This is a genomic window from Planctomycetaceae bacterium (assembly GCA_041398825.1).
GTDB lineage: Bacteria > Planctomycetota > Planctomycetia > Planctomycetales > Planctomycetaceae > F1-80-MAGs062.
The window spans coordinates 173015-230685 of the sequence record JAWKTX010000001.1 but is presented as its reverse complement, the minus strand read 5'-3'; the positions used below and the strand labels follow the sequence as shown (position 1 = coordinate 230685).

The 57671-nt window shown below is 53.8% G+C and carries 40 protein-coding genes (2 of these 40 running past the window's edge); 20 read left to right on the top strand and 20 right to left on the bottom strand.

Features of this window, described 5'->3' with window-relative positions:
• Nucleotides 1–1897, top strand: partial view of a DUF2079 domain-containing protein gene (locus R3C20_00810; protein ID MEZ6039013.1) — the 3' portion only. Its footprint begins 311 nt before the window's first position; only the last 1897 of its 2208 coding nucleotides appear in the window; its start codon lies off the left edge, out of view; its stop codon occupies nucleotides 1895–1897.
• 286 nt (nucleotides 1898–2183) lie between these two features.
• Here the strand turns inward: R3C20_00810 and R3C20_00805 are convergent, their stop codons facing one another.
• Entirely contained in the window at nucleotides 2184–8231 is a 6048-nt protein-coding gene (locus R3C20_00805) for a right-handed parallel beta-helix repeat-containing protein (protein ID MEZ6039012.1), read from the bottom strand.
• Nucleotides 8232–8584: 353 nt separating this feature from the next.
• On the bottom strand, nucleotides 8585–9985 hold the full coding sequence (locus tag R3C20_00800; protein MEZ6039011.1) for a Gfo/Idh/MocA family oxidoreductase: 1401 nt from the start codon (nucleotides 9983–9985) through the stop codon (nucleotides 8585–8587).
• 554 nt (nucleotides 9986–10539) lie between these two features.
• Between R3C20_00800 and R3C20_00795 the strand changes: the two genes are divergently transcribed.
• The 3 genes from R3C20_00795 (at nucleotide 10540) to R3C20_00785 (ending at nucleotide 14494) form a co-directional block, all read left to right on the top strand.
• Nucleotides 10540–11892 carry a hypothetical protein gene (locus tag R3C20_00795; protein ID MEZ6039010.1) on the top strand — a complete coding sequence of 451 codons (1353 nt, stop codon included), beginning with the start codon at nucleotides 10540–10542 and terminating at the stop codon, nucleotides 11890–11892.
• 192 nt (nucleotides 11893–12084) lie between these two features.
• Entirely contained in the window at nucleotides 12085–13383 is a 1299-nt protein-coding gene (gene hemL, locus R3C20_00790) for a glutamate-1-semialdehyde 2,1-aminomutase (GenBank protein ID MEZ6039009.1), read from the top strand.
• Between the two features lie 244 nt (nucleotides 13384–13627).
• Nucleotides 13628–14494 (top strand): sugar transferase, encoded by an 867-nt coding sequence (locus R3C20_00785; protein ID MEZ6039008.1) that lies wholly within the window; start codon nucleotides 13628–13630, stop codon nucleotides 14492–14494.
• 109 nt (nucleotides 14495–14603) lie between these two features.
• On the opposite strand, the gene R3C20_00780 is transcribed toward R3C20_00785, so the two are convergent.
• Nucleotides 14604–15194 (bottom strand): carboxypeptidase regulatory-like domain-containing protein, encoded by a 591-nt coding sequence (locus R3C20_00780; protein MEZ6039007.1) that lies wholly within the window; start codon nucleotides 15192–15194, stop codon nucleotides 14604–14606.
• A 474-nt stretch (nucleotides 15195–15668) separates the two neighbouring features.
• Between R3C20_00780 and R3C20_00775 the strand changes: the two genes are divergently transcribed.
• Genes R3C20_00775 through R3C20_00765 form a run of 3 tightly spaced genes read left to right on the top strand, consistent with a single transcriptional unit; the run spans nucleotide 15669 to nucleotide 20474 of the window.
• Nucleotides 15669–18095, top strand: a complete 2427-nt coding sequence (locus tag R3C20_00775) for a DUF1549 domain-containing protein (GenBank protein MEZ6039006.1) — start codon at nucleotides 15669–15671, stop codon at nucleotides 18093–18095.
• 46 nt (nucleotides 18096–18141) lie between these two features.
• Entirely contained in the window at nucleotides 18142–19446 is a 1305-nt protein-coding gene (locus R3C20_00770) for a DUF1501 domain-containing protein (protein ID MEZ6039005.1), read from the top strand.
• Nucleotides 19443–20474 carry a hypothetical protein gene (locus R3C20_00765; GenBank protein MEZ6039004.1) on the top strand — a complete coding sequence of 344 codons (1032 nt, stop codon included), beginning with the start codon at nucleotides 19443–19445 and terminating at the stop codon, nucleotides 20472–20474. The genes R3C20_00770 and R3C20_00765 overlap by 4 nt, the downstream gene beginning before the upstream one ends.
• Before the next feature lie 5 nt (nucleotides 20475–20479).
• Here the strand turns inward: R3C20_00765 and R3C20_00760 are convergent, their stop codons facing one another.
• The 4 genes from R3C20_00760 to trpC all read right to left on the bottom strand — a co-directional run bounded on the left by R3C20_00760 (nucleotide 20480) and on the right by trpC (nucleotide 23614).
• A complete protein-coding gene (locus R3C20_00760; GenBank protein MEZ6039003.1) occupies nucleotides 20480–21367 on the bottom strand; it encodes an NAD(P)H-hydrate dehydratase in 888 nt (295 codons plus the stop codon).
• Between the two features lie 131 nt (nucleotides 21368–21498).
• Nucleotides 21499–22167, bottom strand: coding sequence for a hypothetical protein (locus tag R3C20_00755; protein ID MEZ6039002.1), 669 nt, complete (start codon nucleotides 22165–22167; stop codon nucleotides 21499–21501).
• 37 nt (nucleotides 22168–22204) lie between these two features.
• Complete coding sequence (locus R3C20_00750; protein MEZ6039001.1) at nucleotides 22205–22801, bottom strand: phosphoesterase; 597 nt, start codon at nucleotides 22799–22801, stop codon at nucleotides 22205–22207.
• A gap of 33 nt (nucleotides 22802–22834) precedes the next feature.
• The gene (gene trpC / locus R3C20_00745) at nucleotides 22835–23614 is read right to left on the bottom strand and encodes an indole-3-glycerol phosphate synthase TrpC (protein MEZ6039000.1); all 780 of its coding nucleotides are present in this window, start codon (nucleotides 23612–23614) and stop codon (nucleotides 22835–22837) included.
• Between the two features lie 248 nt (nucleotides 23615–23862).
• Here trpC and R3C20_00740 point away from each other — a divergent pair, with 248 nt between their 5' ends.
• From R3C20_00740 to R3C20_00725, 4 genes are all read left to right on the top strand, one after another.
• Complete coding sequence (locus R3C20_00740; protein ID MEZ6038999.1) at nucleotides 23863–25167, top strand: CPBP family intramembrane glutamic endopeptidase; 1305 nt, start codon at nucleotides 23863–23865, stop codon at nucleotides 25165–25167.
• 66 nt (nucleotides 25168–25233) lie between these two features.
• Nucleotides 25234–26460, top strand: a complete 1227-nt coding sequence (gene tyrS, locus R3C20_00735) for a tyrosine--tRNA ligase (protein ID MEZ6038998.1) — start codon at nucleotides 25234–25236, stop codon at nucleotides 26458–26460.
• 82 nt (nucleotides 26461–26542) lie between these two features.
• A complete protein-coding gene (locus R3C20_00730) occupies nucleotides 26543–28768 on the top strand; it encodes a prolyl oligopeptidase family serine peptidase (protein ID MEZ6038997.1) in 2226 nt (741 codons plus the stop codon).
• Nucleotides 28769–28771: 3 nt separating this feature from the next.
• Entirely contained in the window at nucleotides 28772–29863 is a 1092-nt protein-coding gene (locus R3C20_00725) for a Gfo/Idh/MocA family oxidoreductase (protein ID MEZ6038996.1), read from the top strand.
• A 445-nt stretch (nucleotides 29864–30308) separates the two neighbouring features.
• On the opposite strand, the gene R3C20_00720 is transcribed toward R3C20_00725, so the two are convergent.
• A complete protein-coding gene (locus R3C20_00720) occupies nucleotides 30309–30896 on the bottom strand; it encodes a hypothetical protein (GenBank protein MEZ6038995.1) in 588 nt (195 codons plus the stop codon).
• Nucleotides 30897–31190: 294 nt separating this feature from the next.
• Nucleotides 31191–32552, bottom strand: a complete 1362-nt coding sequence (locus R3C20_00715) for an amidohydrolase family protein (GenBank protein MEZ6038994.1) — start codon at nucleotides 32550–32552, stop codon at nucleotides 31191–31193.
• A gap of 203 nt (nucleotides 32553–32755) precedes the next feature.
• Here R3C20_00715 and R3C20_00710 point away from each other — a divergent pair, with 203 nt between their 5' ends.
• The 7 genes from R3C20_00710 (at nucleotide 32756) to R3C20_00680 (ending at nucleotide 40308) form a co-directional block, all read left to right on the top strand.
• Nucleotides 32756–33064 (top strand): DUF971 domain-containing protein, encoded by a 309-nt coding sequence (locus R3C20_00710; GenBank protein MEZ6038993.1) that lies wholly within the window; start codon nucleotides 32756–32758, stop codon nucleotides 33062–33064.
• Between the two features lie 259 nt (nucleotides 33065–33323).
• Nucleotides 33324–34400, top strand: a complete 1077-nt coding sequence (gene recA, locus R3C20_00705) for a recombinase RecA (GenBank protein MEZ6038992.1) — start codon at nucleotides 33324–33326, stop codon at nucleotides 34398–34400.
• Between the two features lie 257 nt (nucleotides 34401–34657).
• Nucleotides 34658–35689, top strand: a complete 1032-nt coding sequence (gene fbaA, locus R3C20_00700; GenBank protein MEZ6038991.1) for a class II fructose-bisphosphate aldolase — start codon at nucleotides 34658–34660, stop codon at nucleotides 35687–35689.
• A gap of 249 nt (nucleotides 35690–35938) precedes the next feature.
• Nucleotides 35939–37210, top strand: coding sequence for a PQQ-binding-like beta-propeller repeat protein (locus tag R3C20_00695; protein ID MEZ6038990.1), 1272 nt, complete (start codon nucleotides 35939–35941; stop codon nucleotides 37208–37210).
• A gap of 5 nt (nucleotides 37211–37215) precedes the next feature.
• Nucleotides 37216–38334, top strand: coding sequence for a glycine oxidase ThiO (thiO, locus tag R3C20_00690; protein MEZ6038989.1), 1119 nt, complete (start codon nucleotides 37216–37218; stop codon nucleotides 38332–38334).
• Between the two features lie 112 nt (nucleotides 38335–38446).
• A complete protein-coding gene (gene dtd, locus R3C20_00685; GenBank protein MEZ6038988.1) occupies nucleotides 38447–38896 on the top strand; it encodes a D-aminoacyl-tRNA deacylase in 450 nt (149 codons plus the stop codon).
• Between the two features lie 194 nt (nucleotides 38897–39090).
• Nucleotides 39091–40308: a CvpA family protein gene (locus tag R3C20_00680; GenBank protein ID MEZ6038987.1), complete on the top strand. Its 1218-nt coding sequence runs from the start codon at nucleotides 39091–39093 to the stop codon at nucleotides 40306–40308.
• Nucleotides 40309–40705: 397 nt separating this feature from the next.
• On the opposite strand, the gene R3C20_00675 is transcribed toward R3C20_00680, so the two are convergent.
• On the bottom strand, nucleotides 40706–41680 hold the full coding sequence (locus R3C20_00675; protein MEZ6038986.1) for an acetyl-CoA carboxylase carboxyltransferase subunit alpha: 975 nt from the start codon (nucleotides 41678–41680) through the stop codon (nucleotides 40706–40708).
• Nucleotides 41681–41870: 190 nt separating this feature from the next.
• A complete protein-coding gene (locus R3C20_00670) occupies nucleotides 41871–43382 on the bottom strand; it encodes a serine/threonine-protein kinase (protein ID MEZ6038985.1) in 1512 nt (503 codons plus the stop codon).
• Between the two features lie 480 nt (nucleotides 43383–43862).
• Between R3C20_00670 and R3C20_00665 the strand changes: the two genes are divergently transcribed.
• On the top strand, nucleotides 43863–45296 hold the full coding sequence (locus tag R3C20_00665) for a redoxin domain-containing protein (GenBank protein ID MEZ6038984.1): 1434 nt from the start codon (nucleotides 43863–43865) through the stop codon (nucleotides 45294–45296).
• 18 nt (nucleotides 45297–45314) lie between these two features.
• Here R3C20_00665 and R3C20_00660 read toward each other — a convergent pair whose 3' ends face one another.
• From R3C20_00660 to R3C20_00650, 3 genes are all read right to left on the bottom strand, one after another.
• On the bottom strand, nucleotides 45315–46613 hold the full coding sequence (locus R3C20_00660) for a class I SAM-dependent rRNA methyltransferase (protein ID MEZ6038983.1): 1299 nt from the start codon (nucleotides 46611–46613) through the stop codon (nucleotides 45315–45317).
• Nucleotides 46614–46976: 363 nt separating this feature from the next.
• Entirely contained in the window at nucleotides 46977–47447 is a 471-nt protein-coding gene (locus R3C20_00655; GenBank protein ID MEZ6038982.1) for a response regulator, read from the bottom strand.
• A 221-nt stretch (nucleotides 47448–47668) separates the two neighbouring features.
• Nucleotides 47669–48220, bottom strand: a complete 552-nt coding sequence (locus R3C20_00650; protein ID MEZ6038981.1) for a glutaredoxin family protein — start codon at nucleotides 48218–48220, stop codon at nucleotides 47669–47671.
• Between the two features lie 321 nt (nucleotides 48221–48541).
• Here R3C20_00650 and R3C20_00645 point away from each other — a divergent pair, with 321 nt between their 5' ends.
• Nucleotides 48542–50275, top strand: a complete 1734-nt coding sequence (locus R3C20_00645) for a serine/threonine-protein kinase (protein MEZ6038980.1) — start codon at nucleotides 48542–48544, stop codon at nucleotides 50273–50275.
• A gap of 9 nt (nucleotides 50276–50284) precedes the next feature.
• Here R3C20_00645 and R3C20_00640 read toward each other — a convergent pair whose 3' ends face one another.
• From R3C20_00640 to R3C20_00615, 6 genes are all read right to left on the bottom strand, one after another.
• Complete coding sequence (locus R3C20_00640; GenBank protein MEZ6038979.1) at nucleotides 50285–52486, bottom strand: glycosyltransferase family 39 protein; 2202 nt, start codon at nucleotides 52484–52486, stop codon at nucleotides 50285–50287.
• 243 nt (nucleotides 52487–52729) lie between these two features.
• Complete coding sequence (locus R3C20_00635; GenBank protein MEZ6038978.1) at nucleotides 52730–53266, bottom strand: HEAT repeat domain-containing protein; 537 nt, start codon at nucleotides 53264–53266, stop codon at nucleotides 52730–52732.
• 11 nt (nucleotides 53267–53277) lie between these two features.
• On the bottom strand, nucleotides 53278–53841 hold the full coding sequence (locus R3C20_00630) for a hypothetical protein (protein MEZ6038977.1): 564 nt from the start codon (nucleotides 53839–53841) through the stop codon (nucleotides 53278–53280).
• Nucleotides 53842–54601: 760 nt separating this feature from the next.
• A complete protein-coding gene (locus R3C20_00625; GenBank protein ID MEZ6038976.1) occupies nucleotides 54602–54790 on the bottom strand; it encodes a hypothetical protein in 189 nt (62 codons plus the stop codon).
• Nucleotides 54791–54959: 169 nt separating this feature from the next.
• Nucleotides 54960–56540, bottom strand: coding sequence for a HAMP domain-containing sensor histidine kinase (locus tag R3C20_00620; GenBank protein ID MEZ6038975.1), 1581 nt, complete (start codon nucleotides 56538–56540; stop codon nucleotides 54960–54962).
• 212 nt (nucleotides 56541–56752) lie between these two features.
• On the bottom strand, nucleotides 56753–57671 hold the 3' portion of the coding sequence (locus tag R3C20_00615) for a protein phosphatase 2C domain-containing protein (GenBank protein MEZ6038974.1). It continues 431 nt past the right edge of the window; only the last 919 of its 1350 coding nucleotides appear in the window; the start codon falls outside the window, past its right edge; its stop codon occupies nucleotides 56753–56755.

Sequence of the window (57671 nt, the reverse complement as noted above, 5' to 3'; positions counted from 1 at the left end):
GACAGTTTCTCAACTGACGCGACAACTGGGACTGGTGTGGCTGGCAAGTCTGGTCTGGACAGGACTCTGGCTTCTGGCTGACCTTCAACCGGCGTCGATATTCAGCCAGCTCTATTACCTTGCCCCCGGACTCTGGCTGTCCCTTTTTCCGGCCGCCACTCTGACAGCAATACTTCCGGAAACACGCATGAGGGCGCCGTCAGCGGATCTTCCTCCTAAGCGGGTTGACTGGCAGTTGGTGGTGTTGCTTGTTGCAACGGGATGCTGGATCTGCGTTTCCTTCTGGATGAATGAACGACTGTACGCTGGACTTTGGATCCCACACGGTGATTCGGCGATGTACGAAGAGCATCTCTGGAATGTCTGGCATGGCAAGGGGTTTCGTAGTTACCTCGACCAGGGATTGTTTCTGGGAGAGCACATTCAGGTGATCCATCTGCTCCTGCTACCCATCCATATGATCTGGCCTTCGCACCTGATGCTGGAACTGGCCGAATCAATTGCTCTGGGAATCTGCGTAGTCCCTGTCTATTCCATCGCACTTCGTCATTCCGGAAGTCGAAGCGCGGCCATGTGGCTTGGGCTGGCATGGCTTCTGTTTTTTCCGATGCATTTTCTGGACATTGCCATCGACCTGAAGACTCTGAGGCCAGGAAGTTTCGGCCTGCCATTCCTGTTCTGGGGCATCGATCTGGCGGAACGGCGACAGCTGTGGAAGTCGTCTGCCTGCTTCCTGGTAGCTCTGTCTGCTCAGGAAGACTTCGCACTGATCACTGGTCCGATCGGACTGGTCTTATGGTTAACGTCCGGCAGGAAAGGCTGCTCGCCTGCTGAAGATTCATCCCCTGATGTTTCATCCGGAAGTCCCTCAGAACAGAAGACCGAAGGACGCACGTATCAGCTTTGGTCGATCGGCCTTTGCGCATTCAGCGCCCTGTACGTTTTGATGGCCGTCTGGGTCGTCATTCCCTGGTTTCGATCAGGTGTTCCAGTTCATTACAGCCGCTATTTCGGAGACCTTGGCAACAGCCCGGGCGACCTTGTGCGGACGACGCTGCAGGAACCACAAAGAGTGCTGGCTCAGTTCTTCTGTCTCCGGACATTCCTCTACCTGATGGTCTTCAGTGTGCCGATTGGATTTGTGCTTTGGCGAAGTCCATTGAGATTGCTGGCCGCATGCGTCACATTCGTCATGTTGAGCCTGATTCAACTGGGGAATGCGGATTCCGTGCCATCTGAATCAGGCGCCGCCGAAACAACTGCCGCAGCTCACATCGACCTCCCTCCGGTTCCCTATCACCACTTTCACGCGCCGATGTTGCCCGTTCTGTTTTGGGCCGCAGCCGCTGGTCTTCGCGGCGGCAGAATTCATCTGCTGTCCGGTGCGGTCAATCCCGGCAATATTGCCCGTTTTGCATTCTTCTGTGCCCTGTTTTCCGCAGTGACGAATTCAATGATGCCTGTCGGTCTCGGATTCTGGTCGACACAGTCACGCACTGGCTATGCACGTCTGTTCGTTCCCGGACCAAGGGCCGAACATTTCAACAAGCTGGCTCCTTTTCTTCCTGTCACATCGCGAATCGCATCTACTGATTATGTGCATACTCGTTTGACACATTGCGATCGTTCCTATGACTACAGCGGCTATCTTCGAGCGGTCAACAATTACCAGCCCGGAGTGCCTGCTGACACGGACATCATTGTCATTGACACTCAACATCCCTACAGCGTCATCAAGTCTCCGAGTCAGGTACGCGAACTGAACGAACAAGCCGACCAATGGCGTCTTCGAGAGGACTTGAGCGACGACTATTTCCTGGTGATCGAACGAATTCGCGATTCAGGCAGCAATAAAAAGACGAACGGGGAACAGGATTCGTCCGTTGCGAATGGTTAACTTAACGGCCTGTTGAAGAACGGGACTGGCGTGAGCAGGAGACCTGAAAACACGACTCTCGATAGCGGCCAGCGTGCCTGTCCTGGTTCTTCAACGGACAGTTAAGTTAACCGTCCGCCTGATACTACCAACTGGCGGATCTGCTGCTGTCGTTTGTCTGGCCGCAGGCATCGGGGATGGCAGAACGGCCCATATCTATTCTCGAATGGAAAAACCGCAGGCCGAATAATCGACCTGCGGTTCATTTGAAACAGTCTTTGACTGACGCCGTCAGCCGGTCAGACGACTATGGCAGCGGTGGTGCGAAGCCGATATTCGGGAACATCGGATCTGCCGCGTTTCGGATATTGTAGTTTGTGCCACCTCGGTCGAAGTCGTCCACGATATCCTGAGTGATTCCGAAGCTGATGAACGAGTTGTTTGGATTGTTCAGGTTCAGACCATTTTCCACCTGGAACAGGAAGGCGTTTCGATTCGTCAGGCCAAATCCCTGGAACTTAAGTGGATCGAACGTTGTGTAGGTTGCTCCTGAAGCATCTGCATCAATCTGATTACCAGTGTTGTTCTGGAATCGAAGATCGAACTGAGCCGTGTCGTCCAGATAGACATAGTCGAAGGTGAGGTCACCGTTCGTATCCACTGAGGTGAATGTTTCACCGGCAGACAGGAAGGAGGCCGTCCTGAAGTCTTCTTCCAGGTTACCACCAAACGTGTTGTTCTGGATATCAGCTGCGACATAAGCCCCGGTACCAACATTGATGAAGAGGCCTTCCCCGGTCACTGTGTTTGTACCATTGTTCTGAATGGTGTTGTTCGTCACAGTCAGGTAACTGTTCTGAACGGTCCGCAGGTTCAGGTAAGGGGCCAGGTAAGCGGTGTTGTTGTTGACACTGCCCAGGTTCAGGTTGGTGAATTCCGGACGGAATGGGTTGTAGTTCGTGTTCTGGTTACCCGTCACTGGTGGATCCGGGAAGTTCGCCAGGTAAACAAACCGGCTCTGATTCATATCTGCGTCTGCCCGATAGAAGATCCCTTCTTCTCCGTTGCTGATAATCGTGTTATCGTCCAGCGTAATCAGCACAGGGTCGAAGATGATATTTCCATTTTCGCGGTCACGAGTACCCGAAGCACCGGTGAGCAGCAGATTTGCACCTCGACGGTTATTCTCACTGATCACGTTACCTGACAATGTCACTTGTGGAACAGCACCGCTTTCTGTGACACCACCATTGAAGGTGATCAACGGCAGAGTGAAGTCAACATTGGCAGGTGCGACTCCGGTCGCTGTACCGCCGAAGACGTTCAGGCTAAAGCCATCTCCGCCATTTCCAGCCGCAACACCGCTGCTCTGTCCACCAATCAGGTTCTCTACAACCGAGATGATTGGACGTGGGTTACCCGAAGCATTTGATCCGGTTGCAGTGACAGCAATTCCGTCGTCGCCGTTGTTCTGGATGACGTTACCATCACCGATGCCGCCTACGACCAGAGTAGCCGTTGAGTTGTTACTGAAGTTGGCCTGAATACCGTCCCCGTCTGCAACATCAACATCGCCGTTGTTGTTCACATCCGTCGCTTCTGCAGCACCGGCAATATTATTTGTAATCAGAGTTCGCGTAACACGAACGCTGCCTTCAGAGTCACCGCTCGCATCCCATCGGATACCGTTACCACCAGATCCTGTCCCATTGCCGTTGATGACAGTGGTTGCAGTACCTGAGGTGATCAGCACGTCCGAACGGCCGCCGGTTGTTTCGATATGAATACCGTCACGGACGTTCTGCGATATGCTTGAGCTACCCGCAGAACTCAGTGCCGCATGAGCCCCGGAAATGACAGGAGCCGCGTTGCTGGTAATTTCCACCAGTGCACGAGAATCTTCGGTTGCCAGAATATTGATACCATCCTGACCATTCAGATTCGTCGTGTTACCGTCGAACTTAACGCGACGGCCAGGAGGCAACCCGTCCGTTGCGTCACCAAATGTCGATGTTTCTGATGTCTGCACCAGGATACCATTGACTCCGTTGTTGTTCAGCGTATTCAGTTCGCCATCAGCAATCAGCATGGATTCGCCACGTGTTCGGAAACGAGCACCGTTTTGTCCGTTGTTGCTGAGGTTGTTGCGATTCCAGTTCACTGTATTCACAGTGCCACTCATTGGCTGATTGGGATCGTTCTTATCATTGCCCTGAGTGTCGACGTCCAGGCCGTCACCTGCGTTGCCAGTTGCGACAACATCTTCAACTGTCACCTGAACCAGTGACGAATCCTCACGACGAATGTTAATACCGTCTCCGTTGAGGATCGGATCCGCTCCGTCGACAGTACCAGTGATTGTCAGGTTTCGCAGATCTGCAATCAACTTGGCATTGCCGGTTGCCTGAAGGGCGATACCAGCGTCGCTGTTACCTGTGATAGTATTGGCGTCAGCTGCTGCAGTACCACCAACATTCAGAGTCAACTGATTGTTGTTGACGACAGCCGGAAGAGCAGGAGGTGCGTTGTTCGGACCATTCTGATTCGAAACGATACCACCACCAGTGTTTCGCGAAATGTCGTTCCCGTAGACCGAGGCATTCATGACCGCAACGGAGTTCGCGGAGACGTTCGATGTCAGCAGTATGCCCGCGCCTCCGTTGCCGGTAATCGTGTTACCACGAATGACTCGGTTTGACGCCACCGTTCCAAAGTCAATCTCTCCACCATCATCAATCGTCAGTGAAGCACCGTTGCCACCATTATCGGTGATTGTGTTGAAGAGAAGGTTGCCATGGATTGTAGCGCCATCTGATGCCAGAGCGCGGAAACCATCACCACCGTTGTTCGAGAGAATGTTCCCCTGAAGATACGAGGTGCCACTGTAGACATTGAAACCGGCCCCGCCAATTGTGCTGTCGGCATCAATGAATGCTCCTGCACCGTTCGCTTCCAGACGGATACCATTGCCACCTCCGCTGGTGATCTGATTTCCCTGCATCGTGACACTCTCAGCGACGGCACTGTCATTCATCACAATGGCGATGCCATCGTTGAGTGCCCCGCTCACAGTGTTCTGATTAAAGGTTGAACCCAGAAGTCGGGCATTGTCCTTCGCGTTGACCTGAATCCCGACTCCGGTCGGAGATCCTGCAGTACGAAGTCCCACTGCTGAAGCAAGCTGAGCGACGCTGTTCTGCTGGAATGGTGCTTCGCCTGGAAGTTCACCCGGATTAGTTCCGTCCAAAGCAAACTCGGCAGGCTCAACAAGGACCTGAATCGGTGCATCCTGAGCGGGCGTTCCCATGATGGCATTGTCGCCATTCTGAGTTGTCGACCCGGCCAGCAGGATGTGTCGCAGTGACAGAGCATGTCCCAGCTCGTGTGCGGTTACCAGACCGATGGCTCGACGAGTAAACGTCAGGTTGCCGGATGTCAGAGCCGTGGCAGCATAGGCTGGCGTGTTGTCCGGTGACTCAACATAGATTCCATCCTGATCCTTTGGAATATTCAAAGCGTTTGGTGGAGTCAGCAACGAGGAGAACTGATTGATGCTGTTCGTGTAGACCCCGACAGCAGAGGCACCATTGGCTTGTGGAGTACCGCTCAGGCCCTGACCTGGACCAAGGCCAGCAGCATTTCGGATATTACCAATGTCACCTGCCTGACCAGCTAATCCGCCAAGGGCGACTGCACTGTCTCCGATCGTCAGTACGTAGTATTCCGTTGCACCGTTCGATGGTGCTGTCCCCGTATCACCGATCACGAAGTCAATATTAAGTTCCTGACCGGCTGGAATTGGACTGAGAGGATTGTCTGCAGCTGTGGGCAGATTTCGGTAGTAATCCCGAACAGTGGCCAGAATTGCATTAGTAACCTGATCGTACTGAGCAGCACTGAAACCGTAAGGTGCCACATCGAAGGTATCCACCTGGCGACCATTGATGTCGATCTCTGATGTCTGACCAGGATCAATAAAGTCCAGTACGATTGTCAGTGGTGCCGGACCGCCGGAAGTACCACCCTGAATGGTATTGAACAGAGCATCGATCTGAGCTGTCGCGGTATCCTGCAGGTCGACGAGGACGCCACCAGCAGTGTTCCCGTTGAAAGTGTTTCCGAGCGTTGGAGAAGGGCCACCGATGTCGAACGTACCGTGGCTGTCATCTTCACCGAAGATGCAAAGACCAGCAATCACATTGTTGTTCATTGTGTTTGAGACGATGCCCTGGTCGAGCAGGCCATTGCCATTCAAATCTTCACCTGCATCAAGAATACCATCGCCATCCAGGTCTTCTGAGACAGAGTTGAACACGCCTCCGTTCAGATAATGGATGAATCCACCATTCTGCAGGTTACCTTCGAAGATGTTGCCGCGAAGGCTTGCCAGATTGAAGGTTCCGGCATCGGACGTTGCAACAAATCCATCAAAGGTATTGGCGTTTGCAGTATTGCGTTCAACAACCGCATTGATCGTTGAACCTGCACGAGCTTCCATCACAATGCCTGTGCCATTGCCACTGGAGTTATTGTCCAGGATGCCCGTTGGCAGTGTCCCGTTCGGATTGTCGGCGTTAATCGTGCTTCCCGGCTGAGCAACGATGCTCAGGCCAGTGCCACTGTTGTCGTTTGAGATGTTCGAGCGAACCAGAAGGTCCATCGTCCCGCCAGCAGGTGCCGTCAGATTCAGACCATCTACGGATGCACCCAGAAGCCCGTCAAACGTATTCATGTCCACAACAACTCGTCCGCTGACATCCTGCAGATTGGCACCGGTCGAATAGTTGGTGAAGGTATTCATGACGAGTGAGACATCTGTGATTGGAAGGGCGTTGGAAACTCCGTTACCGAACACAGTGCCCGCAGCATTGGAACCGTCAATCCGCATGCCGATGATCTTGTTCTGGTTAGCCAGATGAACAACACTTCCACCGGCCAGCATTGTTGGATTCGAAATCAGCGGACCAAGGTTGGTCGCTGTTGCCTGGCCAGGAATCAGGAAGTCTGTGGTTCCTTCGGTGTAAAGGGTGTAGTCCTTTGTTGATGAGAGAAGAACCTGACAATCGAACAAGTGAAGACCCCCGTCAACTGTCAGATTTGTTCCACTGTCATCTGCATTCGGTGTGACCCGGATGATGTCTACCAGAGCATTGTTCGCGGCTTCGGCCTGCTCAAGGGTCTGGAATGGATTTTCATAGGTACCCAAACCGGCGGACGTTGAATTGGGATCAACAAACAACAGATTCCATACGCGTCCTGTCTTGGCATTCACAACAGCCTCAGGATTGACCGTGCGATCGATGTTCGTGTGGACACGATTTGATCGATACACAGGGTCCATCAGACGGTCCCGCACGTTGGCAGGCCGCATGAACTTCTTGCCCTTGTAATTCGGAATGCTGTAGGCGACGTTGACCCAGCTGTTCGTTCCGAACGTATCATCAGACGTCAGTCGGGTGTTAACAGTCAATGATTCTGTGATCAGCGCTTCCCAGCGAGCCTGGAAACCGACGGTGTCAAAACCATCCGCATTGGTCAGGTAATAACCGCCTGCGTACATGTTCAAACCGTAAGAGCCAAGGACCGGAAGTGGTCCACCGACTTCGGCATCGAAACCGGAGTAGGCGTTCTCCCGCGTCTGATTTCGCAGGCGATACACACTGTTGCCGCCAAGTGTCAGAGCACCGGTGAGGGTATCGGACATCAGGTAAGTATCTTCACCCAGCATCATGTAACCGTTGGCTCGGAAGTCGAGGTGTCGTCCCAGCGACTCAAAGCCTGCAGTCATTCGGTACCAGTCTCGGTTGCCATATCCCTGGTCGTAGTCGCCGAAGACGTTCCAGCCGAAAATCCGGTCGCGTGATGCGTCGTAGTTGCGGTAGATACCACCAAAGTTATAGATCGGATCCCCGCTGTTTGTGACGGCGGCTGCCAGATCAGCCATGAACACCGTTGTATTCGGCACGATGTGGTAGGGGAGCCGGGCATTCAGGCGGTGGAACCCGTCGTTGAATCCAAGTCCGTTCCCGAACGTGGAATCGAAAGAGACAATCGGGCCGAATGGCTGACGAGAGCGATACACCGGAGCCTGCACAGCCTCCGTGGCCCCAAGACTACGCTCGAAATAGGGAGCGTAGTTCCCTGGAACCGGATACGGGGTGTCAGTCAACGGCGATCCGTAGACGACAGCTGATCCCGCCTCATCCGGCACCGGAGCTTGTCCGCCAGAGTAGGGGCCTGCAGACGACAGACGCACAACGCCTGGCTCGTCACCCATTGAAATACTGGCTGCTGTGATTAAAGCGACGCTGCTCAGAAGCAGACAGGCCGAGGCTAAAACGCGTGTGGTTTTCATCGATTGTTCCGATCGATCCGTACTTACAATCTGTACCGGGCGTGCCGGGAATACCGGTTACTCTGTTCGATCGGAAAAACAGGGCGGTGAGGTTGAGTTAAAATGTGAGGGTTGTGACGAACTTTACGAACATGACGAAGCTGCGGATTTCGCCGCTCGAGTAGACTTTGCCTGCTTTCAGGCTCTTTGGAACGTCTTCAGCACCTCAAACTTCTCTCAGAACCGGTCTTCTTCACAGACAAATAAAAGAGCTGCCGAACGCGTGTTGCGTTCGGCAGCTCCTGCAGGTTTTTGAATTCCGCCGCTACATCGCAGATCGGAACTCGAGACGTCTCCGGTATTATCTCCGGATATTACAGAGCCCATCCTTCGCGATACTCGCGCTGGACGTACTGGTTCAATTCCGGCACGTTCGGGCTCACCATGTTCTTGGCATCCCATTCAATTCGCTGACCTTCCTGAGCACGAATGGCAAGATTGCCAACCAGAATCGTCTCAGTCAGTCGACCAGCATAGCCAAAGTTGGACATGGTCCCTGGCTCATATTCGCCCTTGCACGTGGCGACGAATTCCCATTTCTGTCGCTGATCCGTGCCGCCTTCAAACGGAATTCGTGGCAGGGTCTGCTCAGGCTTCTTGTAGTCGGCGAAGTCACCTTCAGGCAGTAGAAAATAGCGAGCGCCGTAATCGTCCGGAGAAAACAGCATCCCTTTCGAACCTACCAAAAGGGCACCGCTCGTCTTGTTGCCACCACCTCGCTGAGCAGCGAGCCGCTTCTGGAATGACTCGGGCAACCTGTTGGTCAATTCTTCTGACGGCAGGTTTCCTCCGTCGTACCAGAAGAATTTGCAGGGCTTCAGTCCATTGCGTTCCGGGAATTCGAACATCAGTGACGAGCTGCCGGGGAACGTCTCGCCTTCGAAGAGACCCGGATTCTTGACTGCAGTTACTGCAATCGGGTCCCACAACTCGAGTGCCATCACAGGCATATTTGATGTATGGCACGCCATATCTCCAAGTGCTCCGGTGCCGAAGTCGACCCAGCCGCGCCACTTGAAGGAGTGATAAATCCCTTCTTTGTACGGACGCATTTGAGCAGGGCCGATCCAGGCATCCCAGTTCAGTCCCTGAGGAATTGGATCTTCGCCGGCAGGGCGGCCAATGCCCTGTGGCCACACAGGACGGTTGGTCCACAGATGCACCTCGGTGACGTCACCGATCGCTCCGGAGCGAATGACTTCGACAGCTTCACGAAGCCCGTTTTCAGATGTACCCTGATTGCCCATCTGAGTGATGACGCCCATTTCTGCGGCCGTTTCCCGCATCAACCGAGCTTCCCGGATTGACCAGGTCAAAGGCTTCTGGCAGTAAACGTGTTTCTTCATTCGCATCGCACGCACAGCAGCGGCCGCATGCGTATGGTCAGGTGTGCTGACCGTCACAATGTCGATTTTGTCTCCGACTTTCTCCAGCATCTCACGGAAGTCAGTAAACTTCTCGGCGTCCGGGAATTCGCGGCCCTTCTTGTTCAGCGTCCCCTCGTCCACATCACACAGACCAACGATATTGACGCCATGTTCACCGATGTGGCTTGTATCGCTGCCACCTTTTCCACCCACGCCCACGCAGGCCGCGCTCAGGGATTGTAGTGGCGATGTGTTTGCCTTCGAAAACGGCTGACCACCCACCCAGAACGCAGTGCTCAGTGCTGCTGTCTGGCCAATGAATTCGCGACGATTCGTTTTGTTTGTCATACGTAGACCTCAAAATCAGGGGAGACGAAGGAAGGAGAGATGTGCAGCAATTGGCGAATTGAAACAATTGCGCCGCCGTAAACTGCGAAAAACAGGGGGACAGTCCCGAAACAATACTGCCATGGTAACGACGAGATCAGAAACAGCAACAAATCCGCTAAAATCCGACGTTTCGGACGCGTTGCAACAACACCGCTCCGGCAACTACTCTCGGCATCTCGCACCACACATCTGACCGTTTCCGCGCTATACAGAGCCCCGGTATCGCAAACCATTCTCAGTCATCGTCAGCAGTGGCCAATTCATCGGAATCATCATGCCCGCCACGCTCGGTCGTTGCGATCTACCTCCAGCGATCTTAGATTCTACGGTTCTCACATCCCTGTTTGGTTTGAGTGAGACAGGTCAGACCGTTGAAAAACGTCTGAACATTGCAGGTGGCAAAAGCGGAACGAATGTATCCCTGCGCCTTCTCGCCATGGCACCGTGCCGCACCAGCCGAAAGACACTGGAACAATTTCTCAGATTCACCTGCATCAGAAACCTCACCCCGAATGCAGCCTCATAAAATGATCTCTGTCACTCCAGGAGTTGTCCGCAATATGCCGTTCTTCAAATCAATTCCCCTTTCCGTTCCCCGCGTCATCTATTGCTTGATCCTGCTGTTCTCAGCCAATGGTTGCCAGCCAACCGCGGAGACCGGTTCTGACGCAACTCAGAAAATTGAGGTCAAGCCTGATGATCCGGCAGCAGTCAAAGCACTCGAAGAAGCCAGGTTCAACCTGAAGAAAGATGCCAACGGCATCGTACGCGAGATCTCCGGGGCAAGTGACTCTGATGTCTCTGAGGCAATCTCTCACCTCGCTGGTATCCCGAATGTGGAGAATGTGCTTTTCTCGGGCCCCGGTATCACTGACAAGGGCATGGATGTTCTGGCCACTCTGAAGAACGTAAAGCGACTCGACCTGACCGATTCTGCGATTGGTGATGAGACGCTGAAGGCCGTTGGAGCGATGGAAAATCTCCAGGCTCTTGCGCTTCGGCGAACCGGATTCACCAACGACGGACTTGCTCACCTGAAGTCACTCGGAAAACTGCGAGCGATTGATCTGCGTAATAGCAATGTTACGGACGAAGGAATCGATCATCTTGTGGGTTTGAAATCCCTGGTTGATGTCCAGCTGGAAAGAACGGTTGTCACTGACGAGGGAATCAGGAAGCTGTCGAGCCTTGCCCTGAAATCGTTGAATCTGAACACCACAGCGGCAACAGATGGCTGCATGGAAGCAATCGGCAGCATGACAACACTCGAATCGATTCAGCTTGACAGCTCGAAGATTTCCGATGCCGGAATGGTCCACGTTGCCAACCTGAAGAACCTGAAAAGGCTCAGAATCCGCGACACAGATGTCACTGGCGAAGGCTTTGCCCATGTGTCCGGCCTTACCAAACTGGAACGACTTGAACTTCGAGGAACATCACTCGATGACGACGGAATGAAAGTCATTACAGCACTACCCAATGTCAATTACCTCGATATCAGCGAATGTCGACTTGTCTCCGCGGACGGAATCGCCCTGATTGGCAAGCTCCAGAAGCTGACTGTCCTGGCATTGTGGGAAACCAAAACGGATGACGACGCACTGGCAGCCTGCAGTGGTCTGACCAACCTGACGGAACTCAACCTCGAAGCAACTCGAATTACTCCCGCGTCCGGCCCGGTACTTCTGAAGTTCGCTCAGCTGAAGAGCCTCAACATCGCGGGAACACAAATTGGTGACGAAGCCATTAACTCACTCAGTGGGCTTAAAAATCTTGAATCACTCAATGTCGCCAACACCGGCGTTGGCTTCGATATCATCGACGCTCTTGCCGAAGCGAACCCATCGCTGAAGATCACAGAATAGCCCGAACCCCACTCATGGGCCAGGTCTGGCAAAAGCCCGACGTTTATGAACGAACGCCGGGCTTTTCTCCCAACTCGGGCAAGCAAAACACCGCCTGCGCCCGTATCAGGTCAATTTAAATACTGGTCACGCAATACCACAGCGGCTGAAATACAACCACGCCTGAAATACCGGCACGGCTGAAAGACTATGATGGATACATCTGTTCGTACTTTGAGTGAATCCCAGTTCGCCCGCGCGAATAAAGTCATTCCCGGCGGCGTCAACAGTCCGGCTCGAGCGTTTGGTGCCGTTGGTGGTACGCCTCCGTTCATCAAGCGGGGTGAAGGGCCTTACCTGTTCGACATCGACGGTAATCAATTCATCGATTACGTGGGATCATGGGGCCCTCATTTGTTCGGACATGGTCATCCAGCCATCGTCGAAGCTATCCGGAATGCGTTGACCACCGGCACGAGTTTCGGGGCGCCCACGGTTGCCGAGAGTGAACTGGCTGAACTCGTCATTGAACTTGTGCCTTCCATTGAAAAAGTGCGCATGGTGAACTCCGGCACGGAGGCGACAATGTCCGCCATTCGCGTCGCACGCGGATTCACCGGCCGCAACGTCATTGCCAAGTTCGCAGGGTGTTACCACGGTCACGTGGACAGTCTGTTGGTTCAGGCCGGCAGCGGGGCTCTCACGCTCGGCACTCCCTCAAGTCCCGGCGTGCCACAGGGATGCACTGCAGACACGCTGGTTCTTCCATTCAATGATGTTGATGCTTTGAAGGCAGCCTTCGAACAAAAAGGGACTCAACTTGCGGGGGTGATCCTGGAAGTTGTCTGCGGCAACATGGGATGTGTTGTGCCCTCACAGGACTTCCTGAAATCTCTCCGTGAATTGTGCACGGCCAACGGAACGGTGCTGATTTTCGACGAAGTGATGACAGGGTTCCGAGTTTCCAGTGGTGGTGCCCAGAAAATCTATGGCATCAATCCTGATCTGACGACGTTGGGAAAAATCCTCGGGGCAGGGCTACCCGTCGGGGCCTACGGCGGTCGGTCAGACATCATGGATGCGGTCTCGCCGGTCGGGAGCGTCTATCAGGCAGGCACACTGTCGGGTAATCCGGTTGCGATGGCCGCTGGAATTGCGATGCTGAAGCTCGTCCGCGATCAGAACCCGTACCCCATGCTGGACGACCGAGCATCGGAGCTGGAAGCTGGATTTCGGCTTGCCGCGGCCGATGCGGGACAGGCGATTCAGATTAACAGAGTTGGCAGCATGCTGACCGTATTCTTCAATGATCAGCCGGTTGTGGATTTTCAATCGGCAACCCGATCGTGCACGAAAACGTTTGGGAAGTGGTTCCATCATATGCTGAACCGAGGCGTTTACCTGCCCTGCAGCCAGTATGAGGCTATGTTTGTGGGTGCTTCGCATACTGCCGAGCATATCCGTCAAACGGTCGAGGCAGCTCGAGACTCGTTTCAGCATCTGAATGACTAACAATCGAAATACCGTTCGAATCACAGATTCCGGAACAAACTAACTCCCGAATGTTGACTTTTGGCAACGCCCATGTTGCCCGACTTCAACCTTTCAGCGCAGACGCGGTGAGCCCTGGTTTTTCCAGCCGTCGCATTCAGAATTCAGAGATCGACGGCGAAATGTAAAGCTAATTTGGATTGTCCATACAGGGGAACGATCACCCTGAATTCATCATTCGCATGCATTTCGTTAATGATCCGACATGAACATTTCCAGCGTTCTTGATGCCCCCGAAGCAAAGACAGCAAGTCCATCGGGAAGTCCGTCCAGGGGGCTGTCCGACCTTGTCGCAGCTTACGCGGAAGTTCAGCCCAGAACAGAATGGCTGAAAAAGCTGGACCTGCAGGAACCGCGGGAAAACCTCGAATGCCTGCCTGTTTTGCTTCGCGTTTCAAAACGACTCTTTGACATTGCCGCTGCATCGCTGCTGCTGCTGGTCTGCAGCCCGCTCATGATTGTTTCGGCTTTGCTTGTGAAACTGACGTCCCCCGGTCCGGTTATCTACAAGCAGACACGCGTTGGACTCAATCTGCGCAAGAAGAAATCCAGCGATCGCCGTCAGGGAAACAGAGATATCGTCGAACTGAATGATCGCCGGCAGTCTGGTCGAGATCGGCGGGAAAGAAGCAACTTTGGTCAGCCCTTCACGATCTATAAATTTCGAACCATGCGAAATGACGCAGAGAAGGGTGGTGCCCAGTTTGCGAAACAGGGGGATGTTCGAGTCACGGCAATCGGCCGATTCATGCGTCGAACAAGAATTGACGAACTTCCGCAACTGTGGAACGTAATCAAAGGCGAAATGTCACTCGTTGGACCGAGGCCGGAGCGCCCGGAATTCATGCAGCATCTCTCCAGTGAGATCCCCAATTATGTGGATCGGCTCGGATTGAAACCCGGCCTCACCGGACTGGCTCAGGTTGTCAATGGCTATGACAACGAACTGGATGGCTTCCGCAAGAAGGTCGCGTACGATCTCCTGTACCTGCAGAATTGCTGTATCACCAACGACATCCGTATTCTGCTTCGAACATTTCGAGTTGTCATCACCGGCGAAGGTGCTCTGTAAAGCGGTCGCTTCACCAGCAGTGAACAAGCAGCGTTGACAGATAAACGAGAAAAGCCCGGACTGTTTCCAGCCGGGCTTTTCTGGTTTGCAAATCCGTCGTTCGTCTGGACTATGGGGAGACGGTTGGTGTTGATCCCAACTGTGCTCGCAGTCGCTGGATTTCAGCTTCTGTTGAATCAATCTTGCTGTTGTTGTCGATGGCGATCACCAGACCGGCAACTGACGTACCAACCATTGCCAGGGTGACAACGTCAATCAAGCCAAAACCACCAGTCGTTCCCACGATGGGATTGCCGTATTCGTCATACTGCTGACCACGGACAATATTTTCATCACCAGCAACAACCAGACCCGTCAAAGCACCAGCAGGAGCGGTACCGTCTTTCCAGAGTCGAACCGGTGTGGCAAGATTGCCAACGTTCACCTGATGGACACCGCCACGAACACCTTCAATGGCGAAATGACCATTTGCAGAAGTTGCAGCGCGAGCCACAGATTTGCCCTGAAACTGAAGTTCAACAGCGGCGTTGCTGACAGGTTTGCCGTCAGAAGAGTAAACCTGGCCGTGCAGCGTACCATTCGGTGTCAACTGAACATCTCGCATGACCGACTTCGTGCCGGCAACCGCTGTAGCAGAACTGGACAGCAGGATTCCAAAGCACACAGCAACGCTGGCAGCCTTGGTCAGAAGTGTGTGCATTCGCATCGTTTCGGACCTTTTTCGTATCTGCGGAAGGCAATCACCAGAATCGGCGAATTGCATTAAGACCATTGATATCCGTTTGATCGTCAACGGTTGCTGGACTGCTACAATCGGTTTTCCGGTTTTCTCCAGATTTTTGAAACAACTGGGAAAATCGTTAGTGCCGTCAAAGTCCCGGTAACACGATCTCGAATACCCTGGATCCCCGCGTTTTCAGGTTCTGCTTGCCGGAAAACATCAACTTTTGCCGACCTGTTTTCATTGGTCATGGACGTGGAGAGAAATCATGGCAGCCCACAGAAACACGGGCAGCCCGCTCTCTCTGTGCCAAAACTCACGCAGGTATTGATGTCTTTTGGCCACTTCCTAAACTATCCTTCTACAATATCCAACCCGGTCGACGAATCCCCCCGAATTCAGCCTCCTCAAGAGACGGATTCAAGCCATCCCACCATAACCAAGGAGCGCGATATGTTGCGATCTCCCTGGATGCCGCCATCAGCAAACAAACTGAAGATCTGCTGTGGCTGGATCTACCTGTTTATCAGTCTTGCCGTACCACAATTGGTCGCCGATGATACGCGGACCAGATCGTTCGCTCACCAAATTGATTCGCACATCCGCGCGGCAGCCGTTGGACCTCTCTCTCCTGTCTGCACAGACGAAGAATTTGCCCGACGGATCTGGCTCGATCTGGCGGGTACCGTACCGCCGAAGGAAGCTCTGACCCGGTTTCTGACCGACACCCACACCAACAAGCGAGAGCAGCTCATTGACAAACTGCTGAACAGCAGTGAATTCATTCGCCACTTCGCTCAGCATTGGGACCTCACGCTTCTGGAACGGCGGTCGGACAAATACGTCCCGGAAACCGATTGGGAAAAGTTTCTGATCCAATCAATCAGTGCAAACAAACCGCTCGACCAGATGTTCCGGGAATTGCTTTCTCCGCCAGACTCCGGAGATGAGGCGGTCGCAGCAAAATTCATTCTCAACCGTGATGCGGAACCCAACGCTGTCACACGCGAGGTTGGCCGGATGGCGTTCGGAATGGATCTGCAATGCGCCCAATGCCACGATCATCCGCTGGTCAGCGACTATTATCAGGACGACTACTACGGGATCTATGCGTTCGTCCAGCGTACGGCACAATTCACTGACTCAAAAACAAAGAAGGTCAGGCTTAGCGAAAAACCCGATGGTTTGACGAGCTTCAAATCTGTCTTCACTGGCGAGGGCTCCGATCGGTTTCCGCCACGACTTCCTATGGGAGCGACAGTTTGGCAGGAGCCTGAGTTTGAGAAGGGCAAAGAGTTTGAGGTCGCGCCGCAAAAGAATGTCCCGGGGATTCCCAGGTACAGCCGTCGCGAAAAGCTGGCCAGCCTTCTGTCTGACAATCGTATGTTTCAGAGGAATATTGCCAATCGCTTGTGGGCGATGATGATGGGGCGGGGGCTGGTGCATCCACTTGATCACCACCATTCTGAAAATCCACCAAGCCATCCGGATCTACTCACTCTGCTTGCCGCTGAACTGAAGGCAAGCAACTTTGATGCACGAAGTTTGTTGCGCAGCATTGCCCGGACTCGATGTTATCAACGTTCTGTCGTCGCCCCGAATCCAGATACGATCAACCCTTCTGACATTGCCGCAAGGGTCGAAAGCCTGAAACGGCAAATCGCTCAGATGGAATCGGATTTGCCGTCATTGAAGGCCACGCTGGCAGACGTAAATGGTGCACTGAAAGCATCTATTGCCGCCAACGAGGAAATTGATGCGGGGCTGGAGGAGCTGGAAAAGCCAATCGTGGCCATTCGAAAGCAGCTCGCAACAGATCAATCAACGCTGGAGAGTGCGAAGGCAAACCATAAATTGCTTTCCATGCAGCAGAAGGCACTTCAGACAGCGAAGTCGATGCTTGAACTCGGTGACGATGCGACACTCTTCGCCGACACCAGCAGCACCACTGCTCAACAGGCACAACAGACGCTTGAGAAAGCACAGGCAACTCTCAGCAGGCAACTGAAAGACTGCGACCTTCTGGTCCAGTCAGCAAACCTGAAGATGACCGAAGCAACAGATGTGGTCGCAGCCACACAAGAAAAACTGAACGAAGCCGATGCGGCTTATCAGGCCAGAAAGCAGACCAGGATCGGGCCCGATACGCTGAACCATCAGGAACAGCAATCAGTCGAAGCCATGGCATCTCTTCAGGAACACCAATTCCGAATCCGGCAAATTCACAATGCGATCTCGATTTGCCAGGCCATTCTGAATTACACGACGGAAGAATCAACAACTCCGGATGAGGCATTAGCCCGATGGTTGGTCATCACTGAACAACTGACAAACAATCGGCAAATTGCCGGGCTGAAAGCCCTGACTCCTGAACAACTTGCCGTCAGCATGATGCAATCCACCGGCAAACTTCAGAGTGAGACACAGGCTGTTGAGGCGGCTGTCAAGAAGACGCCACCCACAATTAAAGATGATGTTCCGGAACCAGAAAGAAATCGCATCATTCTGACGGCAATCAACACTGGTGTGATTAATCGCCTTCGTCCAACAAGTCGACAGTTCGTCACTTACTACGGAGGATTGCCGGGAGAAGACTTTCAGGCCACAGCAGGTCAGGCTTTGTTCTTCGGGAACAGCTCCATTATCAACGAATGGCTGAAGCCAACCTCTGACAACCTGACCGGACGCCTTGCAACAATGTCCGACGACGATGACATCGCGGAAGAATTGTACCTTTCTGTATTCAGCAGACACCCGACCTCCGAAGAGAGGCTCGAAATCAAATCCATTTTAGCCGAGCACCCGGATCAGCGGGGTAAAATGCTGAATGAAATCATCTGGGCCATGCTTTCCAGCACTGAATTTCGTTTCAATCACTAGGCCTGCCGGAATGCAATCCAACTCCTGAAGCAGTGAGGATCAAGCCATGAAATGCCCATACGCATGTGACTCTTTCGACCATGTCCACGGTCGTCGTGCGTTTCTGCAAAGAATCACTGCAGCCGGATTGTCATTCGGTGGCGTCTCTGCAGCAACAGGACTCGCCGGTCTCATGTCCGACACACCTGTGCTGGCAGAGCAACTGAAGTCGCGTCATAAACGGGTGCTGAACGTATTTCTGCATGGCGGTGTCAGCCAGTTAGAGTCGTGGGACCCAAAACCAAACACAAACACAGGTGGTCCGTTCCGCGCAATTTCAACTTCTGTACCGGGGATCCACATTTCCGAACTCCTGCCACACACAGCGCAGCAGATGCACCACCTGTCGATCATTCGAAGTCTGAATACAAAGAATAACGACCACGGGCGCGGGCAGGCAGAGATGACCACCGGCCACAAGCAGATTCCGGGCAGCAACTATCCACACCTGGGTGCGGTGGCTGCAAGATTACTGACACCCGAAGACTTCACACTGCCCGGCCATATACTCATCCGAGGAGCAGGAAGCAGTTCGGGCAAGGCGGCCTATCTCGGACCAAAGTTCGAAAGTGTCGTGATGAATGACGGTAAGCCGCCGCAATATACAGAACGGCCATCCGGACTAACTGCAGAAGCCGATCAACGCAGGAACGAACTTCGCGCCAGATTCAGCGATCGCTTCGCAGCTCGACGCCGAACGGCAGATACCGACGCCTACACGTTTTCCTACGACCAGGCTCAAAGTTTGCTGGCACAACGTGATGTCTTCGATGCAAGCAGAGAACCTGCGGCAGACCAGCAGCGATACGGAACCAGTGAATTTGGCGAACACTGCCTCCTTGCACGCAGATTGCTGGAGCACGGTGTACCATTCGTTCAGATCAATCATTCAAACTATGACACCCACTATGAGAACTTCGATTTCCATATTGAACAGCTTGGCGAATTCGATCTGCCGTTTGCCACGCTGATTTCAGATCTGGCTGAGCGTGGACTTCTGCAGGACACTCTCATTTGTGTGATGTCCGAATTCGGAAGAACGCCAAAGATCAACACTCGCTACGGCCGGGACCACTGGGGAACAGCGTGGAGTGTCGTGCTTGGTGGTACTGGAATTCAGCCAGGCGGAGTTATTGGGATGACCAATGAAAACGGAACCGCAGTTGTTGAACGACAGGTCGATCATGGCCACCTTTTCCATACGATCCTGCAGGCAGTTGGCGTTCAATCCGCCGGAGAATTTGAAATCGGAGGACGCACCTATCCGATCGCCGACCCGTCGAAAGGCCCGATTGAGGAGCTTCTGGCATGACAAACACACGGCAGTCCGTTGAAACATCGCCAGCACACTCAGCAATGATCGATCCAAAGAAAACGCAATTAGCGAAGGAATACAAACACGAACGTCCACTGACGGCGTGCCACTGGAGCAGTGATGCCAGATATATCTTCTTCGGGGCAGAGGATAACGACGTTCATCGATTCGAAGTCGCGACGGGCCAGACCACAGCATTTCAGGCCCACGAAAGCTGGGTTCGCGCAATGGCGAGCTCCCCTGACGGAAATCAATGTTTCACGGGTGGGTACGATGGAAAGCTCGTATGGTGGAATTCCACCGATTCTGCCCCGAAGCCTGTACGTGTCGTTGACGCTCACAAAGGATGGATCAGAGCAATCGCTGTTCATCCTGAGGGGACAATGATCGCGAGCTGTGGCAACGACAATGCCATTCGCATCTGGGATGCGAAAAATGGGGTATTGATGCATGAACTCATCGGTCACGATTGCCACGTTTACAATGCGTCGTTCACTCCCGACGGAAGCTCGATTGCAAGTTGTGATTTGAAAGCCCGCGTCCGACTCTGGAACTCGTCCACCGGCCAGCTGGTGTGTGAACTTCCGGTCGCAGAAGCTCTTTATAAGTACGACAAGACATTCCGGGCAGACATTGGCGGCGCGCGATGCATCGCCTTTCATCCTGGCGGGCAGCAACTGGCTTTGGGGGGTATCACAAACGTCTCGAATGCTTTCGCCGGGATTGGCGAGGTGGCCGTTGTTCTGATGAACGTCGGTGAAAAGAAGGTCTCGGAACAGTTTGAGACAAAAGCCAAGCATCGCGGATGCGCCTGGGGAATCGACTGGCACCCTTCTGAATTCTGGATTGGACTGTCCGGCGGGGGTGGAGGTGGCTGGTTGCTGTTCTGGAAGAATGGAGCGAAGCATGAGTTCTTTCAGATGAAGCTGAAGAGCGATGGCCGCGGCATGAGCCTTTCACCTGACAAGTCGCAGGTCGCCGTTGCTCACTCAGATATGCACCTCCGAACATACAAACTCAGCTGACCCCGTCACCTGCAGGTTGACGATTGCGAACCATCGATTTCTCTCCATGCAGGAGGCAGGAACCGAAGCAAGTCTGAGGCAATCATTCCCTGTGGGCCCAATGCGGCGGCGGCCAGATCGCCGGCTAATCCATGGGCGTACACTCCAACAGCTGCCGCATTGAAAGGCGACAAGCCCTGACCCAGGAGCGAGACGATGACACCCGTCAACACATCGCCGCTTCCGCCTGTCGCCATACCGGAGTTTCCGCTGGTATTCCTGAACAGCGTTCGACCGTCTGTCACAACGGTCCCCGGACCTTTCAGCACAACTACTGCTCCTGACTCATTGGCGAACCGGGCAGCCAGCACTTCGCGATTTGCCTGAATCTGCTCGATGCTGTGACCAGTGAGTCGAGCGAATTCACCTGGATGCGGCGTCAGGACGACGGGAGACTTCTGTCGCATGAATAACAAACGATTTCTCGCCAGAAGATTCAAGCCATCGGCATCAACGACGACGGGACAGAGAGCGGATTCAAACACGGCTCTCAGTACAGATGCGGCTGCCGGGGAGGTCCCCAGGCCAGGCCCAATCCCAACCGAATCCTTCCCTTTTATCAGGCTCGGGACGATGGCAGAGGCTGACGACTGAAGCAGCCCTCGCCGATTCACGGGAAGCCCCACGGTCATGAACGAAGGCTCGTACCCTGCGACGGTAGACTGAATGCTTTGCGGTATGGCCGTGGTGACAAGACCAGAACCACTTCGAAGGGCTGCAGTGGACGCCAGACAAACGGCACCACTGAACCCAACGGAACCACCAATAATCAGCGTTCGACCGAAAGTTCCCTTGTGGCCATTCGGATCCCTCTGCGGCAGGGCAGGGCGGTCAACCTTTCGAATTTCCGTCATCACGACACCTTGCAATTCCCTCAGAATGCTCCCGGCGCAATGAATAAGGGCCTGACCGTCTGCTGCTCGGTCAGGCCCTTCTCACGGGATCAGATTTCATGTCGAACGAGGCAGATGACGCCTCATTCCATCTACTGAACTCGGGTGCCGTCGAACTTGCCGGCGGACTCTGATGTTCGTGTTGGAAGCCCCGACCGGCTTGCGGCCGTTGGATTCGTTGGCGCGGATCGTTCGCCAGCGTCCTTGTCGGCAACTTCCTGATCGGCACGTGGCACCCAGTTTGCAACGGCCCACGTTGGGTACTCATCAGCGACACTCGATGCCAGATCCTGAAGGATCTCCATCATGCGTTTGCTGCTCATGTCTTCATTTTTCACAACGCGCTGCAAAACGAAGCGTTTGTTCGTCGGGATGTAGGCAAAGAACTTGCCACCACCCAGACGGTCATTTGCCGCCAGCAGCCGGAGCAGGGCGGTACGAGGCACTTCGCTGGCTGTTGACGGAACCTGATCCAGCCATGCCATTACCCAGAGTGATTCGCCGTCGCGGCTCAGGACCGCCGACATCGAAAACTTCCACTCTTCGCCACGATAGCTTGTCTTGAAGGCAAAGTCATAACGCTGCTCGGTCTTTGTAGGCTGCAGGCCGATCGCTGCCAGCAGGTTTCCGAGATCAGATTCTGACAACTGGCCCGCTGCAGGAGCCCGAGTGGCAGCGGCTGGTGTTTCCTGAGCAGAAACATCTGGTGCCTGGCTGAATAACATCAATGCCGGCAGCAACACTGCGCTCAACTTTTTCATCATTCACTCCCTTGAATCGAACAGGCAATCCTTTGCCTTATTCCGTCAGGAACTTGAGACAAATCTGTGACCAGGTCTCAAATTGGTCGAATTCATGGACCAATTCCGACGGAGTTGCGAACCCTGCGTTTATCATCGACTGTTCACGGGGTGAAACTTTGGGAATGTCGAGGTCGAAAACATGAACAATTCCCAGATGAACTTTGCCCACTTCTGATTCATCGTCGTTAATCAGCCCTGCACACGTTTCAACCCAACCTGTTTCCAGATCAACTTCCTCCTCAATCTCGCGACGCATTCCTTCGATGTACGGAATCGCATCCTTGTTCAGATCCAGGGTCGACACATGGCCGCCAACACCAATCGAGCGTTTGGCGTGCAACCTGGCTTCCCCCTGTGCTGTACCACGCTGGTAGTAGAAAACCTGACCATTGCAGCGAAAAATACAGTACGGAATGAGCTGCTTAAATGAAGGATCCTGCTCCATTTCGGGCCGCGGTCGATAGCTGGCATGAGCCGGGTCGAGAATAACTTTCAGGTAGCGATCCGTATCACTGCAAAATCCATTGAAATGGCCAACCTCATGAAAGACAGCCGTGGGAATGACCAGCACGTGTTCAACAGGGGCATTCATACCAGAGTTTTCCGATTCAGGAGCAGAAAGCGCTTAGCCCATCAGATCACGGACGGCTTGCGCAATGTCGTGTTGTCGCATTAAGGTCTCGCCCACCAGAACTGCACCCACGTTGGCAGCACGCAGGCGGGCAATATCATCATTTGTTCGAATTCCGCTTTCGCTGACCAGCAATATCTCAGCGGGAATCGCCTTCTTCAACTGGAACGTGTGATCCAGCGAGGTATGAAACGTTCGCAGATCGCGATTGTTGATTCCGACGAGGCTGGTACCGGTTGCAAGAACGCGGTCCGTGTTCTCGAAGTCATAGAGTTCAATCAGTGCATCCATACCCAGATCGCGAATATAGCCGTACAGATCCGCCAGTTCCTGATCATTCAGACACTCAGCGATCAGCAACACGCAGTCCGCGCCGGCGACTCGTGCTTCCGCCACCTGATACCGGTCGATCACGAACTCCTTTCGCATGACCGGGATCCGGACCGCCTCACGAATTGCCCTCAGGTAGTCAAGATGCCCCTGGAAGAAGCGTTCGTCCGTCAGAACACTCAGGCATGCGGCACCCGCTGCTTCGTAGGTCCGAGCAATGGTAACCGGATCGAAATCCTGCCGAATAATTCCTGCCGACGGCGAGGCTTTCTTGACCTCAGCAATCAGGCCCGGAGCTCTGGCTGATGAAAGCGCGGCGTGAAATCCGCGAACCGGAGGAGCATCAGCCAGCTGAGCCTGCAGTTCTGAAAAGGGCTTCCCTGCCCGAGCGACAGCAACCTCCCTGCGCTTGTGCTCAATGATTTCGTCAAGAATAGTCGACAACGCTGAAGCTCCACCGCCTGAATTCCGAGTGACGGATAGTATTGCTAACCGAATGATGATCAAGCATCACAGCCCTGGTTCCGGAGAATGTCGACAGTTCTTTTTTGACTGAGAATTTACTTTGGGAACAATCCGGACAGTGCCAAGCGTGACGTGAAACGTGCCACCGTGTTAACCTTTGCCATTCCGCACCATTCATTCCAGTCATTCATGACACTTATTTTCCAGCTGCGATCCGCAGGCAAACCATGATCGGAACCGTCATCCTGAAAACTTTCTCCGATTGTTCCCCGCTTCTGATTCTGGGGCAGGTCGTCGATCCGGAAGTCACGCCAACTCTAATCGCGACAGGCGCACTGATGTTGCTGGCCGCTGCCGGCAGTGCGGCGATGATTGTCGTCTGGTTCATCCGCTGGCAGAGGTTTGGCTTTCTTCTGCCAGCCGCGCGACGACCAATGCTGAGGTCCCCGGTGTCCCTGTTGGCATTCACTCTGATCCTGGGATTCCTTCTGGCAATTGTCGTTGCGTTTCCTCCTTCCCCGCCTGTTGCTGCTGCGGCAAATTCGAATACGGCGGAAAACAGCGCCGACACAGATAAGAACCCATCCGACTCCGAAGAAGCTCAGCTTACTGTGGATCAGGTTGAAGGCGCGGGCGACGATACCGGGCAGGGTGCAGCTCCGAATTTGAACGCGCACAACGTGATGGCCAATATGCAGGCAATGCTGTTATTCGATCTGGTTCTCGGACTCGTTCTGGCGGGAAGCTTATTTGTGGCAAGTCAACGAGGACGTGTCTGGCTGCCTGAAAAGAACGTCCAGGGCTCCATTGATTCTGCTCACCTGCCCAGGCCCATCTCAGTTGACGCCTGGGGAGATCTTGATGCCCCGGTGCCGGTGGAATCAACTTCCGGTGCCTGGCGGCCAACAGCAGCATCCATGGTTGCAACATCCGTAGATGAGCCATCCTCGGTGCCCGGCCCGGATCCGGACACTGAGACCATCAACGGTGCTTCCCTCGAGGGCGATCCCGGTGACCTCGCCACACTTGCGACTTCGGAACCTGTGGAAGAGGAGCATTTTTCCCTGTTGACCGAACTACGCTATGCGGCTGAAGTGTTTCTGGCAGCATTCTTACCGACAACCATCCTGCGTATTCTCATTGTGGCCATCGTTGTCAGCGTGACGGGTGAACAGCCAGACTCGCATCCATTCCTTGAAATGATGGACGACGGAATCGCGGTTCCCGTTCTGGCAATGATCGCAATCATGGCCGTTGTCGTGGCGCCATTGCTGGAAGAGATGATGTATCGTGTCATCATCCTCGGTGGTTTCGCACAGCTGGGTTACGCTGGCGGTGGACTTTTCGTGTCGTCTCTGGTCTTCTGCTTTGCACACAATTTCCCGGATTCGATTGCCCTTTTGCCGCTGGCTTTCGCTCTTGGCTACACCTACCTTCGCCGAAAAAACTACATCACTGTCATCCTTGTACATTTCCTGTTCAACACATTTAACATGGTGATTGCCGGGCTCGCGTTGCCGAATCTGCCGTGATGCACACCCCTGGCGTAACGATTCATCTTTTGTCTGTCCAACACCCGAACGGCCATCCATCTGATCATGACAACTGCATTTCTACCGGTTGAAGAACAACTACAAATCCTGACTCGAGGCGTTGAAAAAATCGTTCCGTCTGACGAGCTGGCCAGGAAACTTCAGCACAGTCGCGATACCGGAACTCCACTGCGCGTCAAGTACGGAATCGATCCCACCGGAATTGATGTTCACCTGGGACACACTGTTCCCCTGCGCAAGATCCGTCAGTTTCAGGATCTGGGGCATCAGGCGGTCATCATCATCGGCAATTACACTGCCATGGTCGGAGATCCCAGCGGTCGGGACGAAGCCCGCAGCAGGAGACTGACCGAAGACGAGGTCGAAGCAAACGCGCGAGATTACCTGGCCCAGGTGGGCAAAGTTGTCGACATGAGTCGAGCAGAAGTGCATCGCAACGGTGACTGGTTCGGCCGGATGTCATTTGCACAGGTGCTCAACCTTTGCGGCCGCGTCACGGTCGCACAGTTGCTGACACGCGATGATTTTGCAAAACGGTACCGTGAAGAACGCCCCATCTACATGCACGAATGTCTGTATCCTGTGATGCAGGCGTGGGACAGCGTCGAAATCAAATCGGACGTAGAACTCGGCGGCACAGAACAACTTTACAGCTTCATGCTGGCTCGGGATCTGCAGTCTCAGGAGGGACTGAATCAGCAAATTGGAATGATGTCACCAATTCTTGTAGGACTGGACGGTGTCCGGCGAATGGGCAAGAGTCTCGGCAACTATATCGGGATCAGCGAGCCACCGTATGAAATGATGAAAAAGTTCATGCAGATCCCGGATGATGTCCTTCGCATGTATTTCGAATTGCTGACCGAAATCCCAATGGACGAGGTCGAACAACTGCTCGCCGGTCACCTGAAGACAGCCAAGGTGAACCTGGCCAAAACTGTGATCGCACAGTATTACGACTCCGCGCAGGCCAACGAAGCGGCTGACCGATGGCAAAACGAAATTGGAGGCGGCGGACTTCCTGCCGATATCCCGGAAGCCACGCTGGATCCTGCTGAGCTTCAGGATGGCAGTTTGCCGGCATTCAAACTGCTAACCGCATTGTCATTGTGCAGCTCGGGAGGTGAGGCCAGAAGACTCATTGCCCAGGGCGGCGCAAAACTCGGCCCTGAAAAAGCCGTCATCGAATCGATCGACCAGGCCATCACGGTCGAAGACGGACTTTTGGTATGGGCCGGCAAGAAGAAATTCTGCCGAGTGAAACTGGCGTAAGCAGAAGTATCACAGGCAGACTCGCACACCACTTCGATAGCCTGATTTCAATTTGCGGCGTTCTACACGAAGGGAGAGCAAGATGACGAACAACATCAACGATCAGCCCTCTGAAAATCATTCATCGATTCGGTCAGCTCAGCTGAAGACAGCGAAAGCTCTCTCCCGACGCCATGCACTGCAAGCCTTTTCGCATGCCGCTGCGGGGACGGCGTTTTCTTATGCCCTTTCGCCCCTGCAGGCTAACCGCACTTTTGCGACCGAATCAAATGCCGGGCCTTCCGTGCAGAATGTCGCGCCGCTGAACCGATTTCCGCGCATGGTTCATGAGTACTTCGTGCGTCTGGTGCGAGAAGCAGATCAGAAGAACTCCGACCGAATTGCCTCATTGTCAACCCGACAGGAGGCTGAGCAATATGTCGAGATGGTCCGAGAAAAGATCCAGCAATCGTTTGGTCCGTTTCCTGAGCGAACACCGTTGGATTCACGGGTTACTGGAATCGTTAAAAGAGACGGCTACCGCATTGAAAACATCATTTTCGAGAGTCGCCCCGGCTTCCCCGTCACGGCGAACCTCTACCTGCCCGTCAATCGTGACGGAAAGCTGCCGGGTGTCGTTGGAACCTGCGGACATTCAAATAATGGAAAGGCCGCCGAAGCTTATCAGCAGTTCGCACAGGGCCTGGCCAGACTTGGATTCGCCTGCCTGATTTACGATCCAATCGGGCAGGGAGAGCGGCTTCAGTATGTGAATGACGCGCTGAAGTCGACAAAGGGGGCCGGTGTTCAGGAACATCTTTACGGTGGCAATCAACAGTTTCTGGTCGGAGAGTTCCTCGGCACGTGGAGGGCATGGGATGGCATCCGCGCGCTCGATTACCTGCTGGAACGTCCGGAAATTGACCCCAATCGCATCGGAATTACAGGTAATTCTGGTGGGGGCACGATGACCACGTGGCTAACGGGTGTTGAACAACGATGGGCAATGTCGGCCCCCAGTTGTTTTGTCACAACATTCCGTCGCAACATGGAAAACGAGCTTCCCGCCGATACGGAACAGTGTCCGCCGAAAGCCATTGCTCTTGGACTTGATCATTCCGATTTCCTGGCAGCGCTCGCACCAAAGCCTGTCATCATTCTGGCGAAAGAGCGCGACTATTTCGACGCACGAGGTTCTGAAGAAGCTTACCGTCGCCTTCGGAAGCTGTACGGACTTCTTGGGCACCCGGATCAGGTCGCTCTGTTTGTCGGACCAACCGGACATGGCTATTCGCAGGAGAATCGCGAAGCCATGTACAGTTGGTTTTCGCGGTCAGCGGACAAACAATCAGATTCTGCCGTTGATGGAGCCCCGGTCGGTGTCCTGACATCGGATGCCACCATCCCTTTTGTGGCCGAACCTGAACTTCAGATCGAGACAGACGAGACATTGACGTGCACACCGAAAGGGCAGGTAGCAGCACTCGAAGGGACACGCTCAATCTGGGAATTCACTCGCGACAAATCGATTGAGCTGGCTGCAAAGCGAAGCACCCTTCGTGGCGATGCATTGAAGGCGGCCATTACAGATGTGCTGAGGCTGCCGGTGCTTCCAGCAACACCGCCCGACTATCGAATCTGGCGACACTTGAATTCACGCGGCTATCCGATGCCTGCGGCGGTGGCCTACACTGTGGAAAGTGAACCGGGCATCCAGACAATTTGCTACCGGCTGACGAGTGAGCGATGGTATTCTCGAGTTCCGGTGGCGGGTGATACAGCAATTCTCTACATCGCTCACCTGTCGAGCGATTCCGAACTTCGCGAAGAACCGCTGATTCGCGACGTGATGGCGGCCCAGCCTGACATTCCGTTTTTTGCATGTGACGTCCGGGGAATTGGAGAATCGATGCCCGACACCTGCGATCCGAATTCATTCCACAGCGCCTATGGCAACGATTACTTTTACGCAATTCACAGCCTGATGCTTGATCGCCCATACCTTGGACAAAAGACATTTGATGTCCTTCGTGCGCTGCAATGGCTGAAATCAAATGGTCACACAAAAGTACATCTGGTCGCCAAAGGCTGGGGCGCGCTCTGCGGAACGTTTGCATCGGTGTTGTCGGACCAGGTCACGCAGGTCACTTTGAAACACGCGTTGACCTCCTATTCTGAAATCGCTCAATCCAGAGACTATCGCTGGCCACTGTCAGCACTTCTGCCAAATGTACTGGAACAGTTTGACCTGCCGGATTGTTATGCCCAGCTGGAAGAAAAGAACCTGACTCAACTTGCCCCCGCAACAGCCGAAGCAGGAGTTCACTAAACGATGACTCAATCCCGCCGACAAATGCTCAATCTGCTGGCCGCTGGCAGCGCGGCAGCAGTATCTGGATCAGTTGTCCCGAATGCCTTCGCTTCCGATGATTCGAGATCGAAGCCAAAGCCACGCATTCGGGTCGGGCAAATTGGTGTGGGGCACGCGCATGCAAACAAGCTGTCCGTATATCGTTCGTCACCGGATTACGAAGTCGTTGGCATCGTCGAACCAAACGAGGAGCGGCGAAAAGCCGCGCAGAATCAGTCACCTTATCAGGACCTGACCTGGATGACCCAGGAGCAACTTCTGAATCAGCCCGACCTGCAGGTTGTGCTGGTCGAGACAGAAGTCCGCAATCTGCTCGACACCGCGGACGTATGCATCGACGCGGGAAAGCATATTCATCTGGACAAACCCGCTGGCTCCAGTCTGCAGCAATATGAGTCGCTGTTAAAGCGAGCCGAAGCCCGCAATCTGATAGTTCAGATGGGTTATATGTATCGATACAACCCAGCAGTCTTACTGCTGCGTGATTTGCTCAGGAATGGATGGCTTGGTGAGATATTTGAAGTTCACACTGTGATGAGCAAGGTAGTACCAGCTGCCAGCCGCAAAGCTTTGGCCGAATTCAGTGGTGGCATTATGTTCGAACTGGGATGTCACATCACCGATCTGGTGGTAGGCATTCTGGGTGAACCATCATCTGTCACGTCAAACGTAAAACGATCAACAACCGCAGTTGACGGACTGGCCGACAATGTCATTGCCTTATTTGACTATCCCCGCGCCTCAGCGACGGTCCGCTCGTCTGCGATCGAAATCGATGGCGGTCAAAGACGCCACCTGACGGTCTGTGGCACCAGGGGGACTTTCCATATCCAGCCGCTGGACAACCCAACCGTTCGTATGGCACTTGCAGAGGTCCATGATCCCTGGAAACGCGGATATCAGGATGTCACACTGCCAAAGTACGCTCGTTATGTTGGCGACGCGGCAGACATGGCGGCGATCGTTCGGGAAGAGAAGGCCTGCGACTTTTCCTACAGCCACGATCTGGCAGTACAACGAACCGTCCTGAAAGCATCTGGCATGCTGGACTGAGTTTTCCGGAAGATAGTGAACTGATCGAGCACCAATCCTATCTGAATCCTGCCTCAGGCAACCTGAATCCTGCCTCAGGCAACCTGAATCCTGCCTCAGGCAATTGAACCGGGCAATCGCCGACGACGTTCCCGTCTCTCAGATTCAAGTTTCTCATGCGAATCTGCGAAGACGGTTCGGTGAGACAGATTCTTGCCGACCCGGGACGCACGATCCAGCTGACGCCGATCTTCAATGAATCGAACCTGGCCAAAACATATGCCGAATTTCGGCCTTTTTTCACAGTGGTGCAGCCGCAGTGCCGTATCCAGCCATGTTTCCAACAGCCTTGATTGGACTGGCTGCCTTCGATATTCGGCGAGTTCGTAAACGGCGAGGAGTAGCAATACACTCCCTATCCTGAACGATCGTTTGAAGATAACGGTGGATCATCACCTCCCTTCATTTATGCCTCACCGGAGTAGCCGAGATTGAGGACGGATTTGCCATCAGTCAAAACACTGACGCCATGTTCTTGTTCGAATTCGGCTCCAAAATCAATCAGTGTTCTCGGGCAGTCCTCACCGGATTCGTCTGAGTCCGGATAGATTTCGATGCTCGGTTCGTACAAGACGGCGAACAGATCTTCCGGTTGCCAGATTCGATCCCTCTTTAGACGCTTGAGCAGTACTTCCCGGCAGCTCAATGCCACCGCGACGGGGTCTCGACTCCACCACATTCCATAATCTTCTTCCAAAGCTGACAGATCCTCGTAGCCTTGCTGATGGAGGTCTCGAAAAAAGGCCCTGCAGATTCCCTCAACCAGTTTCTTCTGCGACTTCCGGATGGTCATCAGCACACTGATTGCATCCTTCGGCGGGACCATCTCGCCATAGACGGCAACGGGGATCTTTCTCCTTCGGCTGACACGGCCGTTTGAGGAATACTTGAACGCGGCAAACGCCGGAAATTCACACTGAGCAACCCAGCGAGGGTCTTCGTCATTTTCATCGAACGTGAAGTCTCCAAGAATCTTATGATGGAATGTCGACATAGGTGAGCCCCCTGAAAGAACTTTGATGGACCGGTGAATACAAGTGAATATTTACGACTAATAGCAACGGAAACAGGACTCCCGGATGTCTTATAGCGACCTAAGACACTTGTGCACTCGTTTCCTGCATGCATCAGAACTCGAAGCAGATTCCTGACTGCCGGGCTTACACAAAATTCTGCCCGACAACCTGACGATTGCTTCCTCTGCGGCAAAGGCACATCCATTCGCGAAGGTGAACAGGCAGAATCTCCGTTCCTCATTTTACGTTGAAGGGAGGAAGGTTGTGAGTAACTATGGCTTCCTGAATACTTCGCCGTCTTTCATTACGAAAACCACATTGTGCATGGCCCTGATGTCGGAGACTGGATTGCCTTCGACGGCGATGATATCGGCCAGTTTTTGAGGAGCAATGCTGCCGAGTTTATCGTCGACTCGCAGCAATTGCGCGGCAGACATCGTGGCAGACTGAATCGCCATCATCGGTGACATTCCACCTTCAACCATCAATTCAAATTCGCGTGCATTCTCACCGTGCCGTGAAACGCCGGAATCTGTTCCGAACGCGATCCGAACACCCGCAGCGCGACCCTTGCGAAATGTGTCTTTCATCGCCGGGCCGATACTGGCAGCCTTGGGCCGGACAACCTCAGGAAAATATCCTGGTTCTTCCGCCTTCTTCGCCACCCATTCGCCAGCCATCAGTGTTGGAACCCAGAACGTGTTGCGTTCCTTCATCAGCTCCATGACTTCGGGAGTCATGAATGTCCCGTGCTCGATGGAATCGACACCTGCCAGAACCGCTCGTTTCATCCCCTCTGATCCGTGAGCGTGAACGGCCACTGCCATTCCATAGTCTCTTGCCGTCAGGACAATGGCCTCCAGCTCTTCTTCAGTGAACTGGGGATTCTGACCGTTGGCAGCCAAACTTAACACGCCGCCCGTCGCGGTCAGTTTGATCAGATCGGCACCGTCCTTATAACGCTGGCGAACAGCCTTCGCGGCATCATCCGGTCCATTGATGACGCCTTCCAATGGCCCCGCATCACGCTTGTAGTCGCCACGCAAGCCATTCGTCGGATCGGCATGACCACCAGTCGTCGCCAGCGATTTGCCACTGGTGTAGATTCGAGGACCAACAATCCAACCTTCCTGAATGGCCTTGCGAAGAGAAACAGAATTAATCCCGTTATCGCCAAGATCGCGCACGGTTGTGAAGCCAGCCATCAGTGTCGCGCGGGCAAACATTGTGGATCGAAGTGCGTAGTCAGATTCTTCCATAAAGAATCGTTCGGTATAGGAATCCTTCGAATGCTGCGACATCAGATGGGTATGCATGTCCATCAGACCAGGCATCACAGTGTACAACTTCATGTCCAGGACGACGTCGCCATTTGTCGGTGGCACGTATTCGTCCGCAATGCGGGCAATCCTGTTTCCATCGACGACGATCGTAACCGCAACACGTTCCGTATCGGATTGTCCATCAATTAGTCGCCCCGCATAGATCAGGGTGGATGCTTCGACAGACGGCACCGTAAGGCCCAGGATGAAAATCGTATGGACGATTGCATTCGAAACATGTCGCCAACGGAGAACCATCGCGGCAATGAAGGCTGCAGCAACTTTGCCGGGGTGAAATTCTGAGTGCAACATGGAACAGGGCAGGGGGAGGTGCATTGGAGATCCCGTAGCTTGAAAGTCAGGGGAGGAACGCCGAACAAACTTTCCGGGCATTCTCACGGTCGTCAGTGGCAACTGCAAGAACGGCCACCATGCGGAATCTGCTGCTTCGAGAATTCGCAGGACACGACTCGAGGTCCGTTTACGACTTGCCACCGAGTGTCTAATCTGCGTCCATGCAATCACCATCAAATATCAAAGTGCACAAACAGCAGCGTGTCCTGGAATTGATCTGGAGCCCGGACGACATTTCGCAACTGCCATTCCAGTACGTTCGACAGCATTGCCGCTGCGCAGTTTGCGTAGACGAATTTACCGGCAAACAATTGCTGGACCCATTGACCATTCCGGCGGATCTGGACCTTGTCGATGTCGCCCTTGCGGGGAACTATGCCATGAAGTTCCGCTGGTCAGATGGCCATGACAGTGGTTTATTTACCTGGGACCATCTCCGACAAATCTCGCAGAACAGCGATCACAAATAAGGCGGCTCGCCAGGTTCCCTGAAGAGCCCGAATTCACTAAACTTCCGCCGCAGGTGGCCGAACCTGGTCGTGATGTCGAGCTGTCCCTTGCGATCGGGATTGATCCCGCCCGCACTTGTGATCAGCGTGTGAATTGCATCGACAGACGAAACATCAGCCTCCTGCTCAATTGACTATTGCAATGCTGGTCTCCCACGATGTGCACATTGCATGAATGACGCACAGACTCTAAAGCCCGTTTCGAAGAAGGATGAATGTCATGGCAGTTCGGTCCAAGTCAAAGGCAATTACTCAAAAGGCCGCGCCGACTGACGATCATTCGGCGATGCTTGACAATGCCGTCGGTCAGATTGAAAAGCTGTTCGGCAAGGGCTCCATCATGAAGCTGGATTCGGCCGAATCCACGGCCGGTATCCCGGGAATTCCTTCCGGCGCGTTGTCGCTGGATCTGGCGCTGGGTGGACGCGGTTTTCCTCGTGGACGAATCATCGAAATGTATGGTCCGGAGTCGAGCGGTAAGACGACACTGGCTCTACACGCAATTGCCAGCGCTCAGAAGGAGGGGGGCATTGCTGCCTTCATCGACGCCGAACACGCTCTCGATCCCTCCTGGGCGCGAAAGATAGGCGTGAATCTGGACGACCTGCTTGTCAGCCAGCCTTCTTACGGCGAAGAAGCGCTTCAAATTGTTGAAATGCTTGTGAAATCCAATGCGGTGGACATCATCGTCGTCGACTCAGTTGCAGCCCTGGTCCCGAAGGCGGAACTGGATGGTGAGATTGGAGACAGTCACGTCGGGTTGCAGGCGCGCATGATGAGCCAGGCGATGCGCAAACTGACGGGAGCAATTTCGCGTGCAAAGACAACCGTCATCTTTATCAATCAGTTGCGTGAAAAGATTGGCGTGATGTTCGGCAGCCCGGAAACGACTCCCGGGGGCAAAGCACTGAAGTTTTACTGTTCATGTCGAGTTGACGTTCGCCGAATCAGCTCGATCAAGGATGGCGAAACTCAAATTGGAATTCGAATGCGTGCAAAGATCGTTAAGAACAAAGTAGCGCCGCCATTTCGAGTTGCTGAATTCGACATGTACAACACGCACGGCATCAGCTTTGAGGCGGACCTTGTGGACCTTGGAGTGGAAAACAAAATCATCGACCGAAGCGGAAGCTGGTTCAGCTACGGCAGCACAAAGATTGGCCAGGGGCGTGACCGGGCTCGAATTTTCCTCGAGGAGAACCCTGAGATCGCCAAAGAAATCAAGCAGAAGATCCTCGAACTGAAAAACGTAGTCGGGCCGGTTGTCGAAGAAACAGCCGCCGCTGCCGAGGAATAGTTTCCGTCACGCTGATGGAAAATGTACTGTTGAATGGTAAGAGGCCGCTTCACCGCATCAGGGTGAACTGCGGCCTCTTTCATGCTTTCGACGGCTGGAATGCTCGCTGAATCCCGGCTCATTTTCTCAGGAACTCGATAACTTTGCCAACAAACGCGGGAAACCGGGGCAGACCTTGCAGCAGGGCAGGGAGTCGGTAACCTTCTCGGCTTAAAGACTTTGTTCACAGGAAAAGATTTTTAGAAAGCCTTTCTCAAATGCCAATCGCAACGCCAAAACAGTACGCCGCCATGCTGGATGCCGCTCAGAAGGGTGGATATGCGTACCCGGCAATCAACGTTACTTCGATTGCAACCATCAACGCAGCCTTGAAGGCATTCGCTGACGCCAAGTCTGACGGCATTATCCAGTTCTCAACCGGCGCTGGCGAATTCGCGTCCGGTTTGAATATCAAGGATTCGGTTCATGGAGTCATCGTTCTGGCAGAAGCCGCTCACCGGCTTGCCGAAAAATATGACATCCTGATTGGACTGCACACAGACCACTGCCAGCCAAAGAAGGTAGACAGCTTCCTGAAGCCACTGATCGCCGCGACGGCTGCTCGCCGAGCTGCAGGGCAGGGCAACCTGTTCAATTCGCACATGTTCGATGGCTCGGAATTACCGCTGGACAAGAACATGGAGATCGCGAAGGACCTGCTGAAGCTTTGCGTCGAAAACGAGATCATTCTGGAAGTCGAGGCCGGAGTCGTTGGCGGGGAAGAAGACGGGATCGACCATTCCGATGTGGCTAATGACAAGCTTTATACAACTCCGGAAGACATGGTTGCGGTACATGAAGCGCTCAGCGGCATCGGTCGATTCATGTTCGCTGCCACCTTTGGCAATGTGCATGGCCACTACAAGCCCGGCGCCGTGAAGCTGAAACCAGAAATCCTGAAAGACGGTCAGACTGCTGTGACCGCGAAATACGGCGCGGATGCGGAATTCGATCTGGTATTCCACGGTGGTTCCGGAACGCCAGCCCATCAGCTTCAGGAGACACTGGATTACGGTGTGATCAAAATGAATATCGACACAGATACGCAATACGCGTTTACTCGACCTGTTGTCGACTTCATGCTGAAGCACTATGACGAAGTGCTGATGGTTGACGGTGAAATTGGCAGCAAGAAAGCCTATGACCCGCGAACTTATCTGAAACTGGCTGAAGCCGGCGTCGCCGCCCGAATGGTCCGCGCATGCAATGAACTGAAGAGCACCGGCAATACCATCTTCGGCAAGGTTTGATCCTGCTGCAAAACATCAGATTGCTGAAACTCAGGGCTCGGCTTCGCGAGGAAGTCGAGCCCTTTTGCATCCACAGGAACACACTGAAATCGAATCTGAAGCGTAGGCGGGTTGACGAAGTTCCCGCCATAGCGGCCCCTGTCTCTAATGTGATGCTTGTCCTTGCGGCAAGAGCCTGAAACTGACAGACTCCATTTTGTTGGCCAATAGTTGCCCCGTGCCGCTGTCTTTCCGTCATTGAGGTCCGTCATGCGTCGGTTGCTTTCGTTCACTGCCGTCTTCCACTCTCTCATGCTTCTGACTTTGGCACCAACGCTGAATTGGAGCGATGCAGCAGCTGCATCGGACTGGCTGCAGTGGCGGGGACCATCCGGCAACGGTATTGCCGGAACAGGGCAGGGTGCTCCAATCGAATGGAGCTCCACGAAAAACGTCATTTGGAAGACGGACATTCCTGGTCGGGGTCATTCGTCGCCAACCATCGTGGGTGACCTGATTGTGCTGACCACGGCGGATGAACAAGCGCAGGTTCAGGGATTGATCGCCTTTGATCGAGAGAGCGGCAAACAAAAATGGATCACACCTGTTTCTCAGGGTGGTTTCCCAAAACTACACAACAAGAACACGCATGCATCCTCGACGGTTGCCAGCGATGGTACGCTGTTCTTTGCAGTCTTCAACCACCACCGCAAACTGGAAGCCGCAGCTCTGGATGCTGCGGGAAAAATCGTCTGGAAGAGGGATGTCGGCGGATTTGACCCGAAGATGTACGAATACGGTTACGCAGCATCACCGACGATTTACAAGGATACGCTCATCATCACAGGAAACTGCGATACGATTTCATGGATGAAAGCCCTGGACCTGAAGACCGGTAAGGATGTCTGGTCCCGGGATATGCCCAAAGGACTGGTCTGGTCATCTCCCATCGTTGCCAACGTCGCAGGCCGAGAACAGCTTTTGCTGAGTGGATTCGAGAAGTTTTCAGCCTACGATCCGAACAATGGTCAGCCTCTCTGGAGTGTCCCCTGCCTGACACACGCGACCTGTGGAACCGCGATCTGGGATAACAACGTAGCCTTTGCAAGCGGTGGTTACCCCAAAGCCGAAACGGTTGCCGTTGCAGCAGATGGCAGTGGAAGGATCCTGTGGAAAAACAACGTCAAATGCTACGAACAGTCGATGCTGATCTCAGACGGTTATGTGTATGCATTTAATGACCAGGGCATCTTCTTCTGCTGGGAAGCAGCCACCGGACGGGAAATGTGGAAGTCCAGACAGCGTGGACCCGTTTCTGCATCACCCGTGCTCGTCGATGGACTGATCTACGCCAGCAACGAGCTTGGCACCACCTACGTTTTCAAAGCCTCACCCGAAAAGTTTGAGCTGATTGCGGAAAACCAACTCGGTGACGAATCATTTGCGACTCCTGTCTTTCTTGACGGGCGTGCCTTTATCCGGGTGGCAAGCAGCAAGAGCGGAAGTCGTCAGGAATCACTGTTTTGTATAGGAACGAAGTGAAGGCAGTGACCAGGAGCAATGTCTGCAGCGATGTCCTGATTGTTGGTGGTGGCGTGATCGGACTGACCACCGCACTCAAGCTTGCACAGGATGGCGTGTCAGTCCTTGTTTGTGACCGTCAGGAATCAGGCCGGGAGGCATCGTGGGCCGGCGCTGGAATGCTGCCGCCCGGCAACTTGCCATATGCAGCCACTCCGGAAGCAAGGCTGCGTTCATACAGCGCGGAACTGTGGAAAGAGTTCTCCGTCGAACTGAGAGAAACAACTGGCATCGACAACGGTCACCGAGTTTGTGGTGCCGTCGAGTTCTGCGCCGAAACAGATGCCGAATCTCAGGGTTCGGCAGCCATGTGGAACAGCGAACGGCTCCGCATCGAAACTCTGGATGCAGCCGGAATTGAAAAACGATGTGGTGCGGCAAGCCTTTCATTCACCGAGGCGTTGTTTCTTCCCGACTTTGCACAAGTTCGAAACCCACGTCACCTGAAAGCTCTGTACTCTGCCTGCCAGCGCGTCGGCGTCCAGTTTGCCGAAAACGTGGGTGATATTCGGTTCATTCACGATGGAAACCGGATCGCTCAGATACAAAGTGCGAAGTGCAGCTTCTCGTTTGAAAAAGTCTGTATAACGGCGGGAGCATGGTCAGCCGGCTTGCTGAATCAGCTTGAGATTCAGGTGCCTGTAAAACCTGTCCGGGGTCAGATCGTACTGTTGCGAAACCATGGAAAGCCAATTCCATCGGTCGTCGAACTCGGAAGGCGATACATCGTTCCCCGAGATGACGGATTAGTTCTCGTCGGTTCCACCCAGGAAGACGCAGGATTTGAAAAACGCAACACAGCAGAAGGAGTTCGGTCGCTGATTCAACTGGCAGAGATGCTGTGCCCTGCCCTCCGGGAAGCAGAGGTTGTGAGGTGCTGGTCAGGGCTGCGACCAGCATCCATCGACGAATTGCCGCTCATTGGTGCGTTCCCTCAGTTCAACAATTTGTTTGCAGGTACGGGCCACTTTCGATCGGGCCTGCAGATGTCCATCGGCACCAGTATGATTCTGAGAGAACTGCTCCAGAGCCGACCGTCACCTGTTTCCCTGAGTGGACTCGAAGCACATCGGTTTTCAAACTGAATCAAAAGCCCACAGCCACGCCGTGACGCTTCTTATCGCAGCATTGCCAAGCGGTATGCGCGTCGCGGGACACGAACCGCAGAAAAGTAGACAAAGATAAAAGCAGGACAATATGCGAGCTGTCGTTCAACGAGTGAGTCAAGCGTCAGTATTGGTTGACGGTCAAACAGTTGGTGAAATTGGTCGCGGCTTTCTGGTACTGCTGGGAGTATCAGAGTCGGACACTCAGGAGGACGTCAATTGGACGGCTGGTAAGATTGCAGGCCTCCGAGTATTTGAAGACCAGAACGGACAGATGAATCTGTCCCTCGAACAAGTTGATGGCGCGGTATTGGTCGTCAGCCAATTCACTCTTTACGGTGACTGTCGAAAAGGGCGGCGGCCCAGCTTCGTCGCAGCGGCCCGGCCGGAAAAAGCCATCTCACTGTATCAGAGCGTAGTTGCTGAACTTCAGGGCCAGGGAATTCGGGTCGAAACGGGAACCTTCCAGGCTCAAATGGAAGTGAAGCTTGTCAACGATGGCCCGGTCACATTGCTGCTGGACAGCCAGAAGCAATTCTGAACCATCGCAGGTCCGACGCAGGGTGCGGGCTTGTCGCTACCCCAACCCATCGGCAAACCGCCTGATTTCGATCATTGCCCGCGAAATCCGGACACTTAGCCCTCCCGAACCGACCTTTCCTGCAATCCACCCCAGCCCCTATACTCTGCCGGGCTTGTCGTGAACCGCGCCTACGTTTGTACCGGTGGAATTCCATGGACTCCTCACAACTTTTCGACATCGCCGTCCTTGCGACGTTGATTTTCTGCGCCTGGAAGGGTGCCACGAAAGGTCTCGTTGCGCAGGCAGCCTGGGTTGTTGCTCTGGTGCTGTGCTTCAAGTTTGCCGGCGAACTAGCGCCTGCCGTGGAACCAGCAATCGCCGTTGACCAGCCCCTCCGTAAATGGATTGCCATGGCAATCGTTTACCTGGGCCTCTGTCTGGTGTCATTTGTGGCCGCCGGCATGCTGACCACCTGGCTGGAGAAAATGAAGCTCAAAGACTTTGACCGGCATCTGGGAGCATTACTCGGCGGTCTCAAGGGACTGATCATCTGTATGACAGTCATGTTCTTTGGATTAACCCTGTCTCAGTCATTGCGGCCCATCATCAGCAACACCAAGTCTGCGTACGTGGCGGCTCAGCTGCTTCACCACATTGATCCGTTGATTCCGCTGGTTCCCGAAGGCGCCGCTGATACTGTGAAAGACATTGTGAACCGCTTTAACAGGGAGTTGGGAAATCCGCAGCTTCCGGATGAGCCCCGAACTCCGGATGCGCCACCGTTCGGAGAGGAGTGGAGCGGAGCAGGGGAGACAAGCCCCGAATCGTCCGGACAACAAAGCTGGGGCGATGTACTGAACGGAATTACAAATCCGGGTAATGCGGCTTCAGGAGGCTCAGCAGTATCGCGAAATGACCCCAGTCTCGACCAATTGCTCCGCGAACTCCCCGGTAATCTTCGAGACGATCTCACATCCCGAACTATGGATGTCCTGAAGAACTCAACCCCCGAACAGAAGCAACAACTGCTTCAACAGATCAGCAACAGCGTTCCCCAGAACGCAGGCAATATCCTCGACAGCTTTGTGCGAGCTTTCGGTAGCGGGCAGGGGACCGGGACACCAGATCAGGCTCAACTCTCCCGAACGGATGGACTGCTCCTTGATCAGATTGCCAGTATCTACGGAAGCCGTGACACGATCGTCGCCAAGACAAAAGAATACCTGGCAGGTGTTCCCCAGATCGTTCAGCGACGCGTGCTGGAAGACTGGAATGCAGATGTGATGCTACTGCAAAACGATCCGGACCCCGGCACTAATGTGAACACACCAATTGACACAAGGATCCTTCGGCAACTCAATCAATCCGGTTACTCAATTGACCAGCTGGACCGACAGCTTCGAACCAGACTCAGCCAGTCAATACGTTGAGTCGTCTCTTTCGAGACATCGCTCAACACCCTGACAAAACAGACCAGAATGCGACCGAAGTTTCATTCGATGGAACCCCTGGAAGCTGTCACAGCTGTGAACGGTGGTCACAGAAAGGGGGCAAGACACCCCCCAAAAAAACGGCGTTTTTTCGCCTTAACCTAACATAACGGACATTATCGGACGTTGTGGGTACCCGAATTCACGGTCACTAAAGACGCCGGGCCACGGACTGCAGTCGAATGCTTACAGCCATCTCCATCATCAATCAGCAGCACTGAACTCGCCTGGGCAATCTGACGGCACCACGCCCCTGCCCGCACCGCAGCGACTCGGCCGAGCGACGAACATTGAGCCCTGAATCGCACTTGCAGCGGGATCCAATCGGGAGCGTGGATCACGCTGGCAGCGGGCCCGATTCCTCGAAGACACCGATCTTCCGGAATCGCTGGTAGCGACGCTCAACCAACTCGCCAGCCGGAACCTGATCCAGCGAATTCAGCGCTTCGACCAGACACCCTTTCAATGTGGCTGCCATCTTGAAGTGGTTGCGATGAGCCCCGCCCAATGGCTCGGGAATCACCTCGTCAACAATCCCCAGTTCAAGCAGATCCTTGCTTGTGAACCGCAACGCGCGTGCAGCCTTATCCGCATGCCGACCATGCTTCCAGAGAATCCCGGCGCAGCCTTCGGGACTGATCACGGAATAATAGGCGTATTCAAGGATCGCCACATGGTCGCCCACTCCAATCCCAAGCGCGCCACCAGATCCGCCTTCACCAATCACCACGCAAATAATCGGGACGTTCAACGTAGACATGTCACGGAGATTGACTGCGATATTGTAGGCCTGACCACGTTCTTCAGCGCCAATCCCGGGATACGCGCCAGGCGTATCAATCAAACAAACGATTGGCAGCCCATATCGGGCAGCCATTTCCATTTTCTGCATGGCCTTTCGGTAACCTTCAGGATTCGCGCAGCCGTACGAGCATTCATTCCGCTCTTTCAGGTTTCGCCCCTTCTGATGGCCAACAAACATCACTTTTCGACCAGCGAGCTTGGCGAAACCGGTGACAATCGCACGGTCATCGCCAAACGACCGGTCGCCATGCAGTTCGACAAATTCATCGAAAACCAGTTCCAGGTAATCCGGGGTCTGAGGCCGCTCGGGATGCCTCGAAACCTGGACGATCTGCCAGGCATCGAGGTTTTGATAGCGTTCACGCGTCATTTGCGTGAGTTCCACCCTCATACGCCGCATGCTCTCTTTTTCCGCCGGGGATGGATCGGATTGAGCTTCGAGCTTTTGCAGGCGCTCTTCAAGCTCGTAAAGCGGCTTCTCAAAAGGCAGCTGGTGAACGGATGGCATCGCAGAAGTTCTTTATTTTCAGGTCAAATCACGCAGGGAATTTACGCAGTCGACAGCTTTTGCAGAAAGGCTGCCCACCAGCGAAGTTGTGCGTCTTTTACGCAATTTGACTCCGTCTGAAAACCACAGGTATCCGAAACGGAAAATGAGAACCCCTTTTTCCTTGACGACAATCTTCCACAAACTGGCATTACATGATGTCGGGCAGCTCAGTCATGAAATCCAGATCCTCGTCGGCGTCGGACATGTGTCCCCGTGCCTTCGGACGCTCCAGCGGCAAGCGAATACTCCGGACGGCCTGATCACTTTCATTCTTTGCGTCATTTTCCTGCGTTGAAGCCGAAGTAGCCTGTTCGGGTGTCGGTGAATTTGGGGGCGGTGCCTGAATCTGATCGGGCACGGGCATTTGAGGAGCACCAACCTGGGGCGTAACCGGAGCAGGCATCTGCGGCGGCATACCACCGGACGGCATTGCGGGCTGAGGCATTTGCGGTGGCGTCATACCGGGTGGCATCGCTCCCGGTGGCATCGCTCCCGGTGGCATCGCACCGGGCGGCATCATCATCGGTGGCATCATCATTGGCTGAGGCATCATCATCGGTGGCATCATCATCGGAGGTGCCATCATTGGCTGAGGCATTCCCGGTTGCTGCTGCCCTGGATGACCCGCCGGAGCACCTTTTTTCACGACAGGATCCAGTTTCCCGATCGCCGCCGTTTTTCGCTTACCTTTCGTCGGTTTAGCAGGAGCCGCGACGCCCATCGCAGTCCGGTCCGCGTCTGCACGACTGTCGAGTCGTTTATCAACACTCAGCGTTTCCTGTTCCTTCGCTTCGCGAATAGAGCGTCCATACAACTCAGCCGGGTCTTCTTTAAAGCAACGCACAGCCTTCAGGGCTGTCTGAACTTCACGCATATCTGCGTATCGATCGGAAGGTTTCTTGGCAATCATTTTCAATAACACCTGATCCAGCTCGGGAGTTACATTGCTGTTAATTGCCGAAGGGGGTGCTGGTGCCTCCGACAAGTGTTTCTTCAGCAGATCATTGGGATCCAGGCCCGCGAAAGGTGGCACACCAGTAGCAAGCTCAAACAGCGTAACACCAAGGCTATATATATCAGTCCTTTCATCGACATGCTTTCGCATAATTACTTCCGGAGCGATATATGTCCTTGTGCCCTGAATAATCTTTGATTTGCCCCCAACCAGCTTCCCAAGCCCTTTTGCAATTTTTGACGCCAGGGAGAAGTCGACGACGCGAGTTTCTCCGGTCTTGTTCACCAGAATATTCTCCGGCTTGATATCCCGATGCAGCCACCCCTTTTCATGGACATGCGTCATCGCAGTGCAGATCGATTCAGCGATCCTGGCAAATCGACTCTGCACGTCAGGCAGATTTGTCGCAATCTGAACCTTCATGCTGGGCGCACGGAAAAAGTCCATAATAAAGAACGCGTGATCGCGGCTGACTTCAATCTTGTGAAACCGGATCACGGATGGGTGGTCGAAGCTTTTCCCGACCTTGAACTCGTGCTTAAGGATTGCCTTTTCTTCGGGCTTCTTCCGGGCATCTTCCAGCATCAACTTCATCGCAAACGAGAGCGTCCCGTTCTCCGTCACCTCCCAAATCTGGGTTGTCTTACCACTGGCAATGCAGTTCTTCAGCTCGTAAGTGCCAACTTTATTTTGTGCATCAGACACGACTAAACTCCTCAGCTGACAGCTTCATTCGTCTGGCTGGTTCTTATGAATATGATGTTTACTTCTTTTCGCAGTGCGCGGAGCAGCGGCCCGCCGCCGCAAACGTTTGCAAGCCTGATGTCAATCGAAGGCATCTGCGAGACAGAATGCAACAGTGAAGCGTAATGAGCCTTTGTTTTTTTTTGAATCCCACCGCATGACTGAGCCTCTTGCAAGAGCATAATTCTGAACACCTGCAATTGTGTGTCGGAGTTCGATCTGAGATAGTCCCACCATTATTTTTCGGCACACAGAATCGGCACTGGACGACTCTTGTATCGATCTGTTGCCAGAATACAACACGTGTTGCAGCGAGAAACGCCTCAGGATTTGTCTGAGAATCCGTTTCTTCCCGACTTCACCCTGAAGCGCAGGAACCCGTTTCACGCCTGAAGCCCCTGCAAGACCTCGAGAATCAGTCCCTGGACCGGAGTTACAAGAGTGTTGGATTTGAATCACGATGGTTTAAGCGTCCGTGCGGATCGACGTCGAACGTTTGCAGGACTCATGAGATTGACTGCGTTTCTGACACACTCCCTGGTGATATTTTCACTGGTCACATTTTCACTGGTGACGTCGTCACAAATTGCTGAGGCCGATGAACCAGCCTCGGATCAATTTCTGTTTCGATTCAGTGGAACACTGTTACAAGGGCGCGGAGACGGAGACATCATTCGTCGCTTCGAATCATCCCTTTTGAATTCCGCCGAAAACAGTTTCTTCCATGTCCTCGATGACGCCGGGACTGGGTGCGGATGGCCGGAAAGTTTTGGCAGGCTCAATACGGGAAGCGAATCCTCTGGCCCTGTTCCACATATTGTTTACAACTACGACGGTCACGACTACTCCATTTCTCTGCCATTTCTTCATGTGCAGTTGCTGAATGACGCCGGGATCGGCACCTCTTGGGAGATTGACGGATGGAAACTCACTATTTTGGAACCTCGTCGAGAAGCCGGGCAGGACTGTTGGTTCATCGAAGCGTCGGAGAAGCGGGGCAGAAAGCAGTCATTACTTGTCGACAGAAGCACCGGAGTGTTGTGGCAGGCTGAAGCAGATGTTTTCATGGGCCGCGGGGACCGGTTTCTGCTGAAGATCCGCCAAACCAGGCAGACGACACTCCCGCAGGAGATCGCCGCCAGGACACGGAATGTCATGGAACTCCTGCTGCAACTTCAGAAAAACCTCGGTCGAAGACCGGATACCCAGCTAAAACAACTCTCACCACGCCAGGCGGATCTGACTGCTCAGGTGCAACCCACACTTCATCAGCTTTCTGAGGGCACGCCACTTCAGGAACTTGTACTTCGACTGACATCCAGCCTGAAATCCGAAAAAACGCGAATTGCGGCGTCCACGATGAGAGCCGGAGAGATACTGAACTCCCGTGCCCCCGACTTTTCGCTCAACGTTGTCTCAGGTGGAACCCTGGATTCTCAGGATCTGCTGGGGCGAATCGTCATCCTGCACTTTTGGGACTACAAAGACCAGCCGCTCGCGGAGCCGTATGGCCAAACAGGATATCTGGACTTTTTATTCAATCAGCGAAAGAAGCTTGGAGTTCAGGTCGTGGGTGTTGCCGTCGGAGCGGACCTGCAAACGGCTGATGGAGTGTCTCGCGGTAAACGGGCGGCTCGGAAACTGGCCGAATTCATGAACATCACCTATCCCATCGGTTACGACGACGGGTCACTCCTTCGTGCTCTCGGTGATCCACGAGACGCCAATGGCAACCTGCCGCTTTGGATTGTCATTGGGCGAGACGGCACGATAGCGCACTATCACGCAGGATTCTACGAAGTTGACGCTACCCGAGGATTGAGTGAACTGGATGCTGTGGTGTCCCGACAAATCAAAACACCTTCACAGCAATAGTTCGGCTGCCGGGACAAATTACAAAACGCGGCAGACGAAAACTTTCAAATATTCAGTTTCCGGGCAGGTCGGCATTACCGGATGGTCCATTGGTTGGCCATGCGTTTCCAATATCTGCACGGCCCGCCGACTTTGACGGGAGGCCTCTGCAAGCATTTCTCGAAATTCTTCCCGCGCAACCAGCCCGGAACAGCTGCATGTGACAAGAATCCCACCAGGTTTCAGTACTTGCATCCCCTGCATGTTCAGACGCAGATAGCCATTCAATGCTCGTTCGATCCCACCGCGGGTTCGAGCCATGCGAGGTGGGTCCAGAATGACGACATCGAAGGTTGTGCCCTGCCCCGCTAATTCTTCGAGAGCATTTTTGACATCCGCTTTCATCCAGCGGCAATGCCCCGCAACGCCATTCAGTTCTGCGTTGGCTGCTGCCAGAGTGATCGCAGCGTCGGAAGAATCAATCCCAAGTACATTTGCAGCACCGCCACATTTTAAGGCGGTGATACCGAACCCTCCCGAGAAACAGAAGGCGTCCAGGACCTTTGCGTTCCTGGTAAAACGGCTCACTGCCAATCGATTGTCGCGTTGATCGAGAAAACAGCCGGTTTTTTGCCCCTGCTGAACATCGACCCCATACTGAACACCGTGCTCTTCGATGAACAGAGGACGTGGCGGTTCCTGCCCTGCGATCAGCCCATCGACAGCTTCCAGTCCTTCTGCCTCGCGCATTCCTTTCTCCGTGCGGAGCCAGATACCGCGGGGGTCAGTGCACGACTGAAGGGCGTCGATAATCAGTTTCCGATGCTGATAAAGAGCCAGACTGGTAAACTGCACAAGTGCAAAACCGGCGTACCAATCAACCGTCAGTCCGGATAACTGATCCGATTCACTGAACACAAGGCGGCAACCTGTTCGATCACTGGCTAAGTCAAAATGATCGCGTCGAGCGGCAATCGCAGTTTCAATTTTTTGTTTCCAGAAGTCTCCGGCCAGCATCTCGGCTTCGTTCCAAGTGTACAGACGCAATCGAATTCTGCTGTTGTTGTTGTGGAGCCCGGTCGCAATAAACTTCCCTTCTGACGTCAGGAGACGGACAGGTGTGCCGGGAAGAATTGAGTCTTCTGAAACTGGACTCCCGGCGCCGTCTTCAAACCCGCGAATCGCCCCCGGAAACACCCATGGATGTCGCCCGAAAAATGGCTGGGCTCGGCGAGGCTGCAGGTACGCAACAGGCAAAGTAGCAGGGATGTTGAACTCCGTCGGCAATGACGGGGCTGACGGCAGTTCATTACCAGCCTTCGGTTGAGCATCGGACATGGAGCAATGAGTTCGATTCTGTTTGAGTATTAGCTAACGTCTGAATTTGCAGCACGACAGGCGTTGAAAAGATTTCAACGATCTCAAGAAAGTCAGATGAATTGATTCAGGGAGGCATTTTTGCGACGCCCGGGTCCTGTCGAGCTATGAAACGATTTCCGTCGCGACTTTCAGAGGCCCCGGAAATGCCGTTCCGCGTGGAGACCAACCCAATCCCTGATTTCACAAGGCATCTTCCTCGTCGCTGTTTGTCTTTTCGCCTCGAAGCCAAAGTGAAGGTCGTCTCCGGAAATTCCGGTGATAGCCGGGACAATTAAAACGTCTTTGAAAAGAAACGCTGCAAGAGTTCACCGGCGAAATCTTCTAGGACCGTTCATTCAGAACGCGATGCTCCATTTCCTCGAGATATGCAAGCAATCGGTCCCGTTCATTCGCCAAATGTCGCACGCGAAGCAACGACTTCACGCGAGTTCGCAATTCAAGCCGGTTCACTGGTTTTGTAAGGAAATCATCGCATCCTGCTTCAACAGCCTTTTCGATATCTCCCATTTCATTTAATGCGGTGACAATCAGGACCGGAATTGCGCGTCGAGACGGGTCCGCTTTTAATTGAGCACACACTTCGTAGCCACTCATGCGAGGCATCATGATGTCTAGCAAAATCAAGTCGGGCTGGTGTTCGTCAACCATTTGCATGGCTTGATGACCGTCATTGGCCATCAGGATATCGTACCCTTCGTCTGCGAGGTAAGCTTCCAGTAGCTCGCGGTTCTGCTGAATATCGTCCGCAATCAGAACTCGTGACGATGAAATGTCGATTTCCTGATTACTCATCTTAAAGTGTTCCTGTTTCGGCTCAGCAGAACCCTGCCCTGCACCGCCCGACCAATTGACTCAGATCCGCTCGACAGAATTGCCACCAGCGAAGCGACTTTATTCCACGGGTCCGCGAAGTATAGCCCAATGCCGAAACTTCGAAAATGAATGCTCACACTTGTCTGATTTCGGAAATACGCTGACCCACAGGAGCCCGGAGTACGTGTCCGCCGTCCCACCTACGAGCGTGACTGCTGAGCCAAAGTGCCTTCGATTAACCGCCTGAGCGCCAGCGGCTGAACTCCACCCCTGAATCTAATCCTGCCATCAATTTCGATCACGGGCACAGACTCGCCGAATTGTCGCTGCAATTGATCGTTGCTGTCGATATCGATGATTTCAATTTCAGGCAGGCTGGCCTCTTCACGCAGAATGCTCAGTGTTTCGTCGCATAAGTGGCATCCCTGACGCGTGTAGAAACGCACCCGGCTGAAAGGCGAATGAATCGTCATCCGCCGTGCCGCAACTGCCTCTGGACGAGGCGTCTTCAGCATCGCCGCCGCTCCCCCAAAAATCATCAGGCACACCAACAGATGAAAGGGCCGCATTTGATGCCAAAAAACCGGCATATCGAACAAGTGCATCTCAGCACGATCACAGAAAATCAGCACGGCGAGGATCGAGCCCAGGACCATCAGAATGGTTCCCAGCCAGCCGTTCATGCGTTGCGCAAACGCAGCGGCTTCTGCATCTGATAACGAATCTTCCTGCGTTCCTGGTTCATCGGTCATAAAACCACATCGTTCAACGGTACATCGGCGTGAGTGAGTATCTGAACCCGAATCATATCAACCGAACGACAAATTTCGAAATTACCGCCAGCATCCGAGCCTCAAGATTTCAATCCTCCCGATTGCTTTGCATACCTTCGCGGCAGGCATGAGCCATCCGAAAGCAAACGGCCGGCAGCGGCACAACATCTTCATTCAACAAGCCGTTAAAATGGAGCCACGGACGTCACTGCTTGAAAAGCAGGCATAGTCATGAGAACATGAAGGGACGGCTTCGCGAACCTGGTCCTCTCCCATCTCTTATCTCAATCTCAGAGTCTGATGTCCGGCACAATCACATTACCGGCGTTTCTCGAAACATTATCTCGCAGCAAACTGCTTGATGAATTACAGACCGCCAGAATGATCGCCTGGCTGAGCAGCTCGATGCCCTATTCGGCTGATGTCAGCGAACAGTCTCCATCAGGGATCCCGGCCGTCAGGGATTGTAATACGACCTCTGCAGAGCAGCTTAGCCACTGGCTGCGAACCCAGGGCTGGGTAACCGCCTGGCAAAATGACAAGCTGCTTCAGGGTAAACATCGTGGTTTTCTTCTGGGAGACTATATCCTCGAGGAGAAGATCGCTCGGGGTGGAATGAGCACAATTTATGCCGCCCGGCACCGAATCTCCGGATTACGGTACGCACTGAAAGTGCTCCCTCTATCAAAAACACATCGGGCCTCCTACCTGCCTCGATTCAAACGAGAAGCTCAGCTTGCCGTACGTCTTCAGCATCCGAATATCGTTCGCGTTTATCAGTTGCACGAAGAGAATGACGGCAGGAACGACGTCTACTTCATGGCGATGGAACTGCTGCCTGGCAGAGACCTTTACGACATTGTCAATGCCGACGGTCCCCTGCCCTGCCGCCTTGCCGCAAGCTATATCGAACAAGCCGCACGTGGACTTCAACATGCTCATGACACAGGTCTGGTGCATCGAGACATAAAGCCGGGAAATCTGTTTCTGCACGATGATGGTACGATTCGCCTGCTGGACCTTGGGCTCGCAAACGACTACGACAGCGAGGAAAGTCTGACTCGAGACTATAACGAGAGAGTACTTGGCACGGCTGACTACTTGTCGCCGGAGCAGGCACTGGACAGCCACCTTGCTGATGCTCGGTCCGACATCTATGGCCTTGGCTGCACATTCTATTTTCTGTTGACGGGACGCCCTCCATTTCATGAAGGCTCGCTCGCCCAGCGAATTCTGGCTCATCAGTTAAAGACACCGAAGCCCGTCTCTGACTTCCGGAATGATGTTCCAAAACAGTTGACAGAACTCCTTCAGGATATGATGGAAAAAAGCAGTCAGTATCGAATCCAGTCGGCTCTGGCAGTTGCCGATCGGCTGCAATCGTGGCTGCTGGCTGCTGCAAATGCTGCAGAATTTGATCGGCGGCCCCAACCATTGAATTTGTGGAAAAACAATCAATGTCACTCTGCCGAACCGAGTGAGATCCGGCACCATGGCTCTGGCAACCAGGCGAAGCAAAGAGGAGACAACGAGAAAGGTGCCAGACCGACCGAGCCAGCTTCGCCTGCCGGACGGTCCTTTGATCAGCCGACGGATCCCGTACGCTCCTTTCATTCAAACACGACACCACTCCATCCGGACGGCGCACGAACAGCGACAAAAGTCGTGGATCTGCAAACAGATTCGCCTGAGCCAATGCAACCCGACCTGGATCTCAATAAAGACATGATCGAGGACCTGCTTCGGGATGTCTTCCCGGAGCATCAGTGCCGCGAAACAACCCAACTGGCTACCCGTCCGGGTTCGGAGGCGATACAGCAACCAGAGAAATCCATCACCGCAGAAATCTCAAAAGGAATAATCGCATCCCGGCGAATTTCCAGAATCAAATCCAGCGGCCTCTATCACCGCCGCTACCAAAGTTCCTCTCCGCGGCAAGAACAGTCTGCGGCAGGCAGAATCGGCCTCTGGTGCGCCGTGATCACTCTGCTCGGTGCAGTCGGAGTGGCAGTTTACACAGTGTGGTACTACTAAGGTCCTGCATCATCGAATGACTTCGTACAACATGATGCCATTGATTTGCCCTGAGATGTTTATGGAATCGTAGCCAGCCCAGCTGCGCATCAATTCCAGCTCCTGTGTTGAAAAGGAATCAACCGGACGCGACATCAGCACCATCGGTTCTGATAACCAGCCGTCTTCCACGAGCTTCTCGAATCTCGATGGTTGTACGTACTCGCAGTAGCCATATGACCCGGGAACCCGATAACGGAGTACCTCAAACCAGTTCACCATCACGTGAGTTACGCCGTGTTCACCAAACGACGGGGCATCAGATCTGGTCCATTCTTCGAAAATGTTGTCGTCAAAAACTGTATTGTATGTCACCTGGAAGTTCGCATCGAAAACCTGAGCCTCACCAACCATCAGCACGTGCGAGTCCTTCGGCAATCGTTCGTTGAGAAACCTGAAGTCCGATCGAATCGGGATCTGTCGGGCTGCCTCGAAGTCCATCAGGCCCGCATGAAAACCAACCAGCGGCAACGTACAAAGCCGGAGATTGAATACAGTACATACGGCAATAATTGTGATGCACGAACGTCGCCAGATTCGAGTTTCAGACGCGTGCCAGGCCCAGCCCGCAGTGACCGACAACAGTGGTATGACTGGAATCCAGAACCTGTCAATCCGATGAGTGAACCCCCACCAAATCCCAAACTGCCAGAGAACCAGGAGCCAGATTGTCGTCAACGTTTTCGAATGCCGGCACATGACGAGCGAAGGCAGCAGGAACGCAAAAAGCAAAGGACTGGTCCAGTCATTTCGCACAGCAGCATCCATTGCATGCCGTGGGATCTGCCACACGTCGCGTTCTGATGGGCCATGGGCTGCTTTCCAGCGAACATCAACATCCGTTGACCATTCCGGACCACCAAACACACTGTAGGCGAGCGGGAACACTGGATTGGCAGTATCTGCGAAATTTCTCGCCAGCCAGGGCCCAACGGTAACCAGAATTCCAGTCCCGAGTACCATCAGTTGACGAACAATCCTGCTCAATCGAAGACGCTGAACGTCCGGCGGTCCCTCGACAGCGATTCTGACGACTCGCCAGCATAGCAGCAGCACGCACGGAAGTATCACGTTTACAAGCCCCGTGTACTTGCATGCCATCGCGCTGCCAGCCATCAGGCCGATCAGGAATAGCCATCGATACCTCGCCCCGACTGCATCGATGCCATCCTCTTTGATCAGGCAAAGCATCACAGTCAGGGCCAGATAGAAGGTCAATGCACCTTCTGCATAAGCGATCAGTGCAATTCGCATTGTCCAGGGAGTTGTCAGATGGATCAATGTAGAGAGAATGGCCGGCACAAGACCCGCATGGCGGCGTGCGATACTGTAGACGCATAACGAGGTCAGCAGAGAGAAAGTACCAAGGACCAGCTTCCCGGAAATTGCACCAGTCCACCAATCGCCGGAGATCACCATTCCTGCGAGGCTTAACATTTCCGTATGGAATGGAAAGCTGGTGTAGACATTGTGCCGCAGATAATGAATGCGCCCGTCAAGGAACCATTCCTTTGGACCCTGCAGATGGTATTCGCGAACATCGAAGTCGGTCGGCGGTGACATCGCTCCTGTCAGGAGATATGAACCGTAGATGACAGCACCACTCGTCAACACCACGCGAAGCCAGAACGAAAGTGGAACAACCGGCGGCAGACCATCGTCTGCCTGTCGTTGATTCCCGGCAGACTTTCGGCCGTATACCGCCGCAACAATTGCAATCAGTCCTGCGGGCAGCAGTATCATTGCCGGACTGAGTTTCCCCGCTAATCCGGCAAAGAGTGTCGCAAGCGACAAAAGAGACAAGCCAGTTCCAAACTGAATGACCAGCCTCTCGGACCACAAGAGGCCGGATCTGCCCTGCAGCAAAGCTCGCTCGATGGCTCGCCCGCAGCCCCAGGCAAAAAAGAGCAGGAGGAGCGAAGAACCAATTACTTTTTGCCGCTGAAGCAATCGTGATGCAAATGACGCATTCTGAGAAGTCAGGGAGGAAGCGTCATTCTGGACAGTTTCTGCTGCGGTACCGGAATTGTCTGTCAGCAACACCTGGTCAAGCAGCACACCCCAAATATCAGCTCTGCGGATACCTGGATTGTTGGGAAGCACCTGAGAGAAAAAGAGGCTGCAATAAATGACTGCAAAAGCACAAAAGAGCAACAACAACGATCGTTGCACCAAGGTTTTGCCGGCCTCTCCTGACATAACGACCCCAACGACCTGTTTGAAAACACCCTTATTGAATAGGCTTCCAGTTACGTTACGGCACTGATATTTCGACCGCGTAACCAAAATCGCATTCTCAACGTGAATACAAAAAAAAACGGCTTCCGAAATTGCTTCCGGAAGCCGTCACGTTGTTCTGAGTTACAGCGAGGCAGTCTTTACACCGTTGTCGGTGCAGGTCGCCTCAAGTCGTTTCTAGCGAGCCATTCCGAAAAGTCCGGCCAGGCTGCTCTTCGTCTTCGCCTGCGACTTGTTGTGCAGACGAGATGGGAAGAATGCCTGAGGGTCTTCTGGAGGAGCCGGAGCTGGAACTACGTCACCAGCTGGAGTTGGCTGTGGCTGAACCATCACAGGAGCTGAGACTGGTGTGGCAGTGCATCCGCCAGCGGTGCAACCACCGTCATGGCAGCAGGTGTCACCACAGCTGTTGCAGCAGCCATCAACGATCTCGTAGCCACAGGCTTCCAAAGCTTCTTCGGCCTGACGACGTACTGAACGATCGCAGTCAGCCAGAGAGCAGGTCAGAGCAGCAACAACACATGGGCTGCAGCAGCACTTGTTCTTGCGAATCTGGTCACCAATCTCGTCAGCAGCTTCCGTTCGAACTCGTTCGTCAGAGTCATTCAACGCGTAGACGAAAGCGTTCATGATTTCCGGGTTGCAGCAGCAGTTGTATCGGTTACCCAGCTTGTGGATTGCTGAGCGACGATCCTTAGCGTAGCAAGCGGTCATCGATGTGTAGATCAACTTGGCGATCTCACAGCTGTCTTCGTGAGAGCAGCATCCTTCGCCGCAGCTGTTGCAGGCGTTGCCACAGCCAGCTGGTGCACAGCATGATGGGTCACAACCAGCTCCGCAGGCGTTGCCGCATGCATCACCACAAACTGCTGGTGCACAGCATGTTGGATCGCAACCAGCTCCGCAGGCGTTACCGCATGCATTGCCACAAGCTGCTGGTGCACAGCATGTTGGGTCACAACCAGCTCCGCAGGCGTTACCGCATGCGTTGCCACAGGCTGCTGGAGCACAGCACGTTGGGTCACAACCAACTCCGCAGGCGTTACCGCATGCGTTGCCACAAGCTGCTGGAGCACAGCATGTTGGGTCACAACCAGTTCCGCAGGCGTTACCGCATGCGTCGCCACAAGCTGTTGCTGGAGCACAGCAGCTGGCTGGTGCACAGCAGCTATCGCAGCAAGGTGGCTTGATGTCAGAACACTTACGCTGATACGTGTACACGTTTCGGTGACACGGTCGCGCAATCGTAGGTTTACAACAGGCTGGCTGACAGTCTTCAGCACAGCCACAGCTCTTACATCCACCCGATCCGAAAAGCCCGGCTTGTGCCGAAGCCATCATCCCGGACAGTGCAATCGCCGCACTGAACATCCTGATCCATTTCATCTTGAAGTGTCTCCTTCCCTAGGAAATCGTTCCTTCGACTCCCTGATTGCCCGAAACGTTCGCCTAACGTTTTTCACAACATCGGCAACATAGATTGCCGAAACCCTCGACCTGCGGCGCATTAGACTGACCTTGTTTAGGGGTCGCTGTAATTCAGAACCTGCGAACGTTCCAACAGGCATCAAAGTCGATTCTTTGTCTTTAACCTGTGTGATCTTGTCGACGTACAGCCTTACTTTGGTCTGTATGCCGGTCGCAGTCCGAGGGACTGGAGAGGTCTATCGTCGAAGCAATTCAGGCGTCTTGAATTCCCGAAGCTGTTTGTACGCCAATTACTTACGTCGATTTTTGGTCCACCTGTACCAATCAGGAAAGATGCGAAATCTAACACGGAAGAAAGGGCGCGTTTCCTGAACGTGGATGCCCGAAAATGGCACTCTGCATGGGGTTTGGCAAGGTTTTCCGCGCGAACCGTCTGTGATCTCTGTATTGACGCACCCTTTGAGTTCCCAATTCTCGCTCGAGTTTCCGCTTGCAAAATACGGGATACTGAATTTGACGCCCCACCGCGCAACAAAAAACCGCAGTGATCCCACGTGTGAATGGAGATCCCTGCGGCAAGTGAGTCAATTCAGTAGGCGAATCTTTATGATACCTGCGTCGCTACCTGATTTCCTTCAGGCAGCTGATACCCATATAGATCGTGAGTGCGCCAGCAAGAATGAACATGATATCAAGCACCATCTGGCTGCCAAATGGCATCCCCACCACCATGTCGAGGATGGATGCAATCACCATGAAACCCGCGACTCCTATGGAGCCAAAAACAATATTTCGGGCTTTCGATGCCATTTGTACCTCTCTCTGCAATTCAAGATTCGCCCAGACACCCGGAACACGATGAGTATAAGTCAGAGTCGGCAGCGGATACCAGTATCTTTGCACCCCTTCCCCCCCCTGATGTCAGGATGAGGAGTTGAGCAGAAAAAACCGCAGAACCCTCAAATGTGGTCGATCCCATTCATGCAGCATTTGCAACAGGCTGTCGACGCGGCAGTCGAATCCTGAACGTACTGCCCTGCCCTCGACCATCGCTGGTCGGGACAATCGTCCCATGGTGATCTTCGACCAGGCGATGGGTGATGAAGAGACCTAAACCAGTCCCCTGCCCTGTGTCTTTAGTCGTGTAGAACGGATCAAAGATGTGTTCCAGCGTCGTTTCGTCCATCCCAATTCCATCGTCCTGAATCACAATGTTGACAAAATCGACCTGCTCCTGAACGCAAACACGTACGTGCCCACCAGCCCCCGTCGCCTGGAGCGCGTTGGCAAGCAGATTCAACATGATCTGCTTAACCCGGGTCGAATTCATTTGAATGGTCACGGGAGTATCCTGCCGGAATTCGATCGTGCGATCGCTGTAAGTCCCCAGATGACTGAGCATCTCGATGACTTCATGAATAACTCGAGTCAGGTCACCAACACTCATTTCGTATTTTTCGGGACGGGAAAAATCCAGCATCCGGCGGGTAATTTCGCCACATCGGCGAGACTCTGATCGAATCATTGCCAGACGCTCACGCATTTCTTCCACATCCTGAGGAGAGCAATCTGGGTAGTCGTACATCCGCATCTGGATGGATTCGGATGCCATGGAGATGATGGACAGTGGGTTATTGATCTCGTGGGCGACTCCAGCGGCCAGGAAACCAACCGCTGCCAGCCTTTCAGAACGCACAAGTTGTTCGCTCCTCTCTTTGACCATGGCCTGCAGGTCTTCCTTAGACTGCTGGAAGCGATCAGCCATGCAATTGACTCCATCGACAAGGTCGGCGAATTCATCGTGCCATCGGAATGGGTGCCGAACCCGGAATGAGTTGTCCCCATTCGCGATCCGAATGGCATCCTTGGCAATGGCTCTTAAGGGAGCAGACACCCAGCGAAATCCAAGGAAAATTGTGAGGGAGTAAACGCCGATTGAAGTCCCGGCAACAAGCAGGATAACTTGCAGAAGTCGATCCGATCGGCGTTTTTCCTTCTCAAGCGATTGCTTCAACCAGTGCCGTTGCTCGTACGCGGGCAGGTGGTCCAGAAGATTTTGCGCTTTGCCAACGATGACCTGAGCATACGAGCGCAGGTTCTCCAGGGACGCCCTGTCTTCCGCGGTCTTGACGACAGGGATTCGCGGCCCCAGCGCGGCAAGCCTTGCCAGTTCACCAGCCGTCCCATCAAGCCGACTCAGCACATGATTGCGTTGCTGGTACAGTTCCGGCGAATGAGGGAGTTTCTCGATTCGCCCCCGAAATTCTGCGAGTTCCGCGAATGCTGCATCAACGCGCATCGCATAGTTCGACTGCAGAATAGCCACGGCCTGCGGCTGTGAAAGATCCAGTTGCTGGAACAACTGACTGCTGACTCGATGGATTGCGATACTGAGGTGATCGCGATTTGGACTTCGATAAAGGAGAAAGTTCAGATCATCAACGGAATCCTGATGCCAAACGACACCCAGAATGCCCGCTCCTGCGAGAAACAGCATCAAAAGCAGAGCGACAAGGAAGCCAGAAACGAGCCGGCGACGAATTGTGCGGACCAGAAACACGCGGACCTCCCTGCCGACACGAAACACCAATCCCGGACGGGACGCCAGCAGCCGAGTCTCCTTGCTCTGATGCCAGCCACCGTAGTCTATCGGAGGAACAATTCTCCGTGAAGACGGAAACCGGCAGGATCTGCCATTGGGCAGTCGACAACCAGGATTGTGAAAAATACGTGTCTGGCAACGACGGCTTCATACGGTGAAATGACGCGTATTCAGCTGGCGCGAGCCCGCGCGTAAAGCTCATTCATCAGGAGATCAATGGAGCGAGCACGGGACTCCAGCGCCTTGTCGAGCTTCCCGGCTTGCTGGGAGGCGACAGAGCTGCGGCTCAATTGAGTCAGTTCGTCGAAATCCACGCTCCATCCACTGTCCCGCGCCGCCTGAACAAGTTCACCCTGAATCTCAGACAGCTGGTCAAGCAGAACATCATTAATGACAGCGGTTGTAAATCGATACGGACTGGCGTTTGCAATTTCGACGGGCCCGCCTTCGCGACGTTCCAGACCTGCCTCCAGCGTGAACCCTTCTTCAGAATCTGATTCATGCGAGCTGGGTGGCAGCCCACTCCTGCTCTGAATTCGACGAAGAACTTCCAGCACACTCATTGCCGCAATCAGAAGTCCGGAAACCAGAAAGGACCTTTGGGCGACGTATACAACCACGGCAGCAATCAGGCAGAAGAGCTCCAGAACGAAGAACACCGGAGTCTTCCAGGATCTGGTCTGTCGGACCGACATCGGCACTAAAGTATCCGAATCTTGGAATCCAATAGTTCGATCGACTGTCGGACCGCTGATTGCCGGATAATTTTCAACAGAGATCACAATGACCGTCGAATTATCAGATCCGCCACGACAGTTTGCCAGATTCACCAGCAGCCGGGAAGCATCGTTCGTGTCAAGTGACGAAACGATCTGACCTATTTCCTGATCAGAGACATGATTTGACAGTCCATCGGAGCAAAGGACGTAGCGGTCACCCTGCTGAACGGAAAACGGCCCTTCCAGATCAACCTGGACATTGGGATCCGGGCCAACACAACGGGTAATTACGTTTCGCGGGTGAAAGAGATCGACAGTCGCAGATGTCGCTCGTCCTATTTTGATCATTTCCCACTGAAGGCTGTGATCA

Excerpts from the sequence above, each read along its gene's own strand:
- R3C20_00805 (MEZ6039012.1), bottom strand. The coding sequence starts at position 8,231 with ATGAAAACCACACGCGTTTTAGCCTCGGCCTGTCTGCTTCTGAGCAGC.
- R3C20_00800 (MEZ6039011.1), bottom strand. The coding sequence starts at position 9,985 with ATGACAAACAAAACGAATCGTCGCGAATTCATTGGCCAGACAGCAGCA.
- R3C20_00795 (MEZ6039010.1), top strand. The coding sequence starts at position 10,540 with ATGCAGCCTCATAAAATGATCTCTGTCACTCCAGGAGTTGTCCGCAAT.
- hemL (MEZ6039009.1), top strand. The coding sequence starts at position 12,085 with ATGGATACATCTGTTCGTACTTTGAGTGAATCCCAGTTCGCCCGCGCG.
- R3C20_00785 (MEZ6039008.1), top strand. The coding sequence starts at position 13,628 with ATGAACATTTCCAGCGTTCTTGATGCCCCCGAAGCAAAGACAGCAAGT.
- R3C20_00780 (MEZ6039007.1), bottom strand. The coding sequence starts at position 15,194 with ATGCACACACTTCTGACCAAGGCTGCCAGCGTTGCTGTGTGCTTTGGA.
- R3C20_00775 (MEZ6039006.1), top strand. The coding sequence starts at position 15,669 with ATGTTGCGATCTCCCTGGATGCCGCCATCAGCAAACAAACTGAAGATC.
- R3C20_00770 (MEZ6039005.1), top strand. The coding sequence starts at position 18,142 with ATGAAATGCCCATACGCATGTGACTCTTTCGACCATGTCCACGGTCGT.
- R3C20_00765 (MEZ6039004.1), top strand. The coding sequence starts at position 19,443 with ATGACAAACACACGGCAGTCCGTTGAAACATCGCCAGCACACTCAGCA.
- R3C20_00760 (MEZ6039003.1), bottom strand. The coding sequence starts at position 21,367 with ATGACGGAAATTCGAAAGGTTGACCGCCCTGCCCTGCCGCAGAGGGAT.
- R3C20_00755 (MEZ6039002.1), bottom strand. The coding sequence starts at position 22,167 with ATGAAAAAGTTGAGCGCAGTGTTGCTGCCGGCATTGATGTTATTCAGC.
- R3C20_00750 (MEZ6039001.1), bottom strand. The coding sequence starts at position 22,801 with ATGAATGCCCCTGTTGAACACGTGCTGGTCATTCCCACGGCTGTCTTT.
- R3C20_00740 (MEZ6038999.1), top strand. The coding sequence starts at position 23,863 with ATGATCGGAACCGTCATCCTGAAAACTTTCTCCGATTGTTCCCCGCTT.
- tyrS (MEZ6038998.1), top strand. The coding sequence starts at position 25,234 with ATGACAACTGCATTTCTACCGGTTGAAGAACAACTACAAATCCTGACT.
- R3C20_00730 (MEZ6038997.1), top strand. The coding sequence starts at position 26,543 with ATGACGAACAACATCAACGATCAGCCCTCTGAAAATCATTCATCGATT.
- R3C20_00725 (MEZ6038996.1), top strand. The coding sequence starts at position 28,772 with ATGACTCAATCCCGCCGACAAATGCTCAATCTGCTGGCCGCTGGCAGC.
- R3C20_00720 (MEZ6038995.1), bottom strand. The coding sequence starts at position 30,896 with ATGTCGACATTCCATCATAAGATTCTTGGAGACTTCACGTTCGATGAA.
- R3C20_00715 (MEZ6038994.1), bottom strand. The coding sequence starts at position 32,552 with ATGTTGCACTCAGAATTTCACCCCGGCAAAGTTGCTGCAGCCTTCATT.
- R3C20_00710 (MEZ6038993.1), top strand. The coding sequence starts at position 32,756 with ATGCAATCACCATCAAATATCAAAGTGCACAAACAGCAGCGTGTCCTG.
- recA (MEZ6038992.1), top strand. The coding sequence starts at position 33,324 with ATGGCAGTTCGGTCCAAGTCAAAGGCAATTACTCAAAAGGCCGCGCCG.
- fbaA (MEZ6038991.1), top strand. The coding sequence starts at position 34,658 with ATGCCAATCGCAACGCCAAAACAGTACGCCGCCATGCTGGATGCCGCT.
- R3C20_00695 (MEZ6038990.1), top strand. The coding sequence starts at position 35,939 with ATGCGTCGGTTGCTTTCGTTCACTGCCGTCTTCCACTCTCTCATGCTT.
- dtd (MEZ6038988.1), top strand. The coding sequence starts at position 38,447 with ATGCGAGCTGTCGTTCAACGAGTGAGTCAAGCGTCAGTATTGGTTGAC.
- R3C20_00680 (MEZ6038987.1), top strand. The coding sequence starts at position 39,091 with ATGGACTCCTCACAACTTTTCGACATCGCCGTCCTTGCGACGTTGATT.
- R3C20_00675 (MEZ6038986.1), bottom strand. The coding sequence starts at position 41,680 with ATGCCATCCGTTCACCAGCTGCCTTTTGAGAAGCCGCTTTACGAGCTT.
- R3C20_00660 (MEZ6038983.1), bottom strand. The coding sequence starts at position 46,613 with ATGTCCGATGCTCAACCGAAGGCTGGTAATGAACTGCCGTCAGCCCCG.
- R3C20_00655 (MEZ6038982.1), bottom strand. The coding sequence starts at position 47,447 with ATGAGTAATCAGGAAATCGACATTTCATCGTCACGAGTTCTGATTGCG.
- R3C20_00650 (MEZ6038981.1), bottom strand. The coding sequence starts at position 48,220 with ATGACCGATGAACCAGGAACGCAGGAAGATTCGTTATCAGATGCAGAA.
- R3C20_00645 (MEZ6038980.1), top strand. The coding sequence starts at position 48,542 with ATGTCCGGCACAATCACATTACCGGCGTTTCTCGAAACATTATCTCGC.
- R3C20_00635 (MEZ6038978.1), bottom strand. The coding sequence starts at position 53,266 with ATGACCGCTTGCTACGCTAAGGATCGTCGCTCAGCAATCCACAAGCTG.
- R3C20_00625 (MEZ6038976.1), bottom strand. The coding sequence starts at position 54,790 with ATGGCATCGAAAGCCCGAAATATTGTTTTTGGCTCCATAGGAGTCGCG.